General features: G+C 37.0%; 63 protein-coding genes, 1 rRNA gene and 1 pseudogene (1 of these 65 cut by a window edge). 35 read left to right on the top strand and 30 right to left on the bottom strand.

The window, feature by feature from the left end:
• The 4 genes in view from AAIE21_RS14195 to AAIE21_RS14180 are tightly spaced (each overlapping or abutting the next) and all read right to left on the bottom strand, a layout consistent with a single transcriptional unit that may run on beyond the window.
• On the bottom strand, nt 1–83 hold the 5' end (the start) of the coding sequence (locus tag AAIE21_RS14195; protein ID WP_343267374.1) for an HAD family hydrolase. It extends 730 nt beyond the left edge of the window; the window shows 83 of its 813 coding nt (coding positions 1–83); it begins with the start codon at nt 81–83; its stop codon lies off the left edge, out of view.
• Entirely contained in the window at nt 80–1,198 is a 1,119-nt protein-coding gene (locus AAIE21_RS14190; RefSeq protein ID WP_343267373.1) for a cysteine protease StiP family protein, read from the bottom strand. The genes AAIE21_RS14195 and AAIE21_RS14190 overlap by 4 nt, the downstream gene beginning before the upstream one ends.
• On the bottom strand, nt 1,195–2,574 hold the full coding sequence (locus AAIE21_RS14185; RefSeq protein ID WP_343267372.1) for a phosphoribosyltransferase family protein: 1,380 nt from the start codon (nt 2,572–2,574) through the stop codon (nt 1,195–1,197). The genes AAIE21_RS14190 and AAIE21_RS14185 overlap by 4 nt, the downstream gene beginning before the upstream one ends.
• Entirely contained in the window at nt 2,501–3,715 is a 1,215-nt protein-coding gene (locus AAIE21_RS14180) for an HpcH/HpaI aldolase/citrate lyase family protein (RefSeq protein WP_343267371.1), read from the bottom strand. The genes AAIE21_RS14185 and AAIE21_RS14180 overlap by 74 nt, the downstream gene beginning before the upstream one ends.
• 165 nt (nt 3,716–3,880) lie before the next feature.
• Here AAIE21_RS14180 and AAIE21_RS14175 point away from each other — a divergent pair, with 165 nt between their 5' ends.
• A complete protein-coding gene (locus AAIE21_RS14175; protein ID WP_343267370.1) occupies nt 3,881–4,366 on the top strand; it encodes a GNAT family N-acetyltransferase in 486 nt (161 codons plus the stop codon).
• A 209-nt stretch (nt 4,367–4,575) separates the two neighbouring features.
• Here the strand turns inward: AAIE21_RS14175 and AAIE21_RS14170 are convergent, their stop codons facing one another.
• Nucleotides 4,576–4,851: a stage V sporulation protein S gene (locus tag AAIE21_RS14170; RefSeq protein WP_343267369.1), complete on the bottom strand. Its 276-nt coding sequence runs from the start codon at nt 4,849–4,851 to the stop codon at nt 4,576–4,578.
• A gap of 380 nt (nt 4,852–5,231) precedes the next feature.
• Nucleotides 5,232–5,723, bottom strand: a complete 492-nt coding sequence (locus tag AAIE21_RS14165; protein WP_343267368.1) for a phosphatidylglycerophosphatase A family protein — start codon at nt 5,721–5,723, stop codon at nt 5,232–5,234.
• 119 nt (nt 5,724–5,842) lie between these two features.
• Between AAIE21_RS14165 and yutH the strand changes: the two genes are divergently transcribed.
• Nucleotides 5,843–6,844: a spore coat putative kinase YutH gene (yutH, locus tag AAIE21_RS14160; protein WP_343267367.1), complete on the top strand. Its 1,002-nt coding sequence runs from the start codon at nt 5,843–5,845 to the stop codon at nt 6,842–6,844.
• A 333-nt stretch (nt 6,845–7,177) separates the two neighbouring features.
• Here the strand turns inward: yutH and AAIE21_RS14155 are convergent, their stop codons facing one another.
• Nucleotides 7,178–7,414, bottom strand: coding sequence for a NifU family protein (locus tag AAIE21_RS14155; RefSeq protein WP_000431179.1), 237 nt, complete (start codon nt 7,412–7,414; stop codon nt 7,178–7,180).
• Between the two features lie 207 nt (nt 7,415–7,621).
• On the opposite strand from AAIE21_RS14155, the gene AAIE21_RS14150 reads away from it, so the two are divergent.
• Nucleotides 7,622–7,930, top strand: coding sequence for a YuzD family protein (locus AAIE21_RS14150; protein ID WP_343267366.1), 309 nt, complete (start codon nt 7,622–7,624; stop codon nt 7,928–7,930).
• Between the two features lie 91 nt (nt 7,931–8,021).
• Entirely contained in the window at nt 8,022–8,822 is an 801-nt protein-coding gene (locus AAIE21_RS14145) for a nucleotidyltransferase domain-containing protein (RefSeq protein ID WP_343267365.1), read from the top strand.
• Nucleotides 8,823–9,159: 337 nt separating this feature from the next.
• On the opposite strand, the gene AAIE21_RS14140 is transcribed toward AAIE21_RS14145, so the two are convergent.
• The 4 genes from AAIE21_RS14140 to AAIE21_RS14125 all read right to left on the bottom strand — a co-directional run bounded on the left by AAIE21_RS14140 (nt 9,160) and on the right by AAIE21_RS14125 (nt 12,229).
• A complete protein-coding gene (locus AAIE21_RS14140) occupies nt 9,160–9,318 on the bottom strand; it encodes a YqbF domain-containing protein (protein WP_016112359.1) in 159 nt (52 codons plus the stop codon).
• 138 nt (nt 9,319–9,456) lie between these two features.
• Complete coding sequence (locus AAIE21_RS14135) at nt 9,457–10,245, bottom strand: ABC transporter permease (RefSeq protein WP_343267364.1); 789 nt, start codon at nt 10,243–10,245, stop codon at nt 9,457–9,459.
• Nucleotides 10,229–10,888 (bottom strand): ABC transporter ATP-binding protein, encoded by a 660-nt coding sequence (locus AAIE21_RS14130; RefSeq protein WP_343267363.1) that lies wholly within the window; start codon nt 10,886–10,888, stop codon nt 10,229–10,231. Before AAIE21_RS14130 ends, AAIE21_RS14135 begins: the two co-directional genes overlap by 17 nt.
• 270 nt (nt 10,889–11,158) lie before the next feature.
• Entirely contained in the window at nt 11,159–12,229 is a 1,071-nt protein-coding gene (locus tag AAIE21_RS14125; protein WP_343267362.1) for an NAD(P)/FAD-dependent oxidoreductase, read from the bottom strand.
• Nucleotides 12,230–12,722: 493 nt separating this feature from the next.
• On the opposite strand from AAIE21_RS14125, the gene AAIE21_RS14120 reads away from it, so the two are divergent.
• The 5 genes from AAIE21_RS14120 to AAIE21_RS14100 all read left to right on the top strand — a co-directional run bounded on the left by AAIE21_RS14120 (nt 12,723) and on the right by AAIE21_RS14100 (nt 16,314).
• Nucleotides 12,723–12,962 (top strand): YuzB family protein, encoded by a 240-nt coding sequence (locus AAIE21_RS14120; protein WP_017150175.1) that lies wholly within the window; start codon nt 12,723–12,725, stop codon nt 12,960–12,962.
• A 107-nt stretch (nt 12,963–13,069) separates the two neighbouring features.
• Complete coding sequence (locus AAIE21_RS14115; RefSeq protein ID WP_343267361.1) at nt 13,070–14,296, top strand: NupC/NupG family nucleoside CNT transporter; 1,227 nt, start codon at nt 13,070–13,072, stop codon at nt 14,294–14,296.
• Between the two features lie 259 nt (nt 14,297–14,555).
• Nucleotides 14,556–15,422: a diaminopimelate epimerase gene (gene dapF, locus AAIE21_RS14110; protein WP_343267360.1), complete on the top strand. Its 867-nt coding sequence runs from the start codon at nt 14,556–14,558 to the stop codon at nt 15,420–15,422.
• 41 nt (nt 15,423–15,463) lie between these two features.
• Nucleotides 15,464–15,817, top strand: a complete 354-nt coding sequence (locus AAIE21_RS14105; protein WP_241818538.1) for a HesB/IscA family protein — start codon at nt 15,464–15,466, stop codon at nt 15,815–15,817.
• A 143-nt stretch (nt 15,818–15,960) separates the two neighbouring features.
• The gene (locus AAIE21_RS14100) at nt 15,961–16,314 is read left to right on the top strand and encodes a YxeA family protein (RefSeq protein WP_343267359.1); all 354 of its coding nucleotides are present in this window, start codon (nt 15,961–15,963) and stop codon (nt 16,312–16,314) included.
• A gap of 37 nt (nt 16,315–16,351) precedes the next feature.
• Here AAIE21_RS14100 and AAIE21_RS14095 read toward each other — a convergent pair whose 3' ends face one another.
• Nucleotides 16,352–16,804 (bottom strand): 2-thiouracil desulfurase family protein, encoded by a 453-nt coding sequence (locus AAIE21_RS14095; RefSeq protein ID WP_343267358.1) that lies wholly within the window; start codon nt 16,802–16,804, stop codon nt 16,352–16,354.
• Between the two features lie 201 nt (nt 16,805–17,005).
• On the opposite strand from AAIE21_RS14095, the gene AAIE21_RS14090 reads away from it, so the two are divergent.
• The 6 genes and pseudogenes from AAIE21_RS14090 to AAIE21_RS14065 all read left to right on the top strand — a co-directional run bounded on the left by AAIE21_RS14090 (nt 17,006) and on the right by AAIE21_RS14065 (nt 21,337).
• The gene (locus AAIE21_RS14090; RefSeq protein WP_343267357.1) at nt 17,006–17,140 is read left to right on the top strand and encodes a hypothetical protein; all 135 of its coding nucleotides are present in this window, start codon (nt 17,006–17,008) and stop codon (nt 17,138–17,140) included.
• Nucleotides 17,141–17,203: 63 nt separating this feature from the next.
• Entirely contained in the window at nt 17,204–17,992 is a 789-nt protein-coding gene (locus tag AAIE21_RS14085; protein ID WP_343267562.1) for a PspC-like choline-binding domain-containing protein, read from the top strand.
• A gap of 12 nt (nt 17,993–18,004) precedes the next feature.
• Nucleotides 18,005–18,088, top strand: a pseudogene (locus AAIE21_RS14080) (glucan-binding protein); the annotation flags it as partial.
• A 211-nt stretch (nt 18,089–18,299) separates the two neighbouring features.
• Nucleotides 18,300–19,205, top strand: coding sequence for an N-acetylmuramoyl-L-alanine amidase family protein (locus AAIE21_RS14075; RefSeq protein WP_343267356.1), 906 nt, complete (start codon nt 18,300–18,302; stop codon nt 19,203–19,205).
• 403 nt (nt 19,206–19,608) lie between these two features.
• Nucleotides 19,609–20,313: an N-acetylmuramoyl-L-alanine amidase family protein gene (locus AAIE21_RS14070; RefSeq protein WP_343267355.1), complete on the top strand. Its 705-nt coding sequence runs from the start codon at nt 19,609–19,611 to the stop codon at nt 20,311–20,313.
• Between the two features lie 145 nt (nt 20,314–20,458).
• On the top strand, nt 20,459–21,337 hold the full coding sequence (locus AAIE21_RS14065) for a helix-turn-helix domain-containing protein (protein WP_343267354.1): 879 nt from the start codon (nt 20,459–20,461) through the stop codon (nt 21,335–21,337).
• A gap of 17 nt (nt 21,338–21,354) precedes the next feature.
• Here the strand turns inward: AAIE21_RS14065 and AAIE21_RS14060 are convergent, their stop codons facing one another.
• The 4 genes from AAIE21_RS14060 to AAIE21_RS14045 all read right to left on the bottom strand — a co-directional run bounded on the left by AAIE21_RS14060 (nt 21,355) and on the right by AAIE21_RS14045 (nt 24,791).
• Nucleotides 21,355–22,602 carry an MFS transporter gene (locus tag AAIE21_RS14060; protein ID WP_343267353.1) on the bottom strand — a complete coding sequence of 416 codons (1,248 nt, stop codon included), beginning with the start codon at nt 22,600–22,602 and terminating at the stop codon, nt 21,355–21,357.
• Nucleotides 22,603–22,785: 183 nt separating this feature from the next.
• Nucleotides 22,786–23,262, bottom strand: a complete 477-nt coding sequence (locus tag AAIE21_RS14055) for a GyrI-like domain-containing protein (RefSeq protein ID WP_343267352.1) — start codon at nt 23,260–23,262, stop codon at nt 22,786–22,788.
• A 98-nt stretch (nt 23,263–23,360) separates the two neighbouring features.
• The gene (locus tag AAIE21_RS14050; protein WP_343267561.1) at nt 23,361–23,609 is read right to left on the bottom strand and encodes a hypothetical protein; all 249 of its coding nucleotides are present in this window, start codon (nt 23,607–23,609) and stop codon (nt 23,361–23,363) included.
• Between the two features lie 192 nt (nt 23,610–23,801).
• Entirely contained in the window at nt 23,802–24,791 is a 990-nt protein-coding gene (locus AAIE21_RS14045) for an NAD(P)/FAD-dependent oxidoreductase (RefSeq protein ID WP_343267351.1), read from the bottom strand.
• A 466-nt stretch (nt 24,792–25,257) separates the two neighbouring features.
• Between AAIE21_RS14045 and AAIE21_RS14040 the strand changes: the two genes are divergently transcribed.
• The gene (locus AAIE21_RS14040) at nt 25,258–26,466 is read left to right on the top strand and encodes an NAD(P)/FAD-dependent oxidoreductase (protein WP_343267350.1); all 1,209 of its coding nucleotides are present in this window, start codon (nt 25,258–25,260) and stop codon (nt 26,464–26,466) included.
• A gap of 257 nt (nt 26,467–26,723) precedes the next feature.
• Here the strand turns inward: AAIE21_RS14040 and AAIE21_RS14035 are convergent, their stop codons facing one another.
• Nucleotides 26,724–27,158 carry a DUF5391 family protein gene (locus AAIE21_RS14035; protein ID WP_343267349.1) on the bottom strand — a complete coding sequence of 145 codons (435 nt, stop codon included), beginning with the start codon at nt 27,156–27,158 and terminating at the stop codon, nt 26,724–26,726.
• 253 nt (nt 27,159–27,411) lie between these two features.
• On the opposite strand from AAIE21_RS14035, the gene AAIE21_RS14030 reads away from it, so the two are divergent.
• The 5 genes from AAIE21_RS14030 (at nt 27,412) to AAIE21_RS14010 (ending at nt 31,141) form a co-directional block, all read left to right on the top strand.
• On the top strand, nt 27,412–27,918 hold the full coding sequence (locus tag AAIE21_RS14030) for an NUDIX hydrolase (protein ID WP_343267348.1): 507 nt from the start codon (nt 27,412–27,414) through the stop codon (nt 27,916–27,918).
• On the top strand, nt 27,915–28,232 hold the full coding sequence (locus AAIE21_RS14025) for a YuiB family protein (RefSeq protein WP_343267347.1): 318 nt from the start codon (nt 27,915–27,917) through the stop codon (nt 28,230–28,232). Before AAIE21_RS14030 ends, AAIE21_RS14025 begins: the two co-directional genes overlap by 4 nt.
• Nucleotides 28,233–28,317: 85 nt before the next feature.
• Nucleotides 28,318–28,944 (top strand): 3D domain-containing protein, encoded by a 627-nt coding sequence (locus AAIE21_RS14020; protein WP_343267346.1) that lies wholly within the window; start codon nt 28,318–28,320, stop codon nt 28,942–28,944.
• Between the two features lie 262 nt (nt 28,945–29,206).
• Nucleotides 29,207–29,581, top strand: a complete 375-nt coding sequence (locus AAIE21_RS14015; RefSeq protein WP_343267345.1) for a DUF309 domain-containing protein — start codon at nt 29,207–29,209, stop codon at nt 29,579–29,581.
• 75 nt (nt 29,582–29,656) lie between these two features.
• The gene (locus AAIE21_RS14010; RefSeq protein WP_343267344.1) at nt 29,657–31,141 is read left to right on the top strand and encodes a leucyl aminopeptidase; all 1,485 of its coding nucleotides are present in this window, start codon (nt 29,657–29,659) and stop codon (nt 31,139–31,141) included.
• Nucleotides 31,142–31,181: 40 nt separating this feature from the next.
• Here the strand turns inward: AAIE21_RS14010 and cdaS are convergent, their stop codons facing one another.
• Nucleotides 31,182–31,787 carry a sporulation-specific diadenylate cyclase CdaS gene (cdaS, locus tag AAIE21_RS14005; protein ID WP_343267343.1) on the bottom strand — a complete coding sequence of 202 codons (606 nt, stop codon included), beginning with the start codon at nt 31,785–31,787 and terminating at the stop codon, nt 31,182–31,184.
• A 335-nt stretch (nt 31,788–32,122) separates the two neighbouring features.
• On the opposite strand from cdaS, the gene AAIE21_RS14000 reads away from it, so the two are divergent.
• Together AAIE21_RS14000 and galU are read left to right on the top strand one after the other, a co-directional pair.
• On the top strand, nt 32,123–33,847 hold the full coding sequence (locus tag AAIE21_RS14000; protein ID WP_343267342.1) for a phospho-sugar mutase: 1,725 nt from the start codon (nt 32,123–32,125) through the stop codon (nt 33,845–33,847).
• 213 nt (nt 33,848–34,060) lie between these two features.
• Nucleotides 34,061–34,948 (top strand): UTP--glucose-1-phosphate uridylyltransferase GalU, encoded by an 888-nt coding sequence (gene galU, locus AAIE21_RS13995; RefSeq protein ID WP_343267341.1) that lies wholly within the window; start codon nt 34,061–34,063, stop codon nt 34,946–34,948.
• A gap of 245 nt (nt 34,949–35,193) precedes the next feature.
• On the opposite strand, the gene AAIE21_RS13990 is transcribed toward galU, so the two are convergent.
• Both AAIE21_RS13990 and AAIE21_RS13985 read right to left on the bottom strand, forming a co-directional pair.
• The gene (locus AAIE21_RS13990; RefSeq protein WP_343267340.1) at nt 35,194–35,781 is read right to left on the bottom strand and encodes a biotin transporter BioY; all 588 of its coding nucleotides are present in this window, start codon (nt 35,779–35,781) and stop codon (nt 35,194–35,196) included.
• Nucleotides 35,782–35,831: 50 nt separating this feature from the next.
• Entirely contained in the window at nt 35,832–36,575 is a 744-nt protein-coding gene (locus tag AAIE21_RS13985) for a DUF3298 and DUF4163 domain-containing protein (RefSeq protein ID WP_343267339.1), read from the bottom strand.
• Between the two features lie 93 nt (nt 36,576–36,668).
• Here AAIE21_RS13985 and AAIE21_RS13980 point away from each other — a divergent pair, with 93 nt between their 5' ends.
• Nucleotides 36,669–37,052 (top strand): hotdog fold thioesterase, encoded by a 384-nt coding sequence (locus AAIE21_RS13980; RefSeq protein WP_343267338.1) that lies wholly within the window; start codon nt 36,669–36,671, stop codon nt 37,050–37,052.
• A 283-nt stretch (nt 37,053–37,335) separates the two neighbouring features.
• Here AAIE21_RS13980 and AAIE21_RS13975 read toward each other — a convergent pair whose 3' ends face one another.
• Both AAIE21_RS13975 and AAIE21_RS13970 read right to left on the bottom strand, forming a co-directional pair.
• Nucleotides 37,336–38,712, bottom strand: a complete 1,377-nt coding sequence (locus tag AAIE21_RS13975) for a glycine--tRNA ligase (protein ID WP_343267337.1) — start codon at nt 38,710–38,712, stop codon at nt 37,336–37,338.
• Between the two features lie 828 nt (nt 38,713–39,540).
• A complete protein-coding gene (locus AAIE21_RS13970; protein ID WP_343267336.1) occupies nt 39,541–40,230 on the bottom strand; it encodes a DNA alkylation repair protein in 690 nt (229 codons plus the stop codon).
• 99 nt (nt 40,231–40,329) lie between these two features.
• On the opposite strand from AAIE21_RS13970, the gene AAIE21_RS13965 reads away from it, so the two are divergent.
• Entirely contained in the window at nt 40,330–40,791 is a 462-nt protein-coding gene (locus tag AAIE21_RS13965) for a hypothetical protein (protein ID WP_343267335.1), read from the top strand.
• Nucleotides 40,792–41,189: 398 nt separating this feature from the next.
• Here AAIE21_RS13965 and AAIE21_RS13960 read toward each other — a convergent pair whose 3' ends face one another.
• Complete coding sequence (locus AAIE21_RS13960; protein WP_343267334.1) at nt 41,190–42,515, bottom strand: ArsB/NhaD family transporter; 1,326 nt, start codon at nt 42,513–42,515, stop codon at nt 41,190–41,192.
• Nucleotides 42,516–42,783: 268 nt separating this feature from the next.
• Here AAIE21_RS13960 and kapD point away from each other — a divergent pair, with 268 nt between their 5' ends.
• A complete protein-coding gene (kapD, locus tag AAIE21_RS13955) occupies nt 42,784–43,407 on the top strand; it encodes a 3'-5' exonuclease KapD (RefSeq protein WP_343267333.1) in 624 nt (207 codons plus the stop codon).
• Between the two features lie 40 nt (nt 43,408–43,447).
• On the opposite strand, the gene kapB is transcribed toward kapD, so the two are convergent.
• Entirely contained in the window at nt 43,448–43,831 is a 384-nt protein-coding gene (kapB, locus tag AAIE21_RS13950) for a kinase-associated lipoprotein KapB (RefSeq protein WP_343267332.1), read from the bottom strand.
• A gap of 243 nt (nt 43,832–44,074) precedes the next feature.
• Here kapB and AAIE21_RS13945 point away from each other — a divergent pair, with 243 nt between their 5' ends.
• Together AAIE21_RS13945 and AAIE21_RS13940 are read left to right on the top strand one after the other, a co-directional pair.
• Nucleotides 44,075–44,251: a hypothetical protein gene (locus tag AAIE21_RS13945; RefSeq protein ID WP_174103747.1), complete on the top strand. Its 177-nt coding sequence runs from the start codon at nt 44,075–44,077 to the stop codon at nt 44,249–44,251.
• Nucleotides 44,252–44,320: 69 nt separating this feature from the next.
• On the top strand, nt 44,321–44,863 hold the full coding sequence (locus tag AAIE21_RS13940) for a superoxide dismutase family protein (RefSeq protein WP_343267331.1): 543 nt from the start codon (nt 44,321–44,323) through the stop codon (nt 44,861–44,863).
• A gap of 33 nt (nt 44,864–44,896) precedes the next feature.
• Here the strand turns inward: AAIE21_RS13940 and AAIE21_RS13935 are convergent, their stop codons facing one another.
• Nucleotides 44,897–46,048 (bottom strand): MalY/PatB family protein, encoded by a 1,152-nt coding sequence (locus tag AAIE21_RS13935; RefSeq protein WP_343267330.1) that lies wholly within the window; start codon nt 46,046–46,048, stop codon nt 44,897–44,899.
• A gap of 105 nt (nt 46,049–46,153) precedes the next feature.
• On the opposite strand from AAIE21_RS13935, the gene AAIE21_RS13930 reads away from it, so the two are divergent.
• Nucleotides 46,154–46,405, top strand: coding sequence for a DUF1871 family protein (locus AAIE21_RS13930; protein WP_343267329.1), 252 nt, complete (start codon nt 46,154–46,156; stop codon nt 46,403–46,405).
• A 71-nt stretch (nt 46,406–46,476) separates the two neighbouring features.
• Here the strand turns inward: AAIE21_RS13930 and AAIE21_RS13925 are convergent, their stop codons facing one another.
• Together AAIE21_RS13925 and AAIE21_RS13920 are read right to left on the bottom strand one after the other, a co-directional pair.
• Nucleotides 46,477–47,316: an alpha/beta fold hydrolase gene (locus tag AAIE21_RS13925; protein ID WP_343267328.1), complete on the bottom strand. Its 840-nt coding sequence runs from the start codon at nt 47,314–47,316 to the stop codon at nt 46,477–46,479.
• A 108-nt stretch (nt 47,317–47,424) separates the two neighbouring features.
• On the bottom strand, nt 47,425–48,387 hold the full coding sequence (locus tag AAIE21_RS13920; RefSeq protein ID WP_343267327.1) for a 2-hydroxyacid dehydrogenase: 963 nt from the start codon (nt 48,385–48,387) through the stop codon (nt 47,425–47,427).
• Nucleotides 48,388–48,500: 113 nt separating this feature from the next.
• On the opposite strand from AAIE21_RS13920, the gene AAIE21_RS13915 reads away from it, so the two are divergent.
• The 3 genes from AAIE21_RS13915 (at nt 48,501) to yugI (ending at nt 50,836) form a co-directional block, all read left to right on the top strand.
• Nucleotides 48,501–48,998 (top strand): Lrp/AsnC family transcriptional regulator, encoded by a 498-nt coding sequence (locus tag AAIE21_RS13915; protein WP_343267326.1) that lies wholly within the window; start codon nt 48,501–48,503, stop codon nt 48,996–48,998.
• Complete coding sequence (locus AAIE21_RS13910; protein WP_343267325.1) at nt 48,995–50,185, top strand: aminotransferase; 1,191 nt, start codon at nt 48,995–48,997, stop codon at nt 50,183–50,185. Before AAIE21_RS13915 ends, AAIE21_RS13910 begins: the two co-directional genes overlap by 4 nt.
• A gap of 306 nt (nt 50,186–50,491) precedes the next feature.
• Nucleotides 50,492–50,836: a S1 domain-containing post-transcriptional regulator GSP13 gene (yugI, locus tag AAIE21_RS13905; RefSeq protein ID WP_174103759.1), complete on the top strand. Its 345-nt coding sequence runs from the start codon at nt 50,492–50,494 to the stop codon at nt 50,834–50,836.
• Nucleotides 50,837–50,952: 116 nt separating this feature from the next.
• Here yugI and AAIE21_RS13900 read toward each other — a convergent pair whose 3' ends face one another.
• On the bottom strand, nt 50,953–51,186 hold the full coding sequence (locus AAIE21_RS13900; RefSeq protein WP_336453488.1) for a DUF378 domain-containing protein: 234 nt from the start codon (nt 51,184–51,186) through the stop codon (nt 50,953–50,955).
• 346 nt (nt 51,187–51,532) lie between these two features.
• Here AAIE21_RS13900 and AAIE21_RS13895 point away from each other — a divergent pair, with 346 nt between their 5' ends.
• Both AAIE21_RS13895 and AAIE21_RS13890 read left to right on the top strand, forming a co-directional pair.
• The gene (locus tag AAIE21_RS13895; RefSeq protein ID WP_343267324.1) at nt 51,533–52,885 is read left to right on the top strand and encodes a glucose-6-phosphate isomerase; all 1,353 of its coding nucleotides are present in this window, start codon (nt 51,533–51,535) and stop codon (nt 52,883–52,885) included.
• A gap of 282 nt (nt 52,886–53,167) precedes the next feature.
• Nucleotides 53,168–53,572, top strand: coding sequence for a YugN-like family protein (locus tag AAIE21_RS13890; protein ID WP_343267323.1), 405 nt, complete (start codon nt 53,168–53,170; stop codon nt 53,570–53,572).
• Here the strand turns inward: AAIE21_RS13890 and AAIE21_RS13885 are convergent.
• Both AAIE21_RS13885 and AAIE21_RS13880 read right to left on the bottom strand, forming a co-directional pair.
• Entirely contained in the window at nt 53,569–54,564 is a 996-nt protein-coding gene (locus AAIE21_RS13885; protein ID WP_343267322.1) for a potassium channel family protein, read from the bottom strand. The two genes, AAIE21_RS13890 and AAIE21_RS13885, sit on opposite strands and share 4 nt — an antisense overlap.
• Before the next feature lie 104 nt (nt 54,565–54,668).
• Nucleotides 54,669–55,349 (bottom strand): MgtC/SapB family protein, encoded by a 681-nt coding sequence (locus AAIE21_RS13880; protein WP_343267321.1) that lies wholly within the window; start codon nt 55,347–55,349, stop codon nt 54,669–54,671.
• 451 nt (nt 55,350–55,800) lie between these two features.
• Between AAIE21_RS13880 and AAIE21_RS13875 the strand changes: the two genes are divergently transcribed.
• A 16S ribosomal RNA gene (locus AAIE21_RS13875) occupies nt 55,801–56,119 on the top strand; the annotation flags it as partial.

Below are 56,119 nucleotides of genomic sequence, written 5' to 3'. Positions count from 1 at the left end.
TGAATCTGTTCATCTTCTATACTGGTGCGAAAAGATTTGCGAGAATAAATGAGTGTTTGGTCTAGATCACTTGCAAAAATCATGAATGTTTCCTCCCGAGAGGTTTGATTAGTCCGCAGCACGAATACGTCATATCTTTATAGAGCTCTACTGGAACATTTTTTTCTTTTGCTAGAAGTAAAATGTGTTTTAAGTCTGGATTGTTTTCGCTCTGAATTAAAATTTTCCATGGCATCCGTCTTAGTAAAACACGTGTTGTTTCTCCAACCCCTGGCTTCACTAAATTTATATCGTCTATTCCAAAATGCTTTTGAATAGAGGTGATGTCTTGCATCCCTTGCCAAGATGGCTCTGTATAGGTAGCGATAACGTGCTCTAGTTGCTTTGTTACATCAGCGCTAATAGAAGGGAATAACGCTGCGATTTCTTCAATAAAGAAATTAGATAAATCTTCTGTTTCAAGTTCTCTATAATATTTGGCGCCGTGAAAATCATTTGGGCCAATATATGTTTCATTTAAAACCGTACGACTAATTAATCCTGATACGGTCGCGTTTAAACAAGCGCTTGGAATGAGAAAATCTTCTCGCGTTCCATATATAGAAGTACAATAACCTGGATCAGCGAGCACTGCCATGCAGTCCGAAATATATTCATGGTTCTTTTCGTTAAATGTATGTACAGCTTGGCGCAGTTCTTTTTTTATAGCACCTTTTCCGGTCCAACCATCAATGAACTGAATCGTTTGATTTGGATGCTGCTGCAAAATATAATGAAGAGCATTTTCGTCAATACCACGTCCACGAATAATAGAAATACAATAATGCGGTAAATCGAGATGATATTGATAACGAATATATCGTTTTATTAAAACGCCAATGGGTGTACCGGCTCTTGCTAGGGAGACGAGTACAAGATTCTTTCCTTTCGTCTTTATAATTTGCTCAGCTACTACGCCGATAGCAACGGCTAGCTTACGTTTGTATTGCGTGAGTGAAGCAAAAAATAAGTCCATATAAGCTTTAGTTGGCTTATATTCAATCGGAAGCATTTCAGAGTAGTGTGTGCCTGATTGAATGGCTTGTTCTCTATCTTCTGTTGTACTTTCTTCTATGACATCACTAATATCTTTTAATAGAAAAATAGCATCTTCTTTCGCATAACTACCGATAAGTTGTAATGTTTTGGCTCTGGTCATATTTCTTCACCCTCGCTTTCTACTATGCTAACGATATGAATGAGCGGAATGACTGTTTGTAATTGTGTAAGAAGGGGATGGAAAGCATCTTCCTGTAAATCACGCTCTATAAAAAGAAAGACTTCATCATAGTCCCCAGGCTGGATATTATAAAAATAATTTGTAACTGCGTTATTTTCAGGGCTTTCATAGGAAAAACGACTATGAATAGCGTAGTGTATATCACCTGCGTAAGGGTGAATTGGACTTCGAGTTGTTGATTGATAGGAAATGTTCCTCCCCATTTCAGCAGCAATCCGCATTGGAATATACATAAATTCACCGGTTCCTAGGCATAGTGTCTGTTGACCTTTTCTTTTTTTCTTTAAATCATGACCAACCTTTCTAGCAAAGGAGTGAATATGCTTTTGATCATCAGATGAAATGCCAAAGCGCCCTGTGTAGTTTATGTAGCTGACATCATGCCAGGGAGATGTATACGGTAAAGTAGGGCATGGAAGTATATGTTTTTCTATCTTGGGTTCTATTGATTTATCAATCATTTCACCATGTGAAGTGGAAGTAGCAATAGGACTACCGATTACGTCAATTGAACCACTTAATAGAGAAATCACATGAATCGTAATATCAAGTTCTTGCTCGAGCTCTGTAAATTGCTTTCGATGTGCATCTGAGCGCCAATCTAATAAAGAAGCAACAATATATTCTTTTCTTGGAAACTTTTCCTGAATGGATCTGATGATATTCAGCACGGTTTTTCCTGTTGTCATTTCGTCATCCACAAGGACGATAGGCTGTTCATTTTGAAAATAGCTTTTGTCCACATAGCAACGATGAGATGTTGCATGAGAATGTTCTTCTTCAAATGTAATGACAGAATCGATTTGGGAAATCGTCTCCCTTGTTGTATGAACATATTTTGCATTTTGAAAACATTGAAACATAGCGTGTCCTAATGCCGTAGCTGTTTCAGCAAACCCGATAAATAAGACTTCTTTTTCTAGAGGGAATTGATACTGAAGAATTGCCTCTAGCTCATTATTGGTACTATCTTTAGAAGAAATCAGATTAAGAATTTCTTTTTGATATGGATGATTTGTACGATGTAGCATCTCCATATATCTTGCAGCAAGAGCGCATCCGCCGGCTAATGAGACAGCAGGTAGAATGGGAAGGTGTTTCCCTAAAATGGTGCTCACAAATAAAAAACCACGTTTTTTATTTATTCTTGCGGCCATTTGAAATAGCTGGTTTGGTGATAATAAATATGGATTGTGAAGTATGTCTAGGTGAACTGTTATTTTATTTAAAATGTGGTACGTGTACGTTTTGCTTTGATTTTTCGGTAAGGAGATCGATGAAAGTTTGTTGTTCATGTAGCACCCCGTAAATATTAGATTTCAGAAGTGTTTTATGCGCCCAATTATAATGCGGCTTCACTTCATTCATTTTGTTAGAATAGTTGCTTTTCATTACGCCGTTATACGTCCGAGCAGCTTCAAAAATCGCTTTTGCATCTAAATAATCTTCTAATGTTACAACATGCAAGGCTTGTACGAGTTTAATGTGGGAAGGATGAATGACTGTTTTTCCAATCAGTCCATTTGCTTGATCGAGCAAGACTTCATGAATCAAGCCATCCTCATAGCGATGAAGCATGTCCTCACGCATTGTAAGCCCAGCGTTTCCGAATGATTCACGAAATGGTGTTTGCCGGAGCTGTGGTTTGAGTACACGCTGAGTGTTTCCGAAGTACTCCCACACCGGTCCAGATATAACATATTCACCTGCTGACCTGGAAAAAATATTGATAATATCAGAAATACAATCACGAATAATTGAAATGTCATAGATCGTTGTATCTTTGTTACGGCGAATGCCGAATAGACCTGAAAAATCGGTCGCACCAATTCGGACATTTAAAATAAAATCACGGTAAGAATCTAAGATTTCTTTAATTGCTAGTAACGTATCAATACGAGTTTCTTTATAAATAATTTCAGGAGACTCTAAAATAGGCATCCCGTAAAGTGAAAGTGAATATTGTTCGTTTATATGTCTTAGTTCATCGATATAAGACATTCCGTTAGCAAGTGTGAACTTTGGAAAGACAAAACCGCTTATACAATGAACGGCGTTGCCTAGTTCGTGAATGAGTGAGTGCATTTGTTTCGGTTCACGAAGCCGGATAAAGAGAAGGGGTATGTCTGATGGAAGAAATTTATTTACATCAATCATATGAGTCAGTAGTTGCATTTGTATGACGATGTTTTGTTCGGCAAATTTCACTTCTTCATCACTAATGGAATCCTCTAAACAAAGTACAATCGATGTTATACCTTTATGCTTTTTTCTAACGATGTCATCTGCAATGGTTCTCTTAGTTCCAGGTGTATATAGAGTCGCGCCTAATGCGTAAGCTAGTTGGGCTTTTGCGGTATCCTTTGAAAATGTAATGGGTTCTTGGAAGAAAAGGTTTTGCTTTTCTTCAAGGGATAGATAGGAAAAATGCTGCATGTTGTCACCACCTTATTTAGAATAATTACTTCAATCGTAACACGATAGCAAAAGTTTTCCAATTTTGTATTTTAAAAATTTACAAACTTTTCAAAAATAGAAGGTGAGTTTTAGGATTCATGTAGAACCTTGTTAGTAGGGAGTTTTTAGAAAGGAAGAAGAAAAATGAATATACACAAGCTAACAGAATTAGAAGCGAAAGAAATCAATACATGGAAGTATGAGGGGATATATACGTTATATAGCTTTTCAGGAAGTGAAGAAATAATAGAGGAACTGTTAGATGGCACATATTATGGCTGCTGTAATGATCATGGGGAATTAATTGGATACTTTTGTTTCGGGGGAAATGCACAGGTGCCTGGGGGCAGAGATGCAAAGTTATACATAGGGGAAGACATCTTAGATATTGGGCTTGGAATGAAACCAGAGCTAACAGGGAAAGGGATGGGAAGAAGTTTCTTTCAAGCTGGAATGAACTTGGCAAAAGAGAAAATGCAACCGAAGCAGATTCGTTTAAGTGTAGCGGCCTTTAACAAACGTGCCATTGCGTTATATCGACAGGTAGGTTTTACAGTAGAAACTACTTTTTCCAGCCGAGGAAGAGAATTTATTCTAATGACATATTCTTGTAGAGAAAAGGGGAAGTGAAGAATCATATGAAAAATAGGAATCATTATGTGATTGAAAGTTAAAATTTGTATGGATTGTTCCAAAAAGAAAAAGACCAATTTTTATCGGTCTTTTCATATATCTTATTCAACGAGCGGCATCTAGTAGTTCAAAAAAGAATGTAATCTTGGGACAATGTTTATGAATAATTCTTATATGGATAGTTTAAATGGAAATCTACTATTTTTCTATGAGCGAACTTTTCTAGGGCCGACAATTAATTTGATTGCTGTACTTTTCTCGCTATTGATTGTGATATCTGTAAATGCTGGAATGAGAACAAGGTCAATGCCACTAGGAGCTACGAATCCCCTTGCAATAGCAATGGCTTTAACTGCCTGATTTAAAGCACCAGCTCCAACTACTTGGATTTCTGTATTACCTTTTTCTCTTAATACACCGGCAATAGCACCTGCAACTGAATTGGGATTGGATTTTGATGATACTTTTAAAATATTATCCATATAAGTTGCTCCTCCTGTTATTGAATCATTTTTTTTATTACTGAAAGGAATGTAATTCGCATATCTTTAACTAATATTCAGATCCCAATCAAACAGAACCGTTAAGCTTATTCATTCGCTACTTTTTAGGCTATTCCTGTTTATTCGTGTAAATAAAAAAATGATAAGTTTATGAAAAAACCTTGAAGAGACAGAAAAACATAACGGACCATGATTTTTTACATGGTCCGTTATGCTTTCAATAACATTTTCAACTGGAGGTATTACGTAAAATTATGCCGACTATTGTTTTACTTTATCGAGAAGAACTGTTTTTGTGAGAACAGAGACAGGAGAATCCCCCACCTCAAGCTCTTTGTAGAGGTAGGTGGGGGTATAGTTCAATCCGCATGCTCCGCACGATGTGCCAGACGACTAGAAGCGGCAGCGGCAATACCGCCAACAATATCATCAAGGAATGTATGCACTTTTCCAGATGATTTATCATTTAAGTGTTCTAAAATACCTGGTTTTAATTTATCGATATATCCAAAGTTTGTGAAACCGATTGAGCCATATACGTTAACGATAGAAAGGGCGATGACTTCATCAATTCCGTACAAACCTTCATCGCGTTTTACGATATCTTGTAATGGTTTACTTAACATTCCTTTTTCAGCAAGGACATCCAATTCTATACCTGTAATAACAGCGTTTTGTACTTCGCGTTTTGATAGTACACGTTCTACATTATAGCGACATTCTGACATCTCTAATTTTGAATGGTATTTCTTTTGAAGAAAATGAACAAGCTCCGCAATATCATCGATTGTTACACCGCGTTCTTGTAGTAGTTGTAATGCTCTTTCTTGTAGTTGATTTGATTTTTTCATGTTATCACCTTTTTTTCTTTTTATTATTTGTATACGTTTTGGTGCTTTATCATGTGCATAGGAATGAAAGGCGAGCACAAGCTCATATATATATAGAAAAACCATAGGTGGCGACTATGATGATTCAGCACATTTATGAGCATTATCAAATGCATGTCAAAGAATTAATCCCCCTTGGCCCCTATAAAAGCTTTTGGATTCGCAATAAAATTTATGTACTTCTTCCAATTGGGAATATGGAGGAAGATGTACTTATTGAAATGAAAAAATTAAGCGATTATATGAACCGACAAGGGGATATTACTGTTGCGACTTTTGTTCCGACAGTGCACGGTTACTATGTAAGTGAGATAGAAGAAAAAAATTACTGTTTATTAAAAGGTATGCGTTTGCTTGATCGACATGCTACATCGTTAGGTAGCGAGCTTTCTTTATTCCATAAACGAGGCGCCTTTTTTCCTGAAGAAATAGAACAATTAAGTCGCATCGGTGAATGGAAATCATTATGGGAAAAAAGGCTTGATCAATTAGAGCGATTTTGGCAATCACAACTTATGAATCAGCCGTCAGATGTATTCGATCAACTATTTATTGAGTCTTTCCCGTATTATTTAGGCATTGCTGAAAATGCAATTCAATATGTTGTTGATACGGAAATAGATGATACACCCCAGCTTGCTGATGCAGCAACAATCTGTCAAGAACGCTTTACCCCTTTATTATGGCAGCAAACGAATAAATTAAAAATCCCTATCGATTGGGTATATGATCATCCAAGCAGAGATTTAGCGGAATGGATTCGCTATGTATCGATGGAGAAGAAGCAAGATTGGGAAAAAACAATTTTTCAGTTTGTAACTGATTATGAGAAAAACTATACACTTTCTTCTTTTGGTTGGCGACTCCTTTTTGCACGTCTTCTCTTTCCGCTTCGCTACTTTGAAACAGTAGAGCAGTACTATTTGACGGAAAATGAAGAACAAAAAAGTATGTACCGAGATCACTTAGAAGACATTTTACACGATGTGAACCGTTCAGAGCAATTTATGAAGCACTTTTATGAATTTCTTCGTTTACCTGTTGATAAGCTAGGGATTCGAAAATTGGATTGGTTATCTTAATAGAAATTTATAAAAAAGAGACCAATGTTGGTCTCTTTTTTATAAATATTTAGTGAAAGCGATTTTAAGCAAGCCGCTTCCGCTTTTAAGGATATCCAGCTTCAGCGGCTAGAATGTTCGGTGGCTTCGCTTCTTCCGCCGAGGCAAAAAGCGCCTCTATGTCAGAAGCTCCATCCCCCTCACATTCTAAGCGAGCCGCTTCCGCTTTTAGATTATCCAGTTGCAGCGGCTAGAACAGTCGGTCGTTTCGCTCCTTCCTGTGAGGCAAAGAACGCCTCTTCGTCAGGAGCTCCAACGCCCTCCTGTTCTAAGCGAGCCGCTTCTGCTTTTAGATTAAAATACTTGTTCTACTTCGATTACGCCTGGTACTTCTTCAAGTAGTGCGCGTTCGATACCAGCTTTTAATGTGATTGTAGAACTTGGGCAGCTACCGCATGCACCCATAAGGCGTAATTTTACAATACCTTCTTCAATATCTACTAACTCAACGTCACCGCCATCACGAAGTAAGAACGGGCGTAATTTATCTAATACTTCTAGTACTTGTTCTTGCATATTTGGGTTTTCCATTTTTATCGACTCCTTTCATCCATTTTATTATAATCAAGATACAGGGGAAAATCTATTTTTTCTGTTCTTGTTTTATTGTCAAAATATTGTATCATGTTTACAACGTGTTTTTTCAGTATAGGGACAAGAATTGAACTTGTAAAGAGATGTGCTTATGAGGGAGGTTCCGGAAGCGTACTGTTAGAACAGAGAAGTGGGGGAGAAATAATGGTGAATGTTCAAGTATATGGGGCAAAGGTAATTTGTGCGAGCTGCGTTGGGATGCCGTCTTCAACGGAAACATTTGAATGGCTACAAGCAGCGATTGGTCGTAAGTATGAAGGGCAAGATGATAAATTCAAGTTTGAATATATTGATATTCAGGAAGAACAAGAAGATACGAAGAAGCAAGCTTTTGCAGAGCGCGTAATTGAAGAGGATTTATTTTATCCGGTTGTTCTTGTGAACGGAGAAATCGTTGGAGAAGGAAATCCTCGTTTGAAGGACGTATACGAAGAAATTGAGAAATATTTATAATATAACAAGTCTTTGCAACCGCAAAGGCTTTTCTTATATATCCGTATGGGAAAAATATCTATTAAAGGTAATTTTATTTAGGAGGATGCATATGGAGGGAGTAGTGAAACAAGAGTTACCAGAAGAAGTAAAGGGCCTAATGGAGCAATATGTGAATGGATTACAAGATATCTTTTTTAATGAACAATTAGTAGGGGTATATGTATACGGTTCAATTGCTCTAGGAGCATTTCATTTGGATAAAAGTGATGTTGATTTTGTAACGGTCACGAGAGAGACAGTCAGTGAAATTGAAAAATTGCAAATAAGTGATTTACATAAAAAATTGAGTAAAAGTAAGCTCGGCGGACGAATGGACGGTATGTATATTCCGCTTGCTGATTTAGGTAAGCAAAATCAAGAGATGCGACAGTATGTCTATTGTGCTGACGGGAAAGTTGACGTAGGTCACTGGGATGTGAATGCTGTGACGTGGTGGACACTGAAGAACCGTGGAATTACTGTGACTGGAGAAGAAGCGAGTGAACTTCCGTTTGAAGCCCCATGGAGTAAGGTTGTAGAAACAATGAAATACAATGTAGAGCAGTACTGGAGTGAAAAGGCGTCAAAACCATACTTGTTTCTAATCGAAGAATGGGTAGAATCAGCTGTTGTGACGATGGGGCGTATTTTGTATACGTTAGAACATAAAACAATTGTTTCAAAAGATGAGGGATTACAATATATGATGAAATCGTCCAATGATAAGTGGAAACCTTTATTACAAGAGGTAGAGAGGATACGTCATAATAAGGGAGCAAAACGAACGATTTCCATTTGGAAGCGGGCAGGTATGACGAAGAAGTATTTGCTAAGTGGAATAGAGGAATGCCGGAGGAAGTGGGAAGGATAAAAAAAGCGTCAATACTAGAAATAGTATTGACGCTTTTTTATTGGATTCTACTTTTGGTATAAAAAGAGCAGAACGAAACCTTTATAAAGTGAGACTTCCATCAGTGGTGGTCTTCCTGCCTATTAATGCGGGCTAAATACAAATTCATCTATTTTAAAGGAAGTAAAAGTTTAACTTACTGTCAAAAGTAATTGATTATAAATACTGTAAGAATGCATTCATTTCAAGAGCCTGTAATCATTTCATATAAAAGAGGTAAAATATTAAGACCTCTATAGCAGTTACTAGAGAGGTCGATTTGGTGATAAAGGATTTGTTAGTCTTTACCTATTCAATATTACGCTGTGGAAGTATTCTCGTCTTTACGTACTTCGAAAAACTCATTTTTACACAGATATTTAAAAATCCTTTGTGTAACTTGTTCTTCTTGATCTAATAAGAAGCGATGATCAAAAGCATAGAAGGATTGTCCTTGAATTAATTTAACATAATACATTATGCATACCTCCGTTATTGAACGATACAAATTTAAAGATTTATTACTATGATATCCATAAATTGGATTGAGATACTTAAAAGGAGATAGTTAATATAAAAAGAGTTCACAATAGGATGTGAACTCTTTTTATATTAACTAATTTTTCATCTGTTTCAATTGACACCGTGTATTAAAGAATGTTTTATACCCAAGTTGTAAAAAGATAATGACAGAAAAAGCTGTACTTCCAGAAATACCAAGTATAATCGCAATTTGATATTGAATAGCGGTAAATGGTGAAACACCTGATAAAATTTGTCCTGTCATCATACCTGGAAGGCTAATGATTCCCATTCCGACCATGGAATTAATTGTTGGCAAAATAGCTGAATCGAAAGCATCTCTTACAAGGGGAGCGGCTGCTTGCTTTGGAGTTGCCCCAAGCATAAGTGCTCCTTCAATTTGCTCGCGCCTTGATTTCATGTTGTTTAAGAATGTATTTGCGCCGAGGGATATACCGGTCATCGCATTCCCGATAAGCATTCCGGCGATTGGAACGATATACTGCGGAGCATACCAAGGATCGTGTCCAATAATGACAAAGATAAATAATAAAAGAGGCCCAATTGATCCTGCAATCATTGAGAGTGCGGCCACACGTTTCAACTCTTTTGACATAGGGATGTTTACGCGTTTATAAATATTAAAAATAGCAAATGTCGTAATAGAAGTAATGATAGCGATTGTATAAAATGGATTACTATTTTCAAATATGTATGTAAGTACGTATGCAACAAGTACAAGCTGAATGGTCATGCGTAATGTAGCAATCGTAATTTGTTTTTCACGTGGTATTCCTTTTAATTTTACAAGTCCGATTAAAATGATAATGAAAATATATGCTGCAGCAAGTTGCCAAATTTGTAGTTCAATAACGCCCTTCAAGTGCGTGCACTTCCCTTCTAATAGCACCTTTAGCTTTACTAATTTCAATAATGTCGTCTGCGATTTCTTCTGGAAGCATTTGTGAATGGGTAATAAAGATAACTGTTTTCTTCTTTTGTTTCGCAATTGTAGTGAAATTTTTCATGACACGTTTTTCTGTATCAGCATCTAATGCAGAAGTTGGCTCATCTAATAAATAAACAGGTGGATCCATTAATAATACGCGGGCTAAGGAAAGTCTTTGTTTTTCGCCGCCGGATAATGAAGAGGCGACACTTATTAAATCTTTTTCTAAGTTTACAATTGTTAGGGCTTCTTGTAATGATTCATCAGCTGGAAAAGGTTTCTCTGAAAAGCGAAGTCCCATTAACAAATTATCTTTTACCGTTCCGTCAAATATAGGAGGTGTTTGCCCTAACATAACAACTTCACGGCGTAATTGAATAGGTGGATAAGAAGAAATTGGTGCCCCATTATATTCAATTTCGCCAGCTGTTGGTGATTGTAAATCATTAAGCATGCGAAGCAGTGTGCTTTTTCCGCTGCCGCTTTCACCGATAATGCAGGTGATTTTTTCTTTATGAATTTCTAAGTAAGGAATGTGTAGGATATCTTTATATGTTACGTTTTTTAATAGAAACATAATTTTCTCCTTTCTGATTCTATATAAATAAAAAAAGATAAAACCCTTCTTTTTAGAAGGGAGAGAGGATCCAGCCATGCATAGAAGCGGTCAGAACCTTTTTCTGCTCCATGCTAAGTGAGAACAGAGAGAGAAAATGAGTGTAAGTCCCTTTTTGTTTTCATAGCAGCGACTTATATGTTGAAAAATTAAAATGGATTTATATATACATATCGTATCAAAAAAGGAGAAAAATAGAAAAACAAGAGCGATTTGCCCTTGTTTTTCTGCTTAACCATTATGATATTTATACATCCAAAGAATACCGGACTTTAAAAGTCTAGGTACACGTCCCATTAATGGTTGATTTGCTAATAGTCCGAATCCGTGTTTCTTACCAAGAGAACCGAGCACACCCTTTAATTTAATAACAGGTAGTTCGTCAGGAAGTGGTTCATTGTTCCAACGTTTTAATAATATTTGGACAATTTGTTCACCTTGTCCCTCAGCAAGTTGGGCAGATGGTGCATGTGGTAAGGATGCGCAATCACCTACAACATAAACATGCTCATTATTCGGGATATTATGATATTTTGTTAATACAACCCGTCCACTACTATCTTGTTCAACTGGAAGATTTCGAACGACTTCGTTTGCTTGAATGCCAGCTGTCCATACGATTGCATCACATTCAAGCGGTTCGTCATGGTTGTAAACAACGTTCGATTCTACTTTCGTAATGTTAGAGTTTCGTATAATTGTAACATTATGCTTTACGAACCACTCTTCTACGTATCTACTTAATTTTTCGGGGAAAGGGAATAAAATGCGATCTTTTCGATCGAATAAATAAATCTTTAAATCAGAACGGCTTTCCCGCAGTTCACTTGCAACTTCAACGCCGCTTAAACCAGCACCGACAACAGCGACAGTTGCATTCGGTTCCAAACTATTTAATTGTTCGTACGTTTTACGAGTTTGTTCAATCGATTGAAGGCTATGTGTATATTCTTTCGCACCTGGTACGTTATGATATTTGTCTTCGCAGCCAAGGCCGATAATTAAGTCATCATATTCGACAACTTCGCCCCCATCGAGATGAACGGCTTTGTTTTCAAGGTCAACATTCGTTACAGTTCCATATTGAATGTTGAGACGCGGGTGTTCTGGAAACGGAATGCGAATATGCGTTTCTGAAATTGTACCCGCTACTAGTGCATAATATTCCGTTTTAAAACAGTGGTATGGTACTTTGTCGATTAATGTCACTTGGACATCATCTGGAAGTTGGTTGTTTGGAAGAAGCCGCTGCAGAATTCTCATTCCACCGTAGCCACCGCCCAGTAATACGAGGTGTTTCATGATGGATTACCCCTTTTCTGTTGAAATATCCCCTAATCATACAATTATATATTGAAAAAATATTTTGACTTTACTCAATCAAATTATATCGAATTTGTGAACAAATAACAATGCATGAATGTGTACTCTGTTGTACAATAAGAAGAAAAGTGGAGTAAACTGTTTTAATTTGTCTGTTGAAATTTTTCTATAAAGACAAAACCCCCTTCTTTTAGGTTGGAGAGAGCATCCGCCGGTGGATAGAAGCTGTCAGAGCCTTTTTGTCCCCATGCGGTGTGAAACCAGAAGGAGGAAGTGAATGAAGGTCTTTTTCTGTTTTCATAACAGTGATTTGTATACTGGGAAATCAAAGTGAATTGATATAGAGAAGATCTTTTAGTTTGAAGTGAAACAGTGAAGTAACTAAATATTTTAGTAGGTGTAATGGAAACAACAAGAAACAACTTAGTTTTCTTATTATAGATTCATTTTTAGAGATACAGGGGGGATCGTTTTGATTAAGCCATTAATCGAATTTTGTGTAGGTAATCTTGCAAGTGGCTCACAAGCAGCGCTAGAGAAATTAGAAAAAGATCCGAATTTAGATGTTATGGAGTATGGCTGCTTAGGGTATTGTGGTATTTGTTTTGAAGGGCCTTTTGCACTTGTAAACGGAGAAGTTGTACAGGGGGCAACAGTAGAAGAACTTGTGAAAAATGTATATGATTATTTAGATGAAAATCCAATGTTTTAAGGCGTTGCAAATGAGCAACGTCTTTTTTTATTGTCATCGTTTCTATTAGAGTAAAAATTCTTTCGAAGGAAATGCTAACAAAGAATTTGAATCTTTGAGGTGACAGGATGAATATTATTTGGGGGCTCGCTGGAATTATCGTTATTCTTCTTATTGGATATTTACTTTCAAATAATAGACGGGAAATCTCGCCGCGTACTGTATTTGGTGGACTTGCCATTCAATTATTATTTGGCTTTATCGTGTTAGAGTGGAATGTAGGACGAATGGTTTTAGAGAAGGTGACACAGTTCGTACAAAAGATTATGGATTTTGCGAATGCGGGTATATTATTTTTATTTGGTAGCTTAGGGGATCCAACGAAGATGGCTGGATTTGTGTTTGCATTCCGTGTACTGCCAATTTTAATTTTCTTATCATCAGTTATTGCTGTTTTATATTATTTAGGAATTATGCAGTGGATTGTTCGTATTATTGGTGGGGCATTAGCAAAGCTTTTAGGTACAAGTCAATCTGAATCGTTATCTGCAACAGCGAATGTTTTTTTAGGACAAACAGAAGCACCGCTTGTGATTCGCCCGTATATGCCGCGCCTAACAAAATCAGAACTATTTGCGGTGATGGTCGGAGGATTAGCATCTGTATCAGGATCAACGCTCTTTGGATATGCTGCGCTTGGTGTTCCGCTCAAATATTTATTAGCTGCGAGTATTATGGCGGCGCCAGCAGGCCTTATTATGGCGAAACTGCTATTTCCGGAAACAGAAAAACCAGAAGTACATAAGGCACATGAGGAAGACACAACAGGTGATGACCAAAAGCCAGCTAATGTTATTGATGCAGCTGCACGCGGAGCTGCAGATGGATTATCACTTGCTCTAAATGTTGGAGCAATGTTAATTGCATTTATTGCGATCATTGCACTATTAAATGGAATTGTTGGAGGAATTGGTGGCCTTTTCGGCTATCCAGACTTGTCACTACAGCTTATATTAGGATACATTTTTTCACCGCTTGCTTTTGTTATTGGTGTACCGTGGACAGAAGCGATTACAGCAGGAAGTTTTATTGGGGAAAAGTTAATTTTAAATGAGTTTGTAGCGTTTACTGATTTTGCCCCTCAAATGGGAAATCTTTCAGAGAAAACGACGGCAATGATTACCTTTGCACTTTGCGGATTTGCGAATCTATCTTCTGTTGCTATTTTACTGGGAGGACTTGGGGGAATGGCACCAACTCGTCGTAGTGATATTGCGAAGTTTGGAATAAAGTCAATTGTAGCGGGAACACTTGCTAACTTACTCAGTGCTGCAATAGCTGGGATGTTTGTATAAAGTGAAACTTTAATTAGTGGGGGCTTCATTCCCCACTGGTTGTTAGTCCTCACCAATTGAAGGCGCGCGAATAGCGAGATAAAATAAAAAAGGCCCTTTCCGAGAAGGGCTTTTTTCTTACACGATTTGTGTAAGAATGGCTCTTATATAAAAGCCATCAAAATGTTGTCAAATATGAGAAACGGGGGACGTTCTTATTGTGTTCCAAAAGCATGCATTTTATACTTAAAACAACAAATTTTTTTTGGAGTGAATGAGGATGAATCAATTTTCTTTTACAAAAATGCATGGTCTTGGAAATAGTTATATATATGTAAATATGTTTGAAGAACAAATTCCAGAGGAAGAGCTAGCTCTTGTGGCGGAAAAGGTTTCGAATATCAATACTGGCATTGGAGCAGATGGCATGATTTTAATTTGTCCATCGGAGGTAGCACCAGTAAAGATGCGTATGTTTAATAACGATGGTTCGGAAGGAAAAAGTTGCGGGAACGGACTGCGTTGCGTAGCGAAATATGCGTATGAGCATAAACTAGTAGAAGAGACTGTTTTTACAATTGAAACATTAGCTGGGATTGTAACAGCGGAAGTAACAGTAGAAAAGGGTATTGTTACATTAGTGAAAATTGACATGGGGGCCCCTCGTTTAACTCGTGCAGAGTTGCCGATGCTTGGTGAAGGGGAAACACCGTTTATTCGTGAAGATTTCCTATATAATAATCACCGCTATGTCTTTACAGGTGTTTCAATGGGAAATCCGCATGCAGTTATTTTTGTTGATGATGTGGAAGAAGCGCCGCTTACAACATTAGGACCCGTGCTTGAGACACATGAAATGTTCCCAGAACGAGTGAATGTTGAATTTATTGAAATTGTAAATGACAATGAAATGAACTTCCGTGTTTGGGAACGTGGATCAGGCGTGACGCAGGCATGTGGAACAGGGGCATGTGCAGCAGTTGTGGCAGCAGTGTTAAATGAAAAAATGAAGCGCGGTGAAGAAATTACGGTTCATCTAGCAGGTGGCGATCTAATGATTGCCTGGACTGAAGAAGGAAACGTTTTGATGAAAGGCCCAGCAGAAGTAATTTGCCGCGGAGTGTATGAGTACAAGATAGAAGCGTAAAGATGTATAATAGAACGAGAGAAGAAAGGAAGGTGGATTTCATGATTAATGTAACAGAACAAGCAGCATTTCAAATTAAGGATATGTTGAAAGATGCTGAAGATGGAGAGAAATACGTTCGCCTTGCTGTACATGGCGGTGGATGTAGTGGTCTTTCTTACGGCTTAGGATTTGAAAGAGAACCAAATGAAGACGACACAGTTCTTGAGTTTTTCGGTGTTGAATTTGTTATTGATAAAGAAAGTGCTCCGATTGTAAAAGGAGTTAACATTGATTATAAACAATCAATGCTTGGTGGTGGATTCACAATCGATAACCCGAACGCAATCGCATCATGCGGATGTGGATCATCTTTCCGTACAGCGTCGAATGCTGGTAAGCCGGAAGAGTGTTAATCTTAACCTTCTCACATATAAGTGAGGAGGTTATTTTTTACTATCTTACAAAAGTGTAATGTTCATGTCACGTTTTTGAATTTCTCCTCAAACGAAAAAAGATTATGATAACAACAGAATAAAAAACACATGAGGTGAATAACGTGAAAAGATATATTGCACTTTTTAGTATTTTAGTTGTATTTGCGACAATGTTAGTTGGCTGTGATTTAAATCGTATGGGAAAAGATGAGTACTATGTTCAAATTACAGTTGATGGAACGGAAAAGAATGAAAAAGCTGATAATGGTCAGCCTCACAAATCATTTGAGTATAAGTTACCTGCATTTGATAAAGATGGTAAAGAAAAAGAAATGGAATTTACAGCTGTGAAGAATCTTCGTAAGGAAGCATTTTTACGTGTATTCCACTCTGATAAAAAAGGTGTAACAGCTTGGGAAGAGGTTAAGAAAGACGAGCTTCCTGCGAAAGTGAAAGAAAAATTAGGCGTGAAATAATGAAGAAGGAAAAGAGTTGACCTGTGAGTCAACTCTTTTATTTGTTTTCGAAATCTTCTTCTGAAATTACTGTAAAGCCATGCCGGCGAAACAATGCTGTTGTTACGCCATAACCTGTTTGTTTCTCTCCATTAAATGTTCCTGTATAAATCACAGAACTCCCACAAGAAGGACTTCGCTCTTTTAAAATGATGTATTCGGGATTTAAATCTTTTATTTCTTTCAAAGCTTTATAAGCTCCTTGTACAAAAGCTTCTGTTACATCGTTTCCGTCTTTATCCATTACATTTGCTTTTCCATCTAGTACATCGTCACCGTTTCCACCGATGATTTCTGCTGATGGACGCGGTGTAGGCAAACCTCCCAATACTTCTGGACAAACAAGGACGGTTTCCTCTTTCTGTAATAGCTCTTCTATTTTTGAGATTAGATTGTCATTTCCATCGTAGCGACAAGCAATACCAGCTAAACAGGCACTGATTACAATCATGTTTTCACCTCAGTTCATTAGTAGATTTCTTATATAATTTAATGAAAACATGTGGTGAATTTCGAAGTAAAGAAGAATATATGCGTAGGTTATAATAATCTTAAAGTTTAAATTTATATATAAAACTAAAAAGATATTTAACTTAATAAATTTACTTGATAAAATAGTGTAAGATTATACATTTTGGAAAAGGGGAAAAAAATGAAAAAGACGATGATTACTTGCCTACTTTCTACGGCACTATTAATTCCAGTAATTGCTCATGCAGAAGAAAATAAAGAAACGCAAAACCCTACATCTATTTCTAAAGTTAAAAATGTAAGTAAGGCTAGCTAAGCTAAAGGGTGGGTACAGAAAGATGGAAATTGGTATTACTATGATCTAAAAGGGAATAAAGCAATTGGTTGGAAAGTCATTGATGGTAAAAAGTATCATTTCTACTCTTCTGGAGTAATGGAAACGGGCTGGACTTCAATCTATAATCAAAAAGAATATACATATTATTATCTCGATGAAAATAGTGGAGCAATGCAAACAGGTTGGTTGCAAAAGCAAGGGTCTTGGTATTACTTAAATACTGATGGAGCTAGACAAACAGATTGGAAAGTCATTGGTGGTAAGTGGTACCACTTCTATTCTTCTGGAGTAATGGAAATGGGTTGGACTTCAACTTATAATCAAAAAACAGGGGAATATACGTATTATTATCTTGATAAGAATAGTGGAGCGATGCGAACAGGCTGGTTGCAAGAGGAAGGAAAATGGTATTTTTTAAATAGTAGTGGAGTAAGACAAACGGGCTGGCTCTCTACGGGTGGAAAATGGTATTACCTTAGCTCTTCTGGAGTAATGGCAACAGGAAGCGAAACTATTGGTGGTGTAAATTACTATTTTGATAACAGTGGAGCGATGCAAACAGGCTGGGTACAAGAATCAGGCTATTGGTATTTCTTCAATAGTAATGGATCCAGACAAACAGGTTGGTTATCTACAGGTGGAAATTGGTACTATTTAAACTCTTCTGGAATAATGGCAACAGGAAGCCACTCTATCGACAATGTAGATTACTATTTTGATAAAAGCAGTGGAGCGATGCGAACAGGATGGCAAAAAAATAGTAGTTACTGGCACTACTTTAACAGCAATGGTTCTGAATATAAAGGTTGGTTAAAACTTGGAGGAAGCTGATATTATCTTGATTCTTATGGTGAGATGGTAACAGACCAGAAATGGATTGATGATAAATATTATTATTTTAATGATAATGGTGTTTGGATTGGTTAATTACAAGTAATAGTCTGTATTGGTAAAGCAGGTCGCATGATTGAATGCGACCTGTTTTATTTTTTGCTCATTTAGTTCATCATAGTGTCACTGTTACTAGCTAAATAATATCTTATAAACTATTTGAATATATATTGCAAAAAAATATTTAATTTTTTGTATGTAATTGGTAAAATAATATATACTATTTTTTGGGAAAAGGGGAAAAATAATGAAAAAAATAATTATTACATCTTTACTTTCTACGGCACTATTAATTCCAGCAATTGCTCATGCAGAAGAGAATAAGGCACCACAAAATCCTACAGCTGTTTCTAAAGTTACCAATGTAAGTAAGGCTAGCCAAGCTAGAGGATGGGTACAAGAATATGGAAACTGGTATTATTATGACCAAAACGGTAGAAAGGTAACAGGCTGGTTATCTACTGGTGGTAAATGGTACCACTTTAGCTCTTCTGGAATTATGCAAACAGGTTGGCTTGCCATTCAAGATAAAAACACAGGAAAATATACATATTATTATCTTGATAAAAGCAGTGGAGCAATGCAAACAGGTTGGGTTCAAGAATATGGATCTTGGTATTTCTTAAATGATAGTGGAGCAAAACAAACAGATTGGTTATCAATTGGAGGGAAATGGTACTACCTTAGCTCTTCCGGAATAATGCAAACGGGCTGGGTTCCCATTCAAGATAAAAACACAGGAAAATATACATATTACTATCTAAATGAAAACACTGGAGCAATGCAAACAGGTTGGGTGCAAATTAGCGGTTCTTGGTATTTCTTAAATGATAGTGGAGCAAAACAAACAGGTTGGTTATTTACAGGAGGAAAATGGTATTCTCTTGGTGATTCTGGAATAATGGAAACAGGTAAGCGATGGGTTGATGGCAAATATTACTATTTGGATAATGGTGGAGCAATGCAAACAGGTTGGCAAAAAATCGGTAATTATTGGCACTACTTTAATGGTAATGGATCTGAACACAAAGGCTGGTTAAAACTTAACGGAAGCTGGTACTACCTTGATTATTTTGGTGATATGGTAACAGGCAAGCAATGGATTGATAGTAAATATTACTATTTCAATGATAACGGTGTTTGGATTGGCTAATTGTAAAAAAATAGTCTTTATTTTGCAATAAAAGATTCTGCCAATGAAAATATCACCTTAAAGATGACATTTATATGAAGTGGAAGCTTCACTTTATAACAATCTATGTTGTGCAATCATTGTAAATATAAAGTGAAGGCTAATAATCAGTAGGGTTTTCTTCATCCCCCACTGATTATTAGCCTTCACCAGTCGGGCAGTAACGGGCAGTATTACTGCCCGTTACTGCGGGATAAACTTGTATGCTTTTATATTTTCTAGCATGCCATCATGGTGTCGCTGCTACTAATTCTTTAATTATCGTACAATTTATTTGTATATATATTGTAAAAAAACATTTATTTTTTTGATAAAATTGGTAAAATAGTATAAACTACCAATTTTCTGAAAAGGGGAAAAATTAATGAAAAAGACTATTATTACTTCTTTACTTTCTACTGCACTATTAATTCCGACAGCAGCACATGCAGAAGGAGATAAGGCTATTCAACATAATACTGCTGCTCCTAAAGTTACAAGTGTAAGTCAGGCTAGCCAAGCTAAGGGATGGGTAAAACAAAATGGAAACTGGTATTACTATGATAAGAATGGTAAGAAGATAACAGGTTGGTTATCCACTGGTGGTAAATGGTACTACCTTAGCCCTTTTGGAGTTATGCAAACAGGGTGGATGCCAATACAAGATAAAAATACCGGGCAATATACATATTACTATCTCAATGAAAGCACGGGAGCAATGCACACAGGTTGGGTGCAAATTAAAGGATCTTGGTATTTCTTAAATAATAATGGTGCAAAACAAACAGGCTGGTTATCTAATGGAGGAAAATGGTATTATCTTGGATCATACGGAATTATGGAAACAGGAAAACGTTATATCAATAATACATATTACTATTTTGATAGCAGCGGGGCAATGCAAACAGGTTGGCAAAAAATCGGTGATTTCTGGCACTACTATAACAGCAATGGATCTGAATACAAAGGTTGGTTAAAACTTGATGGAAAATGGTACTACCTTGATTCTTTTGGTACGATGGTAACAGGAACAAAATGGATTGATGGTAAATATTACAAGTTTAATAATAATGGTGTTTGGGTTGGTTAATTGTAAACAATAGCCTTTATTGTTAAGTAAGACAGGTCGCATGATGTAGTGCGACCTGTTTTTATGTTTTACGCTTTTTAAATTATTAAATTAAAAAATCGCCCATTCTGCTTTATCGCACCTATTTATATATGGGGTGATAAAAATGGGAGCTTTCTATCATTTAATGAAAACATATAGCGAATTTCAAAGTAGAGAAGAATTTAATACATACCAAAAGCAAATTTTAGTGCGTTATAAAGAGAATATAAATAAAACAGATTTTTTAGTGATTCAGTTTTTAGGAAGATATGCAGTAAATGAAAAGCAAAAAACAGTTGGAGTTGCTTGTCCGTTAATGGCGACGATTGCGGCTAAGATAGGGAAAAGCATTCGTACGGTGCGGCGCTCTGTTGCAAAACTGGAGGAACTCGGGATTATTGAGCGGATTCCTACGAAAGAAAGATATAAGCGCGGAGGATATAGTGCAAACTTGTATGTTTTTTGTAAAGGTGCAATTGACCGCATGGATGACCGTATGGAAATGACCGCATGTGAAAAAGCGAGAAAGGTAGAAGAGTGTAAGAAGGAAGAGGTGCGAGAAGAAAGGGAAACGATTTATTATAAAAACTCTTCTCAAATAGAAAAGAACAGAATAACGTATGAGCTCGATGAAACATATTGTCGCCATGATATTCCAGCCCAGTTTGTGCATGCGATTGTACCGATGTCACGAAATCCACAAACAATTAATGTGCTGTGGAGTAAGGTGAAACTTGCTTATAAAAACAGTGGTTTACTAGAACAAGGTGTATTTTTGGAACAGCTAATTGTTGATGAAGATATTCAAGAAAAGCTCATCTGGCGTGTGAAAAGTGTTGTCAGGGCGTATAAATTGGGGGAAATCCGTAAAGATGTTAAGGCTCTTTTGTATAGTACGATGCGAGCGTTATTTTTAGATATTGGGTTAGAATGGGGAGCGGCTATAAGAAGGAGCACGAAGGTGACTTTATTTGATCCATTTAAAAAAGAGTCATGCGTATAATACATGACTCCTTTCAATCAATCGAATTTTCGTACAACAGGAACGCGAATTGCCACAAATAATACAAAGACAATAACAGCGATAGCACCGCTTTTCATAATCGTCACAATCGGAATGCCAGCTGCAAGTGCGAGTGATGTGAATGCATAGGAAAGCGGGATGAAGCCCATAGATGATAGCATCAGTAAGCTCATGACACGGCCCATCATTTCTTCTTTGACAGTAGATTGAATCATTGCCATTAATGGAACGATGGCCATGGCAATTGTAATGCCGTAGAAGGCACCCGCTAATAATGCTTGCCAAAGTGCTGTACTGAAGTTAATCGATAAGAAGAAAACGCCAGATAAGAGCATCATAATGATGCAGAATAAGCCGCGTCGTCGATTGATGTTTTTCAGACCAACGATGACAGCTCCAATTCCCATTCCTGCGCCAACAGCGGCTTCTAAATAACTAAATTGAAGCGAGTCACCATGAAGAACATTTTTTACAAATAACGGGAAACCGACTTGCATCGGGCCGATTAAAAATAGATTTAGAAAGGCACTACAGATGAGGAATGTTGAAAGAAAAGGTGATTCCTTTACATACAAAATCCCTTCTTTAATAGACGTAAACATTCCTTTATCTTTATCATGCTCTACTTGCACGGTAGATTGAATTTTTTGGACGAGTATAGCAGCAGCAATTAGGAGCAGGATGGTGATGGTAAAGATGGTCTCATAATTACTAAACTTAATGAGGATTCCGCCAAGTACAGGTCCTAAAATTACTGATGCTTGGTTTGTCATTTGAGTCAGTGAATTCGCTTGTGTTAAACGATGTTTTTCCACAAGTTCCGGGAGAATGGAACCGTCTGCTGACCAAAAGAAGGCATCAGCTAATCCGAAAAACAAAGCAAATAAAGCAAACGTATATAATGTTACGTGACCAACAATAAACCAAGTTAAAATCGTTGCGACAAGAAGCGCGCGAATGATATTTGAGTAAAACATAATATTCTTTTTCGGAAATTTATCTGCGACAGCTCCCCCAACAATCATAAAGATAAGTCTTGGGACGCTAAGCGCAACAAAGACAACACCTAGAGAAGCTTCGAGATTTAATGTTTTTGCTATGTACCATGTTTGAGAAAATGTAAAAAAAGCTAAAGAAAAGCTTGAAAATAGTGTAGCTGCCCAGAGAAATAGGAAGTTTGTATTTTTTAACAAAGGGGTTCCGCTTTCTGCTGGAGCAGATTTGTTTTGTTGTAGTTCCTCCATATTGCTTCCTTTCTATGTAACAATTTTAAATGAATATAAAATCCTGTTAACAATCGTTTTATACAGTTTTTAATATTTCTATACTGTACTTTTTCATTGTAGACAATAATAGAAGATTTGCCCAGTGGATTTTTAAAGACAAAAAAATAAGAAGATGCGAAAAGCACCTTCTTATTATGTGGTTTAGGCTAATGCAATATAGATATCAACTTGCGCGTTATTTGGATCCATTGCTCTTTCGTCATAGAGCTCAAAGTCAATTGTAAAAGCGCGTTTGTTTTCTTTCGACCAGTTCCAAATATCTTGCCATGTTTCGTATACGATTTCTGATACAGGACCTTTACGTGTTGTAAATACTGCATATGTCTGAGTAGGTATTGTCAGAGATTTCATATTTTCAGGGATTGTGTCTAGTGAAGAGACTGGCATACCAATTGTATATGTATATGTTCCGGTTTCATCGGACTCGTAATTTGAATACAATGCTAGTGTTGTTTGAGCGTTTTTATTAGGAATTTGATTCATGACTTGATCTTGATAGTAGTGGTTCCATAGGTGAGGAATCTTTCCTTCAGCTGATGTTTCCATTTCATTATTTGTTATGATAGAAATACCGATGGCTTGGAAAGCTTCTTTTTTTACAATCTTAGGTTCATTCATGTTAATATTCCCCCTTCAATATAAGAACGTGAGTTCTGTTTTTATTATACCATAATTATACAGATGGAGGGAAGGGAGATTTCCATTTAGATGTTTTTTTACTCTGCGTGTGTTAAATCGGTCACCCAAACCTTATAAACAAATGAATCTGTAATTACCGTTTCTTCTGTGTGAACGATGAAATTAGGAACAGAAGCTAAGAAAAATGACAGAGCGTAAGCAATCTTATAGTCGGGTGTTATATACCCGTCAATTGTTCTTCCGCATATTTCGTTTGCGATCGAGTCAGCCCATACTTCAGATTCCCTTAGTGTGTCAAAAATAACATCTTCACTTTTCCATCTAATATCCATATCAAAAGCACCTTTCTAAAAGGGATGATTTATCCATAACTATCCTATTATCATTTAACCTTTGTTACTTGTTTCCTTGAAAGTAAGAAGATTTTTTTATTTGTGTTGTAGTTTCTCTTAAAGAGGGGGAGAGGATTTATTAAAAAAGACCCCTTTCATACGAAAGGAGTCCGCTTCATTTATAAATTAAAACATACTAGAACTATGCATTGGTTGCAGTTTTGCGTTTGGATCGAAGTAAGCTTTTGCATTGTTTACTGCTGTTGGTGCTTCACCAAATCCACATGCAATCAGTTTTACTTTTCCTTCATATGTACAAATATCACCAGCTGCGTAAATACCAGGGATGTTTGTTTCCATTTTAGAGTTTACAACGATGCTATTCTTTTGAATGTCTAAGCCCCAGTTTTTAATTGGACCAAGAGAAGAAACAAAGCCATAGTTTACGATGACATCATCAACGTCAATCACAACTTTTTCTTCCGTTTTTACATGCTGCAATACAACTTGTTCGATTTTGTCTTCGCCAATTAATTCGACTGGAACGTAAGGTGTTTTTACATCTGCGCGAGAGTTCATTAAGTTTTCTACGCTGTGCTCATGAGCACGGAATTTATCACGGCGATGAACGATGGTTACTTGTTCAGCGATAGGCTCTAACATCATTGTCCAGTCCACTGCAGAGTCGCCGCCACCAAATACAATGACACGTTTCCCAGCGAATTTATTCATATCATCAACGAAATAGTGTAGATTTTTCTTCTCGAATTTTTCTACACCTTCTAATTCTAAACGGCGTGGTTGGAAAGCTCCGTTACCAGCTGTAATAACAACAGACTTAGAATAGTGTGTTTCTTTATTTGTTACAAGCTTAAATACGCCATCCGCTTGCTTTTCAAGGGTATCAACTGCTTCTTCTAAGCAAACAGTCGGTCCAAACTTTTTCATTTGTTCCTTTAAATTATCAACAAGTTCTTGCGCGCGTACTTTCGGGAATCCGGCTACGTCGTAAATATATTTTTCAGGGTATAGTGCGGATAATTGTCCTCCAAGCTGCGGTAAGCTTTCAATAATTTTTACACTGGCCTGTCTCATTCCGCCATAAAACGCTGTGAATAATCCAGTTGGACCTCCACCGATAATCGTTATGTCGTAAACTTTTTGATTTTCTGTCACTATTTATTCCCCCTCTAGATGGAATTTTGATATTGATTCCATATATTGTTCATATGTATACGGAAATCCTGCAAATAAGGTTACACTTTACAATAAATGATATCATATTTTAGTTTAGAATACTGCAAGAAATGACTGAATTATATGTAAGCTTGTGCATAGTTAAGTTAAAAATGTATAAAATATACCAACTAGGAAAATACATGAAAAAAAGGTTGGAAAACCCTTGAAAACGCTATGTTATTTTAAAATATTGATAATTCGCTAGGTGCTTGAATTATGAAATGAAACCGACTAATATAGGAAAGTATTATGTTAATTTTTTATGACAAATTTCGTAAGATTTTTTGAATACGTTTTGTTATGCTTGAGAATGTGAGGAATTCCACATTCTTGACAAAGTAAGTGTTTAACACTTTGGTCTTATTTTTCATTACTATTATATAAAGAAAAGGGTTGTGATTGAGTGAAAACTCCAAAAATCGTAGTTTTAGGTGCAGGTTATGGCGGGATGATTACGACTGTTCGTCTGCAAAAAACATTATCTGTAAGTGAAGCTGAAATTACGTTAGTAAACAACAACAGCTATCACTACCAAGCAACTTGGTTACATGAAAGTGCAGCTGGCACATTACATCATGATAAAATCCGTCTCGACATTCAAGACGTTATTGATACAAATAAAGTAAACTTTGTGCAAGATACAGTTGTAGAAATTAAAGCAGCTGAAAAACGCGTTATCTTAAAAAATGCTGAGTTAGAGTATGATTACTTAGTAATCGGTCTTGGCTTCGAATCTGAAACATTTGGTATTAAAGGATTGAAAGAGCATGCATTCTCTATTACTAACATTAATGCAACGCGCCAAATTCGTGAGCATATGGAATACAAGTTCTCTCAATATGCGACTGAAAAACGCGATGAGTTAGTAACAATCGTTGTTGGTGGTGCAGGATTTACAGGTATCGAGTATGTAGGTGAGCTTGCAAACCGTATTCCTGAACTTTGCAAAGAGTACGATGTTCCACGTGAAAAAGCACGTATCATTTGTGTAGAAGCTGCTCCGTCTGCACTTCCTGGTTTCGATCCAGAATTAGTTGAGTACGCTGTAAAACAGTTAGAGAAAAAAGGTGTAGAATTCCGCATTGGTACAGCAATTAAAGAAGCAACTGAAGAAGGGATTTTAGTTGCAAACGGTGACGATGTAGAATTACTTAAATCTGAAACTGTTGTTTGGGCTGCTGGTGTTCGCGGTAACGGTATTGTGGAAGAGTCTGGTTTTGAAGCAATGCGTGGACGTGTAAAAGTTGATGAGTATATGCATGCTCCAGGTCATGAAGATGTATTCATGGTTGGTGACGCAGCGTTAATCATTAATGAAGAGATTAATCGTCCATACCCACCAACAGCACAAATTGCAATTCAACAAGGTTACAATATCGCACATAACTTATCTGTGTTAATTCGCGATAAAGGTGAAATGAAGAAATTCGTGTTCGATAACAAAGGTTCTGTATGTTCATTAGGACATGATGATGCAATGGGTGTTGTTATGGGTAAAAAGTTAACGGGTTGGAAAGCTTCCTTCATGAAGAAAGTAATCGATAACCGTTACCTATTCTTACTTGGTGGACCTTTATTAGTTCTTAAAAAAGGTAAATTGAAGTTCTTTTAATATATAAATACAAATGGAAAAAAACTTTCTTTTTTGATGGAAGAGAGCATCCAGCCATGCGTAGAAGCGGTCAGATCCTTTTTCAGCCCCATGCCATGTTAAAACAAAGGGAGTAAAGGAGTGGAGATCCACTTTTATTTTCACATCTGTGTTTTATATGTTGGAAAATCAAAAGATATATATAGTAGAAAAAAGCAGAAACGGCTAGGAGTCGTTTCTGCTTTTTGTGTAATACAAGATTTTCTTGAATTTCTATTTCATCGTACATTCAGTGTATAAGTAGAAGTTCTTTTTGAGCGAAAAGCAACAAAAAACCAAATGATGTTTGTGATTATTACCGCTGTGCAAACAATGATGACTCCTAAGAAAGAGGAGGCGTTATAGTCACTTGCGAGCATTATAATACATACGACTGCAAGTATCACAAGATTTATGAATATCCCTATACCGCAAAGAATAGCCATAATGAATCGCATTGCATTCACTCCTGCGATATAAAGAAGTAGAGGTACGCTATAAAATAGTAGAATCGTGCCGATTGATTTCCACATGCCTAAAGAGTTAAATTTATTTGCATTAGGTCCAAAATCAGCAAGTGGTGAAAGCGAAGGAACAACTAAGACAGCGCAGAAGAAGAATGCGGAAATTAATGTTACAAATACAATACTGGATTTTTTTGATTGATTTCTCATTTTGCTTTTTACTCCTTTCGCAATGAATAAGTGTGATGTCAAGGAAGAATTTTGAAGTGATTCGAGACCCTTTTATAAGTGATTAAATTCCCTATATTAACATTATATCAAATATATGGAATGTATAGAAGGATAGAAAGAAACGTAGTAACTGAGGAACAAGGAAGATTATATTATTCTCACTGAAAAATATAGTATAATACATAGAAAAGAATGAATATTCTGTTCGTTTAATCGGAAGGGGTTTTGCATCATGGGGAAGCGTGGGAAAGTTTGGCTAGCTGTAAGCGGGCTAGTAGCGACAAAAGATGGGAGATGGCTCTTCGTTAAGAAAAAATATAGCGGATTAAAAGGGAAATGGTCATTACCAGCGGGCTTTGTCAATGAAGGTGAAACCATTGATGAAGCTGTAAAACGTGAAGTTTTGGAAGAGACAGGCGTTACTGCACATGTAAAAGGAGTGATTGGTATTCGCTCTGGTGTCATTCGTGATGAAATTAGTGATAACATGATTATTTTTCTATTGGAACCAGAAGGAGAAGAGGTTACTGTTCAAGAGGAGGAATTGTCAGAAGTCGCATTTTTAGATCCGAAAGATATTGCATATGATCAAAATACTTCTATATTAATTCGATATTTATTAGAAGGGAATACAGGACCAATTCTTGGGGTGAATACGACACTAAATCCAGGAGAGCAATTTGGATATACAGCGTATCATGTGTTTACGGCGGGAGAGAAGGAGATGGGGAACAATTGAGTATACCGGTACTACTTATTTCAATGATGTTGTTTTTTATTTTGTTTTTTGGAATTGGATTTTTGCTTAACATGATTTTACGTGCTACTTGGGTGATGGTTATCATTTATCCGATTGTTTGTATGCTGATTATTAATAAAGCAAGTGTCTGGGACTACTTTTCAAAACCGAAAGAAACATTTTCCTCATTTGGAACAAGTGCCTCGCATCTTGGACAAGCAGATCTTTTTATCTTATCGACAGGGTTAATTGGGGCCGTTTTAGCAGGAGTTGTTATAAAAAAGCTTCGAAAAAGTGGTTATCAAATGTTCTAGTCTCCAGTTTACTGGGGATTTTTTTTCTGCATATTTCTTTATCGTATAGGGAATGATGAACGATGAAGGAGTGTGGAATATAAAAATGTTAAAACGTTATGGTACTCGCATTATGATGACTTGTTTACTGGTAGCAGCATTATGTGTGACATGGCAAGCATTCACTGGGGTTTCTATAGTAGAAATTGTAAAAATATATCAAGAAAGCGATGTAAAAGAAGTACATGCGGCAGAAGTAGAGCAACAAGTTGCTCCGAGTAAAGAAGTGATAAATGCGTTAGAACAGGGAAGAGACTGGTCTAAATATCGCGTAATGGAAATGACAGCAACTGGCTATACGTCAGGGATAGAATCAACTGGTAAAAGACCCGGACACCCGGAGTATGGCATTACATATTCAGGTGTAAAGGCAAAAAGGGATATATATTCTACAATCGCAGCTGACTTACGTGTGTTTCCAATTGGGACCATTCTTTTTGTACCAGGTTATGGATACGGTGTGGTAGCAGATAAAGGCGGGGCCATAAAAGGAAATAGACTTGATTTATATTATGATACTGTTCAAGATGTATATAGTGAGTGGGGCAAGAAAAAGGTAAATGTATATGTAGTGAAAATGGGAAACGGTAAGTTAACAGAAGAGCAGTTAACGATGCTGAACCAAGATGAAACGTTACAAGTATTTCGCGGTCAATATTTGAAACAGAGATAGTCTAGTGGAATTAACACTAGACTTTTTTATTTGTCCTGGTTCACAATATATAAATCCAAATGAAAACACTAATATCAAACCATTCTTTTTAGGTGGGCGAGAGCATCCGGCCATGCATAGAAGCGGTCAGTGCCTTTTTTAGCCCCATGCCATGTGAAAACAGAAGGAGAAAAGGAGTGAAAGTCTCTTTTTGTTCTTCATAGCACAATTTATATGTTAGAAAATCAAATTGGATTTATATATAAGAAAAAGGGGTGGGGAAGTGGAAGACTATCCATTGGCGTACTATGAATTTTTTGTGAATTATAATGAGGGAGATTATTATACATGCCACGACTTATTAGAAGAAATGTGGTTGGAAGAGCGGAGTAACTTATTTTTAAAAGGTTTATTACAAATGGTAGTCGCCCAATATCATTACAGCTATGGAAATATAAAGGGAGCCCGAAGTATGATGGAAGTGGCGGAGCAATATTTGACGCCGTACTGCCCTTTGTATTGGAGTTTAGATGTGAGCGAAGTTGTGGCATTTATTCAAAAGTGCCGGAAAGTAATACCTGAAAAGATAGAGAAAGTTCCATACGAACAAATACATCATTTGCCGTCATTACCGGGGCTGATTCTATATATGAAGTGAAAGAGAAGTTAGAATTATCGCATTTTAGGAAAAATACAGTTATAATGAAAATAGAGAAATCTAGGGGGGTTGAACATGTTTCAAGTACAAAAAGAATTAGCAAGCCATGAAGCAGTCATCGTTGCTTTATTTGAAGAAGAAAAAGTGAGTAGCTTTGTACAGGAATTAGACAAAGCATTTGAAGGACAATTACAAATTTTATTAAAAGAAAAAGAGCTTTCTGTAAAGAAAAAAGCCATTTCAAAAGTACATAGCTTAGGAAAAACAAATGTAAAACGTTATTATTTTGTCGGTCTTGGCAAAAAAGAATCATGCTCAACAGAAACGTTACGTGCTTCACTTAGTAAAGCATTTAAAACATTAAAAGCTGACAAAGTGCAAGAAGCTGCGATGTTACTTGATTCTTTCGTAACAGATAAGTTAGACGCAATCGATGTTGCGCATATTGCAGCAGAAGTATCCTGCCTAGGTACATATGATTTACAAACATATAAAACGGAAAAAAAAGAAAGTGTCGAGTTAGAAAACTTTGCGGTTATTACAGCAGAAGATGAAAAAGAAATCGAAGCTGCATTAACAGTAGGATATGTGCATGGACGTGCTACAAATTCAGCTCGTACACTTGTAAATATGCCGCCGAACGTATTAACAGCAACAACACTTGCAGAGTATGCAGTTGAATTAGCTGAGAAATACGATATGGATTATAAAGTGCTTGAGAAAGAGGAAATGGAAGAGCTTGGTATGGGTGCATTACTTGCAGTAAACCAAGGTTCTACAGAGCCACCAAAAATGATTGCTCTTATTTATAAAGGAAAAGAAGAGTGGACAGATGTAATCGGATTCGTTGGAAAAGGGATCACATATGATACAGGCGGTTACTCTCTAAAACCACGCGAGGGCATGGTAGGAATGAAAGGTGATATGGGCGGCGCTGCAGCAGTTCTTGGTGCAATGGAAATTATCGGTGAACTTCGCCCAGAGCAAAACGTAGTCGCTGTTATCCCATCAACAGACAATGTCGTGAGTGGTACAGCATTTAAACCAGATGATGTGATTACATCTATGAGCGGTAAAACAATTGAAGTATTAAATACAGATGCAGAAGGCCGCTTAGCATTAGCTGACGGTATTACGTATGCGAAGAAACTTGGTGCAAACTATCTTATTGATATTGCAACATTAACAGGCGGAGTTATCGTTGCGCTTGGAAATCATACAACAGGTGCAATGACAAATAATGAAGTACTATATGAACAAGTATTAGAAGCATCGATGGAAACGGATGAACCAATTTGGCAATTACCGATTTTTGAGCGTGATAAAGAACGTGTTCGTAACAGTAAATTTGCAGATTTAAATAACTCACCAGGCCGCGAAGGTCATGCAGTAATGGCTGGAACATTCCTTGGTGAGTTTGCAGAAGAAACACCATGGGTACATTTAGATATCGCTGGAACTTCTGATACAACGAGTGCACATGATTTAGGACCAGCAGGAGCAACAGGTGCAATGGTTCGTACGCTTGCGACACTTGTTGAACGTTTTGGAGAAGAATAAGAAGTTTTAGAAAAGGCAGCGTAATTCCGCTGCCTTTTCTTCATAGAGAAATAGTATATAAGGTTCCATTTAAAGCAAAGGATGTGCGACCTGTTTCTTCAGAGACAACTAATATGAGTGCATCGCTTTTTTCTGATAAACCAATTGCAGCTCGGTGACGTGTTCCTAGCTTTGAATCAATTTCTATGCTTTTCGTTAGAGGGAGAATGTTTGCAGCTGAAATAATATGGTTTTCTTTAATGAGAACAGCTCCGTCATGAAGCGGATTACCTGGATAAAAGATAGATTCCAGCAGTGGAACGGTTAAATACGCTTCAAGTTGTGTTCCTGTTTGAATAAGGGAATCAAGTGAATCATTTCTTTCTACAACAATTAATGCACCATGTTTTCTATCGCCTAAATGTTGAATTGCTGTTGTAATGGGAGCATACCCTGATGTATAGGGCGATAAATATGCCTTTAAATAATAAGTAGCTGCCAGTGTTTGAACATTACTTAGCAAATGGTGGATTTCTTCCATTTTACACAAAATACACTCACCGTCTTGTTCAACAGTTTGCTTCATATCACGTAATTCGGTCTCTACAACTTCAATCATTTGTTTCGTTTTTATTTTTAACTCTTCAGATAATCCCCATTCTTCCATTTTTCTCACCTTTTTGTTTGAAGTATATAAATCCAAATAAAAACTAACATCAAACCATTCTTTTCAGATGGGCGAGAGCATCCAGCCATGGATAGAAGCGGTCAGTGCCTTTTTAGCCCCATGCCATGTAAAAACAGAAGGAGAAAATGAGTGAAAGTCTCTTTCTGTTCTTCATAGCCACAATTTATATGTTAGAAAATCAAATTGGATTCATATATATATCGTTAGTGTGTGCAAATCATAACAGTAAAATCCTGTTAGATTTTAAAATATATTGAGATACTTGTCGTTTTTTTCATATAATGTAGTTATGACATGCGAGAGGAGATTAGAAAATGGATTGGAAACAAGAATACAGTCGCTGGCTATCCTATGCAAAATTAGATGCAGAATTAAAAGAACAGCTAGAAAATATGCAGCAAGATGAAAAGAAAATAGAAGATAGCTTCTATAAAAACTTAGAATTCGGTACAGGTGGTATGCGCGGGGAGCTTGGTGCTGGTACGAACCGTTTGAATGTATATACTGTTCGAAAGGCAACAAAGGGACTAGCGCACTTTATTGAAAAGTTAGGTGCAGAAGCGAAGAAGCGCGGCGTTGTTGTAGCGTATGATTCACGTCATAAATCACCTGAATTTGCAATGGAAGTAGCGGCAACTCTTGGCGCACATGGTATTACGACATATGTATTTGAAAGTTTACGTCCAACACCAGTACTTTCTTTCGCAGTTCGTTATTTACATACAGTAAGTGGAATCGTTCTTACGGCGAGTCATAATCCACCTGAATATAACGGCTATAAAGTGTATGGAGAAGATGGTGGGCAATTACCACCAAAAGAAGCGGACGAGTTAATTGATTACGTAAATGAAGTAGAAGATGAATTAACAGTCGAAGTTGCTGATGTAGAGCAATTGAAAGCAAATGGTTTATTACATATCATTGGACAAGAAGTAGATGATGCATACTTAGCAGAGTTAAAAACAGTCATCATCAATAAAGAAATGGTCCAAGAAGTTGGGAAAGATTTAAGAATCGTCTTTACACCACTACATGGAACATCTAATATTCCAGCACGCCGTGGCTTAGAAGCAGTTGGATTTACAGATGTAACGGTTGTAAAAGAACAAGAGTTACCAGATCCAAATTTCTCAACAGTAAAATCACCAAACCCAGAAGAGCACGCAGCATTTGAACTTGCGATTCGCGATGGGGAAAAAGTAGGTGCGGATGTGTTAATCGCAACAGATCCGGACGCAGACCGTCTTGGTGTAGCTGTTCGTAATCATGCTGGTGAGTACCAAGTGTTAACAGGAAACCAAACAGGTGCTTTAATGCTTGATTATTTATTATCACAAAAGAAACAAAACGGTACACTTCCAGAAAACGGTGTTGTATTAAAAACAATCGTAACTTCTGAAATCGGTCGTACAATTGCGAAAGCGTATGGATTAGATACAGTAGATACGTTAACCGGATTTAAATTTATCGGTGAAAAGATTAAGCAGTATGAACAAAGTGGACAATATGAATTCCAATTTGGCTATGAAGAAAGCTATGGCTACTTAATTCGTCCATTCTGCCGCGATAAAGATGCAGTGCAATCTGTACTGTTCGCTTGTGAAGTAGCAGCATACTATAAATCACAAGGCAAAACGTTATACGATGGTTTATTAGAAGTGTTTGCGAAATACGGTTTCTTCCGTGAAGACCTTGTATCGTTAACATTAAAAGGAAAAGATGGTGCAGAAAAAATTCAAGAAATGATGGCATCATTCCGTGAAAATCCGCCAAAAGAAGTAGCCGATTTAAAAGTAGACGCTGTAGAGGATTATAAAGCAAGCATCATTACATCACTAAAAGATGGAAGCAAGGAAGAGATTCACTTACCGAAATCAAATGTGTTAAAATATCAATTAGCGGATGGTTCTTGGTTCTGCTTACGTCCATCTGGAACAGAGCCGAAAATCAAGTTTTACTTCGGTGTAAAAGATGATTCCTTACAAAATAGTGAACAAAAGTTACTCGCTATTAAAGAAGATGTTATGAATCGTTTATAATAAAATAGATCGTCATTTCCAGTAGTGGAAGAGAAAAGGGGAGAACGGAGAACGACCTCCTCTTTTCTTGTGTATAGAAGAAATCCGCAAGAAAAAGAAATGATGTGGTATACTTTCTGTAACATTTCGATTACTAAGGGCGGATTAGTAAATTTCGTATATGAGTAAAGAAATATTAATGTAAGAATTAAGAAAGAAAAGAGGGTATTTGTTATGAAAAAAGTAAGAAAAGCGATTATTCCCGCTGCGGGATTAGGAACTCGTTTTTTACCAGCAACAAAAGCAATGCCGAAAGAAATGCTTCCAATTGTAGATAAGCCAACGATCCAATATATTGTAGAAGAAGCGGTGGCATCTGGAATTGAGGATATTATTATCGTTACAGGTAAAGGAAAACGCTCTATTGAAGATCATTTTGATAATGCATTCGAGTTAGAACAAAATTTATTAGAGAAGAAAAAATATGAGTTGCTTGAAAAAGTACAAGCTTCTTCTAAAATGGTTGATATTCACTATATCCGTCAAAAAGAGCCAAAAGGATTAGGGCATGCAGTTTGGTGTGCGCGTAAGTTCATTGGTGACGAGCCATTTGCTGTTTTACTAGGTGATGATATTGTTCAAGCTGAAAAACCATGTTTACGTCAATTAATGGATGAATATGATAAAACACTTTCTTCTGTTATTGGTGTGCAAACAGTTCCTGAAGCAGAAACACATCGCTATGGAATCATTGATCCGCTAGAACAAGAAGGACGTCGTTACCAAGTACGAAAGTTTGTTGAGAAACCAGCGAAAGGCACAGCGCCTTCAAACTTAGCGATTATGGGACGCTACATCTTAACACCTGAAATCTTTATGTTCTTAGAGCAGCAGCATATCGGTGCTGGTGGTGAAATTCAACTAACAGATGCAATCCAAAGCTTAAATGAAATTCAACGTGTATTTGCTTATGACTTTGAAGGAAAGCGTTATGATGTTGGAGAAAAATTAGGCTTTGTTCAAACGACAATTGAAATGGCACTTCAGCATGAAGAGTTAAGAGATGACATGCTTGTTATGATGAAGAAGATTTTAGAAGAGCAAATGAAACAAGAGTCTTAATGTGAAAAAGAGTTACTCCATACGTTGGAGTAACTCTTTTCTTCATTATGATAGCATAAGTACAAATTGAAAAGACAACACAAAAGCTATCTTTTTAGGTGTAAGAGAGGATCCGGCTATCCATATAGAAGCGGTCAGTGCCTATTTCTGCCCCATGCCACGTGAAAACAAAGAGAGAAAATGAGAGTGTAGATCAGTCTTTGTGTTTCATAGCTGTAATTTATATGGCAGATACCAAAATGTTCTTATATAGAATGAGAATGCTGATAAGCAGAACGACGAACTGCATAATATATACGAGGTGCAATGATAGCGCAGATAATTGTAAAGATAATATCTTTAACCGCAAACCACATCATAATTGCCCAAGCTGCTTTGTAACTCATATTTCCACCCATCCAGAAGTTTACAGCCGTATACATATAAGTCGTACCAATGATATACGTTAAAATAATGCCGGTAAAAGATGCAATTGCGAATGTACTGAACTGTGGCTTTTCTCTTTGTTCTACTAGTTTTCCTGATACGTAAGTAACAATAATAAATGCGATAATAAAACCACCGGTAGGATCTAACAGTGCCCCAAACCCAGCTTTGAAATTCGCAAAAATTGGTGCTCCTGCAACTCCAACAAGCATATATACAGTCATAGATAGAGCACCAAGTCTACTTCCGAGAAGAAGACCAGCTAAAATTGCGAAAAATGGTTGCATAGAAAGTGGAATACCAGCTACTTGTAAAAATGGTGCCCAAGATACGATATTTGCACCGATTGCCATGAGTGCAACAAACATGGCAGCTAGTACTAAATCTAAAGCACGTAATTGTTTCATAATGTTAACCTCCTGTTGTTATTAGGTTAACATTATCGTAGCTAATTTATCTATTTATTGTCAATTAAAATGTTTTGATAGTTAGGCTTTAGTGAATCCCTAAGTAATGTGTATGGAATCCGGAATTGCGGAATCCCACTTACATAAGGAGCGATCTCATATAAAGAGAAGTAGACGACAAGGTTATCTGGTTCTAAAAAGTAGTTGAATTTCTTTGTGCTCATCACTTTTTCAGCTGCATCTGGAAAGTAAATACTTTCATTTTGTTTAATTTGTCTAACGACCTCTGTCCGAATGATATCTTTATAGTTGCTATCTTTTTGAAATAAATCAGCTAAACGCAGTACTTTCTTTTCTTTTAAATCAAATGTATTTGCTTTCCATGTATAAATGCCGTGTGCTCCGCCCGTATATTGATAATAATTTAAATATAAGCTAAGCAAGGGAGACTGCTGTAATGTGACTTTATAATCAACATTTGCAACATATGGGTGGAAAGGAGCATCTGATTCCTGAGCTTCTTTATAGTATTTTTTCGCTTCTTTTGCTAATGTTGTTTTAAAACGATCTGTCGTTGTCTTGTAGTATGTATTCAACTTCTTTTGAAATTCCGGATCGTAAAAGTTACTAAAGTAAGGTCTACTAATTTGATATTCTAAATAAGGTTTCTTACCTTTTTGCGTAACAGTCTTAATATCGATTGTCAGGTCAGAAGGGTGGGCTGCATTCGTACAATTTGGTACAATAATGAGCAAGGAGACTAAGAGTAATAGAATACAGAATTTATTTTTCATGTAGATGGAACCTCCTTAGATAAACGCTATGGATAGTTTGAAAATAAATAGGGGAAATTATACATTTTTAAATAAGGAAAAGGGGGAAGTAGCATGCCAAAAACATTAATGGATGCACTTGGGATTGAACTGTTAGAAATGACAGAGGAGAAAGTGGTAGCAACTATGCCAGTAGATGGACGTACACACCAACCGTTTGGTTTTTTACATGGTGGTGCATCAGTTGCATTGGCAGAAACGGTAGCGAGCGTAGGATCCTATAATTTAATTGATCAAGAAAAGTGTATTTGTTTTGGACTTGAAATCAATGCGAATCATCTTCGCTCGAAACGTGATGGAATTGTAACAGCGATCGGTACACCAATCCATAAAGGGCAAACAACGATGGTTTGGGATGTACGAATTATTGATGAAAATGATGATTTACTGTGCATTTCAAGATGTACAGTAGCAATTAAAGAGAAACGCGAAAAATAGGCTGCCGGGGGCAGCCTATTTTTTAATTAGTTATTAATATATAAATACGGATTGAACCCCAACATAAACCCCTTCCTTTTAGGTGGGAAAGAGGATTCACTCATGTACAGAAGCGGTCATTAGCCCCATGCCATGTAAAAACAGAAGGAGAAAATGAGTGAAGGTCTCTTTTTGTCTTCATAGTCATAATTTATATGTTAGAAAATCAAATTGGATTTATATATATCGACCGTCAGGCAATATGAGACATAAAAAAGGCTGCCAAGAGGCAGCCTTTCCATAATTAGAACTGAATTTTCTTCTCTAAGAAGTCTTTTAATTCGCTAATTGGCATACGAATTTGCTCCATTGTGTCACGGTCACGTACTGTAACAGCTTTGTCTTCAACTGAGTCGAAATCATATGTGATACAGAATGGTGTACCGATTTCGTCTTGACGACGGTAACGTTTACCGATAGAACCAGTTTCGTCAAAGTCTACCACGAAGTCTTTTGCTAGTTCTGCGAACACTTCTCCAGCGCCTTCAGATAGCTTTTTAGATAGTGGTAAGATTGCTGCTTTATATGGAGCTAAAGCAGGGTGGAAACGAAGAACTGTACGAGAGTCGTTTTCTAATTGCTCCTCTTCGTATGCATCACATAAGAATGCTAATGTTACGCGGTCTGCGCCAAGAGATGGCTCGATGCAGTATGGTACGTAACGTTCATTCGTTTGTGGATCGATATAGTTAAAGTCTTCGTTAGAATGTTCCATGTGACGTTTTAAGTCGAAGTCTGTACGAGATGCAACGCCCCAAAGTTCGCCCCAGCCAAATGGGAATTTAAATTCAATATCAGTTGTTGCGTTACTGTAGTGAGATAATTCCTCTTCACCGTGGTCACGAAGACGCATGCTTTCTTCGTTCATACCAAGTGCAAGTAACCAGTTTTTACAAGTATTGCGCCAGAATGTGAACCACTCTAAATCTTCACCAGGCTTACAGAAGAACTCAAGCTCCATTTGTTCGAATTCACGTGTACGGAATGTGAAGTTACCAGGTGTAATTTCGTTACGGAAACTTTTACCGATTTGGCCAATACCAAATGGAAGTTTCTTACGCATAGAGCGTTGTACGTTTTTGAAGTTTACGAAAATACCTTGTGCTGTTTCAGGACGAAGGAAGATTTCGTTTGTGCTAGATTCAGTAACACCTTGGAATGTTTTAAACATTAGGTTGAACTGACGGATTTCAGTGAACTCTTGGCTACCGCAGTCTGGACATTTTACTTCGTGTTCTTTCATTAAGTCAGCCATTTGATCGAAAGTAAGACCATCAACGATCATTTCGATGCCTTTTGCATCTAAAGCATCTTCGATTAATTTATCAGCACGGTGACGCGCTTTACATTTTTTACAGTCAATCATTGGATCGTTAAAGTTACCAACGTGACCAGAAGCTACCCAAGTTTTTGGATTCATTAAAATCGCTGCGTCTAAACCAACGTTGTATGGAGATTCTTGAATGAATTTTTTCCACCAAGCTTTTTTCACGTTATTTTTTAATTCGATACCAAGTGGACCGTAATCCCAAGTGTTTGCAAGACCACCATAAATTTCAGAACCAGGGAAAACAAAACCACGATGCTTTGCTAAGTTTACAACTTGTTCCATTGAATACATAATAAAATCCTCCTTTTAAAAGTTAACGTATTGGCGATGACAGGGGGTACTTATTGGATGGCGATGTCTCGAGCGAGCCGCTTGCGCTTTTAGGGATATCTAGCTCCGGTGGCAAGCTCTTCGTGTCTAAGAACCTTCCACACGAGAAAGTAAAAAACACTTTCTATGCGAAAGAACCTTAGCCAGTCAGAGCTGAACGAGCCACCTCTGCTTTTAAGGATATCCAGCTTCAGCGGCTAGACTGTTCGGTGGCTTCACTTCTTCCGCCGAGGCAAAGAACGCCTCTATGTCAGAAGCTCCATCCTCCTCACAGTCTGAGCAAGCCGCTTCCGCTTTAAATATAAAAAAGCTCGTCTCTAGGCATTTTTGCCTAGGGACGAGCTTGTATATACCCGCGGTTCCACCCTAGTTGATGTGTGTAAACACGCATCCACTTTATCACGTATTGCTCGAGACTGCCGTTTCCTTGCTTTTTCAGGCTTTCACTGTCCCTGAATCGCTTTTTGTGCAAGTACTTATAAGTCCGTCATCGCTACTATATTTAATAATAATGACCATATTCTATCATGTTCCTTTTTAAATCACAATAGAGGAACAAGTGTATCTATATAAATACAAATTGAAAAATCATATAAAACCTTCTTTTTAGATGGGAGAGAGCATACGACGATGGATAGGAGCGGACAGTGCCTGTTTTAGCCTTATGCCATGCTAAAACAAAAGGAGAAAATGAGCGGAGATCTCCTTTTGTTTCCATAGACGTGACTTATCTGTGGAAAATCAAGATGAATGTATATGATAGAGTTTTGTCTATTTTACTACCCTTTATTATACAGAGGTGCTCATAGTAGAGCGAATATGCTTAATTGCTTCTCGTTTACTTAGGGGAGCAAGTTCGTTGTTTTGAACGTATTCCCATACAACATGAGGATTCGTTTTTGCATATTCACGAAGTACCCATCCGATTGCTTTTTGAATGAAAAATTCTTTTGAAGCCTTAAGTTGTCCGATAATTGAGAAGAGAAGTTTTTCATCCATTTTCTGTTTATATTTGAGTTGAAATAAGATTGCAGCACGCTGTAACCATATATTTTCTGAAGCGATCCATTTCGGAATATAGGTAGGAATGGCCTCTGGATATTTCAAGAAGATATCACCTAAGAATGTAGGGACGATACCATCAACGGAATCCCACCATGACTTTGTTATAATGAGCTCCTCTAAGAACGGGATGTGAGTTTTATCGAGATGTTTTTTATATTTCTGTAATAAATCGAGAGCGGCGGCTTGAAATTCGCGTTCTGGTAAAGACCAAAGCTCACGGATGACGATTTGAAATTCCTCTTTGTTTGGGAGTTTATGTACTTGTATGACTTCACGTAATAGTTTTCTTCTTTCCGGTGTTTGAATACCGAGAAATGGGAAATGGTTTTTCATATATCGAGCCATTGGTGCTGCTTTTTCAGGGTTTTGATGTGTAATGAAATGTTGCTGTAAGGCTTTTACAAATGGGTGCATAAAAATTGTTCTCCTTTCAGGCTTCTTATTCATATTATATAAAGAAGTGATTAGGAATGGGTATAAAAAATATGATGAGAGTAGAAGGGAGAGGGAGCGATGGAAGATCAAAGTATATTTGCTGGTTTTTTAGCGCTTAGTTTTACTTTTATTTTAATTATTGTAATTTGGGGTATCCTTGCGTATATATTAACTGCATTTGCGCTCTATACGATGGCCAAAAATGATGGTGCTAATGATGGCGTTCTTGCTTTTATTCCATTTTTAAATGGTAAAATCTGGGGGGATTTAGCGAGAGAGAAGTTACCTAGTTTTTTGAAAGAAGATGCAGGATGGAAAGTATTTGGTATATACGTTGCTTGTTTTATTTTGAACTTTATTCCGATTATAAGTATTTTAGCAACAGGAGTATCGCTTGTTTTGTCAATTTATTTGATATATGCCATTTTGGACCGGTATGGTACGAATTCGGTATTATTTACGATTATTCATGTGATAACATGTTCTATTTTTCTTCCGATTCATTTGTTTTTAATTCGAAATGAGCCAACGAAATATTAGGATTTAATTAAGGTGTTCTGTTGAACATTGTCGAACAATCGATATGTTGTGTCGAATGGTTGATATATTGAAAAAATCGCTGATATATGAAAAAAAGGCTATCGTTGCAGCGATAGCCTTTCTTTTTTTGCGAGCCCCTGCCGCTTTTTATGGAATCTAGCTTCGCCTCCTAGCCCTTCACGTCTAAGAACCTTCCGTACGAGAAAGTAAAAAGCACTTTCTGTACGAAAGAACCTTAGCCGTTAGGGCTAAACAGTCGGCTCCGCTTTTTAGACAATCCAGCTCTAGCGGCAAGCTCTTCGTGTCTAAGAACCTTCCACACGAGAAAGTAAAAAGCGCTTTCTGTGTGAAAGAACCTTATCCAGTCAGAGCTAAACGAGCCCCTGCCGCTTTTTATACTACATTAAGTAACGGAAGTAGATATAAATGTGAGAAATAATTAATGAAACGATCATAATCGGGAAACCGAATTTTAAGAATTCCATGTAGCTAAATTTATGTCCTTCACGGCTTGCGATTCCTGCTACGATTACGTTAGCGGAAGCACCGATTAATGTTCCGTTTCCGCCTAGACAAGCTCCTAATGCTAATGACCACCATAATACATCGATTTGTGCATCAGAAGGTGATAGACCAAGACCGACTGCCATATCGTTAATAAGTGGAATCATTGTTGCAACGAATGGAATGTTATCGATCGTTGCTGATGCAATACCAGATACCCATAAAATAAGGATAGACGCGTAAGAAATATCCCCACCTGTTAAATTAATTACTTTTTGAGCTAGCATTTTAATGAGTCCGATATCAATGAGTCCACCAACGAGTACGAATAGACCAGCAAAGAAGAAAATTGTAATCCACTCTACGTGAGCAAATACTTCTTCAATTTCATGTTCTTTTACACCGATTAGCATAAGTACAGTAGCACCTGTTAATGCGATTACGGCTGCATCAATGTGGAAAATAGAATGAGTCATGAATCCAAGGATTGTAAGACCAAGTACTGTTAAAGATTTTTTCATTAATACAGGGTCTTTAATGTATTGTTTTTCATCTAAGCTCATTAATTTTTTAACTTGTACAGGATCAGCGATGAGCTGCTTGCGGTACATAAAATAAATCATTGTTGCTGTTACAGCGATAATGATAAGTACGATTGGTGCTAAGTTGAATAAGAAAGCATTGAAATCTAAATGTTTATTTGCAGAACCGATCATAATGTTTGGAGGATCACCAATTAATGTTGCGGTCCCACCAATATTTGAGAAAATAATCTCAGAAAGTAAATATGGAACAGGATTTACTTGTAAAATGCGCGTAATAGATAAAGTAACAGGGACAACAAGAAGTACAGTTGTTACGTTATCTAGAAATGCGGAACCAATCGCGGTAAGCAAAGAAAGAGAAATTAAAATTTTAATTGGACTTCCTTGTGCTTGTTTAGCGGCTTTAATTGCAACATATTGGAATACGCCTGATTTACTCGTGATGTTAACTAAAATCATCATACCGATCAGTAGCGTAATTGTTCCCCACTCGATATGTTTTGTAAAAGCATTGTGTAAATCAACAACACCTACTATTACCATAAGTGCCGCACCAAGAAGTGCGATAACAGCACGGTTAATTTTTTCTGAAATGATAATGGCATATGTAATTAGAAAGACTGCGATTGCAAAGTAATATTGCCAGTTTGCGATTTCTTGCGTTGTTTCGTGCAAAAATTCCATCTCCTTTCGGGTAACTTTTCTTAGTGTGTCATAAATTTTTGGAAGAAACACACTTAAAGCCATTATAAAGTAGAAAAATGTCGGATGTAAATGAAAGGGTTTGTTTTGTCATATTTTCTATGGAAATGAATTTTTCTCATTTTTGAAAATATTTGCGGTTATTTGACATATACATAAGATACATCCAATCTGAATGATTAGCATTCGAGCTTGTTCGTGTAGGAGGACAAAGTAGATGAAATGATAAGGAAGGGATCGTATGGATGAAAAACAATTTTTATTTTTAGATTTCGAGTTCACGATGCCTCAAAATAGGAAAAAACCAAAGGGTTTTTTTCCAGAGATTATTGAGGTGGGACTCGTATCAGTTGTTGATTGTGTAGTGGAAGATACGTATTCATCTTATGTAAGGCCGGAAACTTTTTCATACTTAACAGAGCGGTGCAAAAAATTTTTAGGTATCAAACAGGAAGCAGTAGATGGAGGGATTTCGTTTTTGGAACTTGTCGAAAAACTTGTCCAATATGAAAAACGTTGCCAAACAACAATTGTAACGTGGGGCAATATGGATATGAAAGTATTGAGGCAGAATTGTGAGGCGGTAGGTGCAGCGTTTCCTTTTTCGGGACAATGCCGAGATTTATCGCTCGAGTATAAACGTTTCTTTGGTGAACGGAATCAAACTGGATTATGGAAAGCGATTGAAGCGTACGGGAAAGTAGGGACGGGAAAGCATCATTGCGCGCTTGATGATGCGATGACGACCTACAATATTTTTAAGTTGGTCGAAAAGGATAAAGAATATTTAGTAAAGCCTTCTCCACCGACTTTAGGTGAGCTTATCGATTTTTCGAAAGTGTTAAAGAAAGTGAGTACACAATAGCGACCAAATTACAAACTGTGTAATTTGGTCGCTTTGTTTTTTACAGCTTGTAATCTTGTTTTAATTGCTGGAGTGTTTGTAAACTACGCTTTGCAAACGGAGAATCATCTTCTGAAAATGCATTCATTTGTGATTCTAATGCCGTTTTCAGAGATTCTTTATAATCCGGGATATCCCCTTCATATTTTTTTACCATTGGTTGCGGAATATTTGTTTGTTCACGGAAAGCTAAAGCGCGCCGTTCATGGAAAAATGGTACATCAGCTTGTTTCACATTATGTAAATCACCTTGCGTAGGATGTTTTAAAACAGCCAATACTTTGACAACATAACTTCCAGGACGGCTGTTTGTAATTTCGCCGATATATTTTCCTGTTTTATAAATGCCAGTAACGATTTCACCAATTTTGAATGTTTCATTCATATTTTTCACCTCAATTTTATAGTAAGGAAAGTGAAGAATAGAGTCAAAGAAATCATTTGCTGGAGAATGATTTCGGGTGTGAGAAATGTTATAATCCAAAGAGATATGACAGAAAATTCTGGTGAGTTGACAAGATGAAGGGGTGTATCGTTTACTTCGGTGAATTCACAGATAGAGATATATTTTTGCCAGGAGGTTTACTGAATAGAGTAAGATTGTAGAAAAAACAGAGGAGTGATTTTCATGATGCCTTTATATTTTCCAGAAGATAAAACAGAATATATTATTCCAGGGATTGTTTGTGTTTTATTTATAATTGGTGCAATTGCAACGTGGCGCATGTTTATTCGCGTATCAAAAAGAGAAGCAGAACGTTTGCAGAAGGTAGAAAAGAAGTTATTAGCTGAGAAGAAACAGTAAGTTCGTGTGGTATGTTTCCCTCTATGCTCGGACAATCTAAGGGCAGAATGTATTTTGGAGGGAATTGTGATGAAAAAACAGCTTTTATTTGGGTGTTGTTTGCTGTTTCTTATGACAGGTTGCGATAAAGGAAATCCAAAAGAAATCGAGGTGAAATTACATAACGCCTCTGGTGATAAAGTAGGTACAGCGAAAGTAAAACAACAAACGAGTGGTGTGAAAATATCTATTAAGGCAGAAGGGTTCAAACCGGGAACTCATGGATTACATATTCATGAAATTGGAGAGTGTGAAGCACCTCGTTTCATATCAGCTGGGGATCATTTTAATCTAGATAAGAAAAAGAAACACGGACTTATGAATCCAAAAGGTGCAGAAAATGGAGATTTACCGAATGTAATTGCAGATGATAAAGGCGCGATTGAAGCAGAAATTGAGGCACCGAATGTATCACTTGAAGAAGGAAGAACGACGCTTTACCGAAAAGATGGTGCATCTATCATTATTACGGATAAGCCTGATGATGGTATGACGCAGCCTGCTGGAAATGCAGGGAATCGAATTGCTTGTGGTGTCATTGTAGAAAAGGCATCAGCTGCTAAGAAAAAGTAGAAGCTACCTTCGAAAGGGTAGCTTTTTAGTTGATTATGAAAATGTATACTTCAGTCTGCGCAGTATTTCTTCAAGTTGCTTTCTTGGACAACCGATATTAATACGAATGTGCTGCCTTCCACCTATTCCATATTTTTCACCTGGTTCCACAATAATTTTTCCCTTTTCTTCAAGTTGCTTTGTGCGTTCTTCTTGAGAGAGTCCAAGGCGAGAGCAATCAACCCATAGTAAAAAAGTACCTTCTGACTGAATGACAGAAAGTGCAGGGATATGCGCTTCAATAAATTCACGAGCAAACTGAGCATTTTCTTCCATATATAAACGGATGTCTGTTAACCATTCGTTACACTCTGTATAGGCACTTTGCATTGCCACGTAAGCAAATATATTTAACCCATGAAAACCTTGGCGATGTTGCACAGATGTAAAGGCATCCCGAATGTTTTGATCTGGAATAATAATGATCGAGGCTTGTAATCCGGCAATATTAAATGTTTTACTTGGTGCCATACAAGTAATGCTGCGTGCAGCTAATGATTCAGATATGGAAGCAAATGGTGTATGGGTATGACCCGAGAAAATGATGTCCGCATGGATTTCATCTGTGACAACGGTTACATTATATCGTTCACATAAATCCCCAAGCTTTGTAAGTTCATCCTTTGTCCAAACGCGTCCAATAGGATTATGCGGACTACAAAGAAGAAGGAGTTTTACACCTTGCTTAAATTGTGCCTCTAAATGTTCAAAGTCCATTGTATAGAAACCATTTTGCAAATGTAACGGATTTTCACACAGACGGCGCTGGTTTTTTATGACCATATCAAAAAATGGTGGATAAATAGGTGGTTGTACAAGAACGGATTCACCTTCGTTTGTTAAAGCTTGCACACTTGTACTAAGAGCAGGGACAATACCTGGACTAAAGACAATCCACTCTTTTTGTATTTCCCAATTGTATTGGCTTTTCGTCCACTGACAAATCGTATTCGTAATTTCTTCTGGTGGTATTGTATAGCCGAAAATAGGGTGTTCAAGGCGTTTTTGTAGTGCGGATTGAATTGGCTCTGGAATAGGAAAATCCATATCTGCAATCCATGCATGTAACAATTCTTCATTCTTATAAGTATCCCATTTTACACTATGGGTTCCACGGCGATTTAAAGTTTTATGAAATTGCTGCATATTTTTGCTCCCTTCATAGTTTTGTGAAAGTTCCTTACTTCTTCTAGCATAGCTGATATGATACGATAAAGAAAAGATTTAAAAAGTGGAAAAGGCGGGAAGTAGATGGGTGCATATGAAAAGATGGTGGAAATGGTGAAGGATTGGGATCCTTTTCAAATGGGACCGGAATTTTATGAAACAGAAGCAAGTGATGTTGTGTACGTGGTGAGCGCGTTTGACGATTCGAAATATATTGCAAAAAAAATACAGCATATTTATTTCATGTCGTTTGAAGAAGTACCAGCTATCGAAAAATGCGAGAAGCTAGCAGAGGAATTACTCCTATTAAAAGAAGGTGGAAGTTGTTCATTGTAGGCTGTCGGGTGTTCCGGCAGCCTTTTTTAGGAGTTCATGTTGTACCTTATTGAGCGATCGCTATACGAATACTACTGTGCTGAAAATGCTAGGATCTCTTCATATACATGTTCTGGTTTTTCCTCTGGGAGTAAGTGTCCTGTATTTTCGTATGAAATAAATTTAGAGTTTGGTAAGTCCTCGTGTAACCGATGTCCAACATGAACGGGAACAACCCGGTCTTTTTCACCCCAAATGAGTAAAGTTGGCGTTTCGATTTTTCGTAATTCAGCTGACGATAAATCTCCTTCACGGTCTCTGATCATTCGCGTTAGAGCAGGGAAAATGCGGTTATCGTAAAAGGGAGCGGCGTATCCTTCCATCATTTCATCATCAATTAAAGAGTGATCATGAACAACATTCATTAAATTATGAACAATGCCTCTTCTTATAATCCAATTTTTCACGTATAAATGAAAGAACGGTAAATAGGAAGAGTAGATGAGCGGGAACTTTGCTCGTGTTAAGTAGCTTGAGCTACATAGTAAGATTGTTTTTGCAATTAAATCAGGGCGTATGCGATTGACATAGAGTGAGATTTGCCCGCCCATTGAATGGCCGACTAGTACAATATTTTCTAGCGCCAAATGTTCCATTAAATCGATAATTACAGTTGCTAAATTATGATAAGAATATGTAAATTGATTGGACTTATCACTTTTTCCAAACGGTGGCAAATCAAGTGCGACAACAGTTCCTTCTTTGACAAGCAATGGGATGAGTCGCCGGTAACTAAATGAGGACGATAGAAAACCGTGAACGAGTACAAAAGTTGGTTTTTCCTCTTTACTCCGGTGTTCATACAACTCGTAATGAACAGTAGTGCCGCGAGTGGAAAAAGTGAAGTAAGGTTGCTTTATCTTATGTTTCATTTTCTTTCACTCCAGTGATTTTTTTCATATCATCTCCTAGTAGAAAAAGATTTATGTTAACAAAAAAAGGCAAGATGGAGACCCATCTTGCCTTTCGTATTTCTAGTTTTATCCACGTACCACATTAGGCGGTATATTGCCTTGTAACCCAATCACTAGATTTTTCGCAGCTGTCATTGCCATCTCATGTCTCGTTTTTAATGTCGCAGATCCAATGTGTGGCAAAGTAACAACATTTGTTAAGGATAATAACGGATTATCTTTTTCGACCGGTTCCTGTGTAAATGTATCAATACCTGCTGCAAAGATTTTCTTTTGTTTTAGTGCATCAATTAATGCAAGTTCATCGACTGTTTTCCCACGGGAAGCGTTAATGAAAATCGCTGTTTCTTTCATTAATGAAAATTCTTTCTCTCCGATGAGATGGTATGTTTCTTCTGTTAGCGGAGTTAGAAGAACAATGAAATCTGATTGCGCTAGTAATGTGTTTAAATCACAGTACGCTGCTTCGAATCTTTGTTCAGCTTCCTCTTTACGACGACGATTATAATAAAGAACATTCATATCGAATCCGAACTTTGCACGTTTGGCAACAGCTTCTCCAATTCGGCCCATTCCAATAATCCCAATTGTACTATGATGGATGTCTAATCCGAAATGTTCTTTTTTAATTTCATCATCCCATTTACCTTGTTTCACATAAGAATCAAGTTCACATACGCGGCGTCCTGCTGATAACATAAGAGCGAAAACAAGATCAGCAACGGTATCATCTAATACATATGGAGTATTTGTTCCCATCACATTTTTGCCTCGCATTGCTTCTAAATCAAAATTATCATAGCCAACAGAAATATTGCTTACAACTTTTAAGTGAGGAGCTGCTTGTAACAACTCTTCGTCAATTTTGGCACCAAAGTTAAGTAAACCATGTTTATCTTTCACTTTTTCTAATAAAACTTCACGAGGTATCTTCTCGCTACTATCCCATTTTTCATATTCACAATGCTCAGAGATATATGTTTCTACAAATTTTGGAACGCGTTCAGCAATATATACTTTTGGTTTCACGATTTCAGCCCCTTTCTTTTTCATTTTCACATAATTCTCTAAAAAAATCTTCTTTTCAAACATAAAAGGATATCTGTATAATTTAGAAACAAACGAAAGGAAGGGTGAAGAATATGGTGACTGAAAAGGAATTAGAATTATTAGCTTGCCTTGAAAAAAGTAGTCGTTTATCCGTAGAAACTTTAGCGAAAATGTTAAATATAGATGTAGAAGCAGTAAAAGAAATGATTGAGAAATTAGAAAGAGAAAAAATCATTGTTGATTATGTTACACATATAGATTGGACAAAAGTAAAAGAACATAGCGGTTTAACAGCTATGATTGATGTGAAAGTTACGCCGAAGCACGGCGTTGGCTTTGATTCTGTTGCGGAGCAAATTTACCGTTATTCAGAAGTAAAGTCGGTGTATTTAATGTCAGGGACATATGATCTTTCTATTACGTTAGAAGGAAAAAGTATGAGTGAAGTGGCAACATTTGTTTCTGAAAAATTAGCAACAATTGAATCGGTTGTGTCAACAACAACACATTTTATTTTGAAAAAATATAAACATGAGGGACTTATTTATGACAAAACGGATGATGATAAACGAATTGTGGTGGCACCATGAAGCAGTTTGACCTATCAAGAGCTGCAGAATCTTTACAACCATCCGGCATCCGTAAGTTTTTTGACTTAGCGGCAGGCATGAAAGGTGTTATTTCACTTGGAGTGGGAGAACCGGATTTTGTTACACCATGGCATGTAAGGCAGGCATGTATTCGTTCGTTAGAAGAAGGATATACAGCATATACTGCGAATGCAGGATTATTGGAGTTACGTCAAGAAATAGCAAAGTATCTTCAAAAGCAATTCCATGTTTCATATGATGCAAATGAAGAGATAATCGTTACTGTTGGTGCGAGCCAAGCATTAGATGTTGCGATGCGCGCCATTGTAAATCCTGGAGATGAAGTGCTCGTTATTGAACCGAGCTTTGTATCGTATGCACCACTTGTTACATTAGCTGGGGGAGTGCCGGTTCCAGTAGCAACTTCTTTAGAATCGGCATTTAAAGTACAGCCGGAGCAAATTGAAGCAGCCATTACAACAAAAACAAAAGCGATTTTACTTTGTTCTCCAAACAATCCAACCGGAGCACTTTTAAACAAAGCTGAATTGGAAGAGCTAGCAAAAATCGTTGAAAAGTATAATCTCATTGTATTATCTGATGAAATTTATGCAGAGCTTGTATATGACGAAGCTTATACGAGTTTTGCAAGCATCCAAAATATGCGTGATCATACAATTTTAATTTCAGGATTTTCAAAAGGCTTTGCGATGACTGGATGGCGCCTCGGAATGATTGCTGCTCCTGTACACTTCTCAGAATTGATGCTGAAAATTCATCAATATTCCATGATGTGTGCACCGACGATGTCACAGTTCGCAGCATTGGAAGCGCTTCGCTTTGGGAATGATGAAGTCATTCGAATGAGAGACAGTTATAAAAAACGTCGTAATTTTATGACGACATCGTTTAATGAAATGGGTTTAACATGTCATGTGCCAGGAGGAGCTTTTTATGTGTTTCCTTCTATTTCTTCTACAGGATTATCCTCAGCAGAATTTGCAGAACAACTATTGTTAGAAGAAAAAGTTGCAGTTGTACCTGGAAGTGTATTTGGTGAGAGTGGTGAAGGGTTTATTCGTTGTTCATATGCAACTTCGCTTGAACAGTTAATGGAAGCGATGAAGCGAATGAAACGATTAGTAGAAAATAAAAAAAGGACAAAACAGAGTACGTTTTGTCCATAAAAGGGGGGGAATACTAGAAAGCCATGTGTTAGTATTCTATCCCAATATTTGAAAAATATACTTACTAAAGGAAACTTTTTCATGAATTTTGAATGAAATGGGATCTAGTGGTATAATTTACTAATATAGAGTGGAGTTTTTCTCAAGTGATATATTTTGTTTGCTTAAGAATATGTCTTCACTAATCGGGTATTTATGAGCAGTTACTCACTTCGCGTAGCTATATTTATCTGGATTTTGAGGTGGGTACTTGTACTGTAATCTGCAAGTAGCAGAGAAAATGGTAAACGTATGGGAGTGTTTCATATGTCAGAACAATACACAACAGGAGTGGTTGTAAAAGGGAAAGTAACTGGAATTCAAGATTATGGTGCATTTGTAGCACTGGATCAAGAAACGCAAGGACTTGTGCATATATCTGAAATTACAAATGGATATGTGAAAGATATTCATGACTTTTTAAAGGTCGGAGATACGGTAGAAGTAAAGGTACTTTCAATTGATGAAGAACACAGAAAAATGAGTTTATCGTTAAAAGCGGCAAAGCGCAAACAAGGAAGAATCATCGTACCCAAGCCATCTGATAAAGGGTTCAATACGCTTCGTGAAAAGTTAACAGAGTGGATTGAAGAATCACAGTTAACAAAGTAAAAGAGGATCGCTAAATCAGCGATCCTCTTTTACTTTGTTATGATATATATTAGCAAATATGATTGCATGCAATCATATTCGTATGTCGGATGAGAAACGCGAAGTATACTTGTTTATTATCGAACTTCGCGTGTTTCCGGGTGTGTTCCAAGATTTTCAGATGGTTTAAATAATAAACCAAGGTTAATAAGCCCGGAAATACCAACAATACCGTAAATGATTCGTGCAAGTGCTGAATTTTGCCCACCGAAGATAGCTGCTACTAAATCAAATTGAAAGAATCCAATCAGTCCCCAGTTGACGGCACCAATTACAGTGAATACTAATGCAATACGTTGTAAAGTACTCATCTTAAGTAGTCCTCCTTAAATTTGAAGCATAAGCAAGCTTTTAGTGCACGTGAGTAGTTAGAATCCACCTTAGTGGATATAAAGCGAAATCCGAAAATGGAAGTGCGCTTTATACAACTTAACTCTTTTATAGAATGGTTGTCTTTTGTAGTTTTTATACACAAAAAATATCTATTATAAGATGTATATACATCTATACCGAAAAATGCGAATTTTTATGCAAAAAATGAACTTTTTTTAAAAAATATATATTGGTTGCGTTTACAATTCTCCAATTGCTTGATTTACACCTTCAGTTTCGCTAAAGTGAATACAGAAATACATATACATAATTGGAGGGAAAAAGATGAGCACACATGTAACGTTCGATTATTCTAAAGCGTTATCGTTCATCAGTGAACACGAACTAACTTATTTACGTGATGCAGTAAAAGTGTCACATCATGCAATCCATGAAAAAACTGGAGCTGGGAACGATTTCCTTGGGTGGGTAGAGCTTCCGCTTCAATATGACAAAGAAGAATTTGCTCGCATTCAAAAGAGTGCAGAGAAAATTAAAAATGACTCTGACATTTTACTTGTTATCGGTATTGGTGGTTCTTACTTAGGAGCACGTGCAGCAATTGAAATGTTAAACCATTCTTTCTACAATACGCTTTCTAAAGAACAACGCAAAACTCCACAAGTGCTATTTGTTGGACAAAACATTAGCTCCACTTACATGAAAGATTTAATGGATGTATTAGAAGATAAAGATTTCTCCATTAACGTTATTTCCAAATCAGGTACAACAACAGAACCTGCAATTGCATTCCGCCTGTTCCGTAAATTATTAGAAGAGAAATATGGAAGAGAAGAAGCACGTAAACGTATTTATGCAACAACAGATAAAGCGCGTGGTGCTTTAAAAACATTAGCTGACGAAGAAGGCTACGAAACATTCGTAATTCCAGATGATGTTGGTGGACGTTTCTCTGTATTAACACCAGTTGGTTTATTGCCAATCGCAGTGAGCGGTTTAAATATTGAAGAGATGATGCAAGGTGCAGCTGCTGGACATGATGACTTTGCAAAATCAGAACTTGAAGAAAACCCTGCTTACCAATATGCAGTTGTGCGTAATGCTCTATATAACAAAGGGAAAACAATTGAAATGCTCGTTAACTATGAGCCAGCACTTCAATATTTTGCTGAGTGGTGGAAACAATTATTTGGTGAAAGTGAAGGAAAAGATCAAAAAGGTATTTTCCCATCTTCAGCAAACTTCTCTACTGATTTACATTCATTAGGTCAATACATTCAAGAAGGACGTCGTGACTTATTTGAAACAGTTCTTAAAGTAGGGAAATCTACACATGAACTAAAAATCGAATTAGATGAGAATGATTTAGATGGTTTAAACTATCTTGCTGGCGAAACAGTAGACTTCGTAAACACAAAAGCATACGAAGGTACATTACTTGCACATAGCGATGGCGGAGTACCAAACTTAATCGTAAACATTCCAGAATTAAATGAGTACACATTCGGCTACCTTGTATACTTCTTCGAAAAAGCATGTGCGATGAGCGGCTACTTACTAGGCGTAAATCCATTTGACCAACCAGGTGTAGAAGCATACAAGAAAAACATGTTTGCTCTACTTGGAAAACCAGGATTCGAAGAACTAAAAGCAGAATTAGAAGAGCGTTTGAAATAGGGAAAGCGGAAATGGCTTGTTCAGAATGGGAGGGGGATGGAGCTTCAGACATAGAGGCGTAGTTTGCCTCGGCGGAAGAAGCGAAGCCGCCAATCATTCTAGCCATTGTAGCTGGACAAAGAAAAGCGGAAGCTGTCGGGATTATCCCGACAGCTTTTTTATTGGCAAAGCTGGGGGAGGCTTGTCGAACCGCCGATATATTTGAAAAGTTGCTGATATATCGATATTAGAACGAATAGGAATCGGATATGCTAAGGAAAAAGTCTAGGAAGGATGAATAGCTTGATTCCAATTCAATCAAATTTAGAAGGTCATACGTATGCGCTTTTTAAATTAGAAGAAACATTAAAACCACTCGGCTATAGTATCGGCGGTAATTGGGATTATGACAAAGGATGTTTCGATTATAAAATAGATGAGGAGGATGGTTATCAATTTTTACGAGTGCCATTTACAGCAGTGGAGGGAGAGCTTGATGTACCAGGTGTAATAGTTCGTCTTGAAACACCGTATCTTCTTTCGCATGTATATCAAGACGAACTTGATGATCAAGTAAATATGCTAACAGCTGGGACAAGTGGATTAGATCAATTTGCAGAACCGAAAGATGCAGATGGTAATATAAAAAGAAAGTATATTGATATTGGAAAAGTATTAGTACAAGAGTTAGAAAAGCATCTTAATTAATGATGAATTACGATAAGTATGTCGCTTTCAATCATGATAAAGGAACAAACAGGATTGATATGATGCTGTTCATCGCGCCTCACACCGAGTAGCAAAATGTTTTGTTTTAAAAGTAAGTTGCTGCAATCTTCGAAAGTTTGTCCAATATATGATGAAGGAATATCCATTAGCTGCAATTTACTTTCTGAGATTTCATTATAAAGCGTAAATAACACACCTGAAATAGAGGGGAATAAAAGAGATGCGGTAAAAACATAGCTTGTTAATTTATTTCCTTCTATAATCTCTGTTGCTCCTGCTCTAGTTGCATTTTGAATTTGTTCAGAGGTAAGGAGTTCGGCGATGCAGTGAATGTCTGGATTTAGTCCTTTAGCGGTTAAAATATTTAAAATAGATTGTGTATCAGCTAAGCTTTCATTTTTTTCTTTATCTGCTGTTATTAAAATAGTGTGGGCAGTCTTGATATTCGCTTTTAACAAAGTTTGATCGTGATGTGGACACCCCTTAATAAACTCTAAGTGATGGAATGGTCTCGGAAGCAAAGAAAGTGTTTCATCGATGAGTACGATATCAAGATTTGGTTGTAATACATGCATTTGGCTTACAACGTGTTTGGCGCGCTCATTCCAACCGACAATAATCATATGTCCATGACAAGAGGCTGCTTCTTCACCTTTAATCTTCATATATTGTTTATTAATCATTTCGGTAGCGAATAACACCATATAATAGGAGCAGAAGCCTGTTCCTAATAAAATGAGAAACATTCCGATTATTTTTCCTACAGGTGTGTGCGGGACATAATCACCGTAACCGACAGTAAAGACTGTAACAAGCGACCACCATATACCATCAAGCCATGTAGAAAAGTATTTTGGTTCTAATTTATATATGAGGAAACCAAAGGTAGCGATAAGTATGATGATGAAGCTGATTAAACGAAAAATAATGGAGTTACGAAATACATCCACTAGGTTAGCGCGTGATTTCAAAATTTTATTCCTCCTTATGTTGTATAGCTATATCCATTGTTACCATTATGAAAAAAAGAAAAACTCTCTATTTTAGAGAGTCGTTTAATGTTATATAGAAAGTGTTACATACTTTCAACTTCTGTTTGCTGAACGCTTTCGAAAAGCTGCAAGGCATAATACACATCAGCTGTATGTTTTTTTTGATCAACAGATAATTTAAGGTGTAGATAATGGGAGCCATTTTCTAATGTTTTGAGTTTTATGTTCTTTACTTTTATGTCCATTTCTTTTATTTCTTCAATAACGATGGGAATGTTATCCATATCGCGTACAACTAGTTTGACGGCGATATCTCGTTGTCTGAATGACCTAGGACCTAAAAACTTCATTGTTAATGGTATAAGTTCGACACTAATCATAAGAAAACACATGCCGAAAATTGCTTCCAAATAAAAACCAGCCCCAACAGCAATTCCAATACCAGAAGCCCCCCAAATCATAGCAGCGGTAGTTAATCCTAAAATACTGTCATTACCTCTTCGTAAAATAACGCCAGCACCTAAAAAACCGATTCCTGAAACAATTTGAGCAGCAAGGCGAAGTGGATCCATGTTTATATGGTTTGTATGAGGTAAAGTATAAGCTGCTTTAATAGAAACAATGGTAAGGAGGCAACTAATAATGGAAATGACTAAGCAAGTTTTTAAACCGAGTGGTTTTCTCTTTAACTCACGTTCTAAACCGATAGCGAATCCTAAAATGGCAGAGAGACCTAGCTTGATTAGTAAATCGGTATAGTCCATATGTATATTCCTCCTTATAAGTTTGTTCAATGTAAGATAGCGATAATAAATGAGTAAAATATGCATTCTAACTTAAGCTTTTTAACAACGGGGGTATGATTTCCTGCTAAATGAGGTGTTAGCTTTTGGAATATATGTAGTAATTGGATAGAGGTGAAAATGGATATGTTATTTAAGTATATGAGGTTAATAAAGAAACTTGGTTATTTTTTATAAAAAGTTTAAAAAGGGTGTTGCATTTGATTTTTCTACATGCTATATTAATAACCGTCGCTGATGCGAAACGGCAGAAAGCGAAAAAAAGAAATTGAAAAACTTAGTTGACATCAGAAAATGAAGATGTTAACATAAGGAAGTCGCAAATGAGCGACAAACGAGTTCTTTGAAAACTGAACGAAACAAACAACGTGAAACGTCAATTTTTATTTTTATGATGCTAGACAAACTAACTTTATTGGAGAGTTTGATCCTGGCTCAGGATGAACGCTGGCGGCGTGCCTAATACATGCAAGTCGAGCGAATGGATTAAGAGCTTGCTCTTATGAAGTTAGCGGCGGACGGGTGAGTAACACGTGGGTAACCTGCCCATAAGACTGGGATAACTCCGGGAAACCGGGGCTAATACCGGATAACATTTTGCACTGCATGGTGCGAAATTGAAAGGCGGCTTCGGCTGTCACTTATGGATGGACCCGCGTCGCATTAGCTAGTTGGTGAGGTAACGGCTCACCAAGGCAACGATGCGTAGCCGACCTGAGAGGGTGATCGGC

Origin of the sequence: Paenibacillus sp. 102, assembly GCF_039549175.1 — a bacterium.
Classification (GTDB): domain Bacteria; phylum Bacillota; class Bacilli; order Bacillales; family Bacillaceae_G; genus Bacillus_A.
This window is presented reverse-complemented; position numbering and strand designations above follow the sequence as displayed.

What these genes read in the sequence shown, in the direction of transcription:
- AAIE21_RS14190 (WP_343267373.1), bottom strand. Translation starts at nt 1,198, where the DNA reads ATGACCAGAGCCAAAACATTACAACTTATCGGTAGTTATGCGAAAGAA.
- AAIE21_RS14185 (WP_343267372.1), bottom strand. Translation starts at nt 2,574, where the DNA reads ATGAACAACAAACTTTCATCGATCTCCTTACCGAAAAATCAAAGCAAA.
- AAIE21_RS14180 (WP_343267371.1), bottom strand. Translation starts at nt 3,715, where the DNA reads ATGCAGCATTTTTCCTATCTATCCCTTGAAGAAAAGCAAAACCTTTTC.
- AAIE21_RS14175 (WP_343267370.1), top strand. Translation starts at nt 3,881, where the DNA reads ATGAATATACACAAGCTAACAGAATTAGAAGCGAAAGAAATCAATACA.
- AAIE21_RS14170 (WP_343267369.1), bottom strand. Translation starts at nt 4,851, where the DNA reads ATGGATAATATTTTAAAAGTATCATCAAAATCCAATCCCAATTCAGTT.
- AAIE21_RS14165 (WP_343267368.1), bottom strand. Translation starts at nt 5,723, where the DNA reads ATGAAAAAATCAAATCAACTACAAGAAAGAGCATTACAACTACTACAA.
- yutH (WP_343267367.1), top strand. Translation starts at nt 5,843, where the DNA reads ATGATTCAGCACATTTATGAGCATTATCAAATGCATGTCAAAGAATTA.
- AAIE21_RS14155 (WP_000431179.1), bottom strand. Translation starts at nt 7,414, where the DNA reads ATGGAAAACCCAAATATGCAAGAACAAGTACTAGAAGTATTAGATAAA.
- AAIE21_RS14150 (WP_343267366.1), top strand. Translation starts at nt 7,622, where the DNA reads ATGGTGAATGTTCAAGTATATGGGGCAAAGGTAATTTGTGCGAGCTGC.
- AAIE21_RS14145 (WP_343267365.1), top strand. Translation starts at nt 8,022, where the DNA reads ATGGAGGGAGTAGTGAAACAAGAGTTACCAGAAGAAGTAAAGGGCCTA.
- AAIE21_RS14140 (WP_016112359.1), bottom strand. Translation starts at nt 9,318, where the DNA reads ATGTATTATGTTAAATTAATTCAAGGACAATCCTTCTATGCTTTTGAT.
- AAIE21_RS14130 (WP_343267363.1), bottom strand. Translation starts at nt 10,888, where the DNA reads ATGTTTCTATTAAAAAACGTAACATATAAAGATATCCTACACATTCCT.
- AAIE21_RS14125 (WP_343267362.1), bottom strand. Translation starts at nt 12,229, where the DNA reads ATGAAACACCTCGTATTACTGGGCGGTGGCTACGGTGGAATGAGAATT.
- AAIE21_RS14115 (WP_343267361.1), top strand. Translation starts at nt 13,070, where the DNA reads ATGAATATTATTTGGGGGCTCGCTGGAATTATCGTTATTCTTCTTATT.
- dapF (WP_343267360.1), top strand. Translation starts at nt 14,556, where the DNA reads ATGAATCAATTTTCTTTTACAAAAATGCATGGTCTTGGAAATAGTTAT.
- AAIE21_RS14105 (WP_241818538.1), top strand. Translation starts at nt 15,464, where the DNA reads ATGATTAATGTAACAGAACAAGCAGCATTTCAAATTAAGGATATGTTG.
- AAIE21_RS14095 (WP_343267358.1), bottom strand. Translation starts at nt 16,804, where the DNA reads ATGATTGTAATCAGTGCCTGTTTAGCTGGTATTGCTTGTCGCTACGAT.
- AAIE21_RS14090 (WP_343267357.1), top strand. Translation starts at nt 17,006, where the DNA reads ATGAAAAAGACGATGATTACTTGCCTACTTTCTACGGCACTATTAATT.
- AAIE21_RS14075 (WP_343267356.1), top strand. Translation starts at nt 18,300, where the DNA reads ATGAAAAAAATAATTATTACATCTTTACTTTCTACGGCACTATTAATT.
- AAIE21_RS14070 (WP_343267355.1), top strand. Translation starts at nt 19,609, where the DNA reads ATGAAAAAGACTATTATTACTTCTTTACTTTCTACTGCACTATTAATT.
- AAIE21_RS14065 (WP_343267354.1), top strand. Translation starts at nt 20,459, where the DNA reads ATGGGAGCTTTCTATCATTTAATGAAAACATATAGCGAATTTCAAAGT.
- AAIE21_RS14060 (WP_343267353.1), bottom strand. Translation starts at nt 22,602, where the DNA reads ATGGAGGAACTACAACAAAACAAATCTGCTCCAGCAGAAAGCGGAACC.
- AAIE21_RS14055 (WP_343267352.1), bottom strand. Translation starts at nt 23,262, where the DNA reads ATGAATGAACCTAAGATTGTAAAAAAAGAAGCTTTCCAAGCCATCGGT.
- AAIE21_RS14035 (WP_343267349.1), bottom strand. Translation starts at nt 27,158, where the DNA reads ATGAGAAATCAATCAAAAAAATCCAGTATTGTATTTGTAACATTAATT.
- AAIE21_RS14030 (WP_343267348.1), top strand. Translation starts at nt 27,412, where the DNA reads ATGGGGAAGCGTGGGAAAGTTTGGCTAGCTGTAAGCGGGCTAGTAGCG.
- AAIE21_RS14020 (WP_343267346.1), top strand. Translation starts at nt 28,318, where the DNA reads ATGTTAAAACGTTATGGTACTCGCATTATGATGACTTGTTTACTGGTA.
- AAIE21_RS14010 (WP_343267344.1), top strand. Translation starts at nt 29,657, where the DNA reads ATGTTTCAAGTACAAAAAGAATTAGCAAGCCATGAAGCAGTCATCGTT.
- cdaS (WP_343267343.1), bottom strand. Translation starts at nt 31,787, where the DNA reads ATGGAAGAATGGGGATTATCTGAAGAGTTAAAAATAAAAACGAAACAA.
- AAIE21_RS14000 (WP_343267342.1), top strand. Translation starts at nt 32,123, where the DNA reads ATGGATTGGAAACAAGAATACAGTCGCTGGCTATCCTATGCAAAATTA.
- galU (WP_343267341.1), top strand. Translation starts at nt 34,061, where the DNA reads ATGAAAAAAGTAAGAAAAGCGATTATTCCCGCTGCGGGATTAGGAACT.
- AAIE21_RS13990 (WP_343267340.1), bottom strand. Translation starts at nt 35,781, where the DNA reads ATGAAACAATTACGTGCTTTAGATTTAGTACTAGCTGCCATGTTTGTT.
- AAIE21_RS13985 (WP_343267339.1), bottom strand. Translation starts at nt 36,575, where the DNA reads ATGAAAAATAAATTCTGTATTCTATTACTCTTAGTCTCCTTGCTCATT.
- AAIE21_RS13980 (WP_343267338.1), top strand. Translation starts at nt 36,669, where the DNA reads ATGCCAAAAACATTAATGGATGCACTTGGGATTGAACTGTTAGAAATG.
- AAIE21_RS13975 (WP_343267337.1), bottom strand. Translation starts at nt 38,712, where the DNA reads ATGTATTCAATGGAACAAGTTGTAAACTTAGCAAAGCATCGTGGTTTT.
- AAIE21_RS13970 (WP_343267336.1), bottom strand. Translation starts at nt 40,230, where the DNA reads ATGCACCCATTTGTAAAAGCCTTACAGCAACATTTCATTACACATCAA.
- AAIE21_RS13965 (WP_343267335.1), top strand. Translation starts at nt 40,330, where the DNA reads ATGGAAGATCAAAGTATATTTGCTGGTTTTTTAGCGCTTAGTTTTACT.
- kapD (WP_343267333.1), top strand. Translation starts at nt 42,784, where the DNA reads ATGGATGAAAAACAATTTTTATTTTTAGATTTCGAGTTCACGATGCCT.
- kapB (WP_343267332.1), bottom strand. Translation starts at nt 43,831, where the DNA reads ATGAATGAAACATTCAAAATTGGTGAAATCGTTACTGGCATTTATAAA.
- AAIE21_RS13945 (WP_174103747.1), top strand. Translation starts at nt 44,075, where the DNA reads ATGATGCCTTTATATTTTCCAGAAGATAAAACAGAATATATTATTCCA.
- AAIE21_RS13940 (WP_343267331.1), top strand. Translation starts at nt 44,321, where the DNA reads ATGAAAAAACAGCTTTTATTTGGGTGTTGTTTGCTGTTTCTTATGACA.
- AAIE21_RS13935 (WP_343267330.1), bottom strand. Translation starts at nt 46,048, where the DNA reads ATGCAGCAATTTCATAAAACTTTAAATCGCCGTGGAACCCATAGTGTA.
- AAIE21_RS13930 (WP_343267329.1), top strand. Translation starts at nt 46,154, where the DNA reads ATGGGTGCATATGAAAAGATGGTGGAAATGGTGAAGGATTGGGATCCT.
- AAIE21_RS13925 (WP_343267328.1), bottom strand. Translation starts at nt 47,316, where the DNA reads ATGAAACATAAGATAAAGCAACCTTACTTCACTTTTTCCACTCGCGGC.
- AAIE21_RS13915 (WP_343267326.1), top strand. Translation starts at nt 48,501, where the DNA reads ATGGTGACTGAAAAGGAATTAGAATTATTAGCTTGCCTTGAAAAAAGT.
- AAIE21_RS13910 (WP_343267325.1), top strand. Translation starts at nt 48,995, where the DNA reads ATGAAGCAGTTTGACCTATCAAGAGCTGCAGAATCTTTACAACCATCC.
- yugI (WP_174103759.1), top strand. Translation starts at nt 50,492, where the DNA reads ATGTCAGAACAATACACAACAGGAGTGGTTGTAAAAGGGAAAGTAACT.
- AAIE21_RS13900 (WP_336453488.1), bottom strand. Translation starts at nt 51,186, where the DNA reads ATGAGTACTTTACAACGTATTGCATTAGTATTCACTGTAATTGGTGCC.
- AAIE21_RS13895 (WP_343267324.1), top strand. Translation starts at nt 51,533, where the DNA reads ATGAGCACACATGTAACGTTCGATTATTCTAAAGCGTTATCGTTCATC.
- AAIE21_RS13880 (WP_343267321.1), bottom strand. Translation starts at nt 55,349, where the DNA reads ATGGACTATACCGATTTACTAATCAAGCTAGGTCTCTCTGCCATTTTA.